Source organism: Ensifer sp. (assembly GCF_035999185.1).
Classification (GTDB): domain Bacteria; phylum Pseudomonadota; class Alphaproteobacteria; order Rhizobiales; family Rhizobiaceae; genus Ensifer.
Map to the genome: position 1 here is coordinate 1 of NZ_DASYHB010000099.1, position 54727 is coordinate 54727.

At 63.4% G+C, this 54727-nt stretch carries 61 protein-coding genes (1 of these 61 cut by a window edge); 38 read left to right on the forward strand and 23 right to left on the reverse strand.

Annotated elements, in window-relative coordinates; genetic code table 11:
• On the forward strand, positions 1-667 hold a 667-nt coding region (gene ilvC / locus VGO04_RS10150; protein ID WP_327495824.1), incomplete at its 5' end, for a ketol-acid reductoisomerase.
• Between the two features lie 90 nt (positions 668-757).
• Here the strand turns inward: ilvC and VGO04_RS10155 are convergent.
• The 9 genes from VGO04_RS10155 to VGO04_RS10200 all read right to left on the reverse strand — a co-directional run bounded on the left by VGO04_RS10155 (position 758) and on the right by VGO04_RS10200 (position 5962).
• Entirely contained in the window at positions 758-1003 is a 246-nt protein-coding gene (locus VGO04_RS10155; RefSeq protein WP_327495825.1) for a hypothetical protein, read from the reverse strand.
• Between the two features lie 125 nt (positions 1004-1128).
• Entirely contained in the window at positions 1129-2043 is a 915-nt protein-coding gene (locus VGO04_RS10160) for a pyridoxal-phosphate dependent enzyme (protein WP_327495826.1), read from the reverse strand.
• Positions 2044-2183: 140 nt separating this feature from the next.
• Positions 2184-2306: a hypothetical protein gene (locus tag VGO04_RS10165; protein WP_327495827.1), complete on the reverse strand. Its 123-nt coding sequence runs from the start codon at positions 2304-2306 to the stop codon at positions 2184-2186.
• 11 nt (positions 2307-2317) lie between these two features.
• Positions 2318-2539, reverse strand: a complete 222-nt coding sequence (locus VGO04_RS10170; protein ID WP_327495828.1) for a hypothetical protein — start codon at positions 2537-2539, stop codon at positions 2318-2320.
• A gap of 45 nt (positions 2540-2584) precedes the next feature.
• On the reverse strand, positions 2585-2821 hold the full coding sequence (gene rpsU / locus VGO04_RS10175) for a 30S ribosomal protein S21 (RefSeq protein ID WP_327495829.1): 237 nt from the start codon (positions 2819-2821) through the stop codon (positions 2585-2587).
• Positions 2822-3169: 348 nt separating this feature from the next.
• Positions 3170-3379 (reverse strand): cold-shock protein, encoded by a 210-nt coding sequence (locus VGO04_RS10180; protein ID WP_327495830.1) that lies wholly within the window; start codon positions 3377-3379, stop codon positions 3170-3172.
• A gap of 430 nt (positions 3380-3809) precedes the next feature.
• Complete coding sequence (locus tag VGO04_RS10185) at positions 3810-4052, reverse strand: helix-turn-helix transcriptional regulator (RefSeq protein ID WP_327495831.1); 243 nt, start codon at positions 4050-4052, stop codon at positions 3810-3812.
• Between the two features lie 511 nt (positions 4053-4563).
• Positions 4564-5196 (reverse strand): LysE family translocator, encoded by a 633-nt coding sequence (locus VGO04_RS10195; protein WP_327495832.1) that lies wholly within the window; start codon positions 5194-5196, stop codon positions 4564-4566.
• Between the two features lie 142 nt (positions 5197-5338).
• Positions 5339-5962, reverse strand: a complete 624-nt coding sequence (locus VGO04_RS10200) for an FMN-binding negative transcriptional regulator (protein WP_327495833.1) — start codon at positions 5960-5962, stop codon at positions 5339-5341.
• A gap of 90 nt (positions 5963-6052) precedes the next feature.
• Here VGO04_RS10200 and VGO04_RS10205 point away from each other — a divergent pair, with 90 nt between their 5' ends.
• The 11 genes from VGO04_RS10205 to VGO04_RS10255 all read left to right on the forward strand — a co-directional run bounded on the left by VGO04_RS10205 (position 6053) and on the right by VGO04_RS10255 (position 17074).
• Complete coding sequence (locus VGO04_RS10205; RefSeq protein WP_327495834.1) at positions 6053-7561, forward strand: PLP-dependent aminotransferase family protein; 1509 nt, start codon at positions 6053-6055, stop codon at positions 7559-7561.
• Positions 7562-7694: 133 nt separating this feature from the next.
• A complete protein-coding gene (locus VGO04_RS10210; protein ID WP_327495835.1) occupies positions 7695-8246 on the forward strand; it encodes a hypothetical protein in 552 nt (183 codons plus the stop codon).
• Between the two features lie 75 nt (positions 8247-8321).
• Positions 8322-9305 carry a threo-3-hydroxy-L-aspartate ammonia-lyase gene (locus VGO04_RS10215; RefSeq protein ID WP_327495836.1) on the forward strand — a complete coding sequence of 328 codons (984 nt, stop codon included), beginning with the start codon at positions 8322-8324 and terminating at the stop codon, positions 9303-9305.
• Between the two features lie 357 nt (positions 9306-9662).
• A complete protein-coding gene (locus tag VGO04_RS10220) occupies positions 9663-10325 on the forward strand; it encodes a peroxiredoxin (protein WP_327495837.1) in 663 nt (220 codons plus the stop codon).
• A 349-nt stretch (positions 10326-10674) separates the two neighbouring features.
• Positions 10675-11724, forward strand: a complete 1050-nt coding sequence (locus VGO04_RS10225) for an MBL fold metallo-hydrolase (protein WP_327495838.1) — start codon at positions 10675-10677, stop codon at positions 11722-11724.
• Positions 11725-11857: 133 nt separating this feature from the next.
• Positions 11858-12073 (forward strand): hypothetical protein, encoded by a 216-nt coding sequence (locus VGO04_RS10230; RefSeq protein ID WP_327495839.1) that lies wholly within the window; start codon positions 11858-11860, stop codon positions 12071-12073.
• 110 nt (positions 12074-12183) lie between these two features.
• Complete coding sequence (locus VGO04_RS10235) at positions 12184-12699, forward strand: metal-dependent hydrolase (protein ID WP_327495840.1); 516 nt, start codon at positions 12184-12186, stop codon at positions 12697-12699.
• A 126-nt stretch (positions 12700-12825) separates the two neighbouring features.
• The gene (locus tag VGO04_RS10240; protein WP_327495841.1) at positions 12826-14559 is read left to right on the forward strand and encodes a PAS domain-containing methyl-accepting chemotaxis protein; all 1734 of its coding nucleotides are present in this window, start codon (positions 12826-12828) and stop codon (positions 14557-14559) included.
• A gap of 447 nt (positions 14560-15006) precedes the next feature.
• Positions 15007-15933 carry a glycine betaine ABC transporter substrate-binding protein gene (locus VGO04_RS10245; RefSeq protein WP_327495842.1) on the forward strand — a complete coding sequence of 309 codons (927 nt, stop codon included), beginning with the start codon at positions 15007-15009 and terminating at the stop codon, positions 15931-15933.
• The gene (locus VGO04_RS10250; protein WP_327495843.1) at positions 15930-16628 is read left to right on the forward strand and encodes a L,D-transpeptidase; all 699 of its coding nucleotides are present in this window, start codon (positions 15930-15932) and stop codon (positions 16626-16628) included. Before VGO04_RS10245 ends, VGO04_RS10250 begins: the two co-directional genes overlap by 4 nt.
• Positions 16629-16768: 140 nt before the next feature.
• Positions 16769-17074 (forward strand): hypothetical protein, encoded by a 306-nt coding sequence (locus VGO04_RS10255; RefSeq protein WP_327495902.1) that lies wholly within the window; start codon positions 16769-16771, stop codon positions 17072-17074.
• A 218-nt stretch (positions 17075-17292) separates the two neighbouring features.
• Here VGO04_RS10255 and VGO04_RS10260 read toward each other — a convergent pair whose 3' ends face one another.
• Both VGO04_RS10260 and VGO04_RS10265 read right to left on the reverse strand, forming a co-directional pair.
• On the reverse strand, positions 17293-18819 hold the full coding sequence (locus tag VGO04_RS10260) for an arylsulfatase (protein ID WP_327495844.1): 1527 nt from the start codon (positions 18817-18819) through the stop codon (positions 17293-17295).
• A 740-nt stretch (positions 18820-19559) separates the two neighbouring features.
• Positions 19560-20162: a class I SAM-dependent methyltransferase gene (locus VGO04_RS10265; RefSeq protein WP_327495845.1), complete on the reverse strand. Its 603-nt coding sequence runs from the start codon at positions 20160-20162 to the stop codon at positions 19560-19562.
• Positions 20163-20387: 225 nt separating this feature from the next.
• Between VGO04_RS10265 and VGO04_RS10270 the strand changes: the two genes are divergently transcribed.
• Positions 20388-20849: a hypothetical protein gene (locus tag VGO04_RS10270; protein WP_327495846.1), complete on the forward strand. Its 462-nt coding sequence runs from the start codon at positions 20388-20390 to the stop codon at positions 20847-20849.
• A 32-nt stretch (positions 20850-20881) separates the two neighbouring features.
• On the forward strand, positions 20882-21058 hold the full coding sequence (locus tag VGO04_RS10275; RefSeq protein ID WP_327495847.1) for a hypothetical protein: 177 nt from the start codon (positions 20882-20884) through the stop codon (positions 21056-21058).
• A 55-nt stretch (positions 21059-21113) separates the two neighbouring features.
• On the opposite strand, the gene VGO04_RS10280 is transcribed toward VGO04_RS10275, so the two are convergent.
• Complete coding sequence (locus VGO04_RS10280) at positions 21114-22736, reverse strand: arylsulfatase (RefSeq protein ID WP_327495848.1); 1623 nt, start codon at positions 22734-22736, stop codon at positions 21114-21116.
• 432 nt (positions 22737-23168) lie between these two features.
• On the opposite strand from VGO04_RS10280, the gene VGO04_RS10285 reads away from it, so the two are divergent.
• The 3 genes from VGO04_RS10285 (at position 23169) to recX (ending at position 26258) form a co-directional block, all read left to right on the forward strand.
• Entirely contained in the window at positions 23169-24398 is a 1230-nt protein-coding gene (locus VGO04_RS10285) for a PLP-dependent aminotransferase family protein (RefSeq protein WP_327495849.1), read from the forward strand.
• Between the two features lie 265 nt (positions 24399-24663).
• On the forward strand, positions 24664-25434 hold the full coding sequence (locus VGO04_RS10290; protein WP_327495850.1) for a siderophore-interacting protein: 771 nt from the start codon (positions 24664-24666) through the stop codon (positions 25432-25434).
• Between the two features lie 263 nt (positions 25435-25697).
• Positions 25698-26258, forward strand: a complete 561-nt coding sequence (gene recX, locus VGO04_RS10295; protein ID WP_414650527.1) for a recombination regulator RecX — start codon at positions 25698-25700, stop codon at positions 26256-26258.
• Between the two features lie 83 nt (positions 26259-26341).
• Here recX and VGO04_RS10300 read toward each other — a convergent pair whose 3' ends face one another.
• Positions 26342-26809, reverse strand: coding sequence for a truncated hemoglobin (locus VGO04_RS10300; RefSeq protein ID WP_327495851.1), 468 nt, complete (start codon positions 26807-26809; stop codon positions 26342-26344).
• 239 nt (positions 26810-27048) lie between these two features.
• Here VGO04_RS10300 and VGO04_RS10305 point away from each other — a divergent pair, with 239 nt between their 5' ends.
• The 3 genes from VGO04_RS10305 to VGO04_RS10315 all read left to right on the forward strand — a co-directional run bounded on the left by VGO04_RS10305 (position 27049) and on the right by VGO04_RS10315 (position 30295).
• Positions 27049-28713: an arylsulfatase gene (locus tag VGO04_RS10305; RefSeq protein WP_414650528.1), complete on the forward strand. Its 1665-nt coding sequence runs from the start codon at positions 27049-27051 to the stop codon at positions 28711-28713.
• Between the two features lie 135 nt (positions 28714-28848).
• Positions 28849-29646 (forward strand): hypothetical protein, encoded by a 798-nt coding sequence (locus VGO04_RS10310; protein WP_327495852.1) that lies wholly within the window; start codon positions 28849-28851, stop codon positions 29644-29646.
• A 223-nt stretch (positions 29647-29869) separates the two neighbouring features.
• Positions 29870-30295: a GNAT family N-acetyltransferase gene (locus VGO04_RS10315; protein WP_327495853.1), complete on the forward strand. Its 426-nt coding sequence runs from the start codon at positions 29870-29872 to the stop codon at positions 30293-30295.
• A 38-nt stretch (positions 30296-30333) separates the two neighbouring features.
• Here the strand turns inward: VGO04_RS10315 and VGO04_RS10320 are convergent, their stop codons facing one another.
• The 5 genes from VGO04_RS10320 to VGO04_RS10340 form a co-directional block, all read right to left on the reverse strand.
• Positions 30334-30675 (reverse strand): DUF6616 family protein, encoded by a 342-nt coding sequence (locus VGO04_RS10320; RefSeq protein ID WP_327495854.1) that lies wholly within the window; start codon positions 30673-30675, stop codon positions 30334-30336.
• Between the two features lie 334 nt (positions 30676-31009).
• On the reverse strand, positions 31010-31729 hold the full coding sequence (locus VGO04_RS10325) for a DUF1194 domain-containing protein (RefSeq protein WP_327495855.1): 720 nt from the start codon (positions 31727-31729) through the stop codon (positions 31010-31012).
• Positions 31730-31880: 151 nt separating this feature from the next.
• The gene (locus VGO04_RS10330; RefSeq protein ID WP_327495856.1) at positions 31881-32699 is read right to left on the reverse strand and encodes an arginase family protein; all 819 of its coding nucleotides are present in this window, start codon (positions 32697-32699) and stop codon (positions 31881-31883) included.
• A gap of 151 nt (positions 32700-32850) precedes the next feature.
• Complete coding sequence (locus VGO04_RS10335; RefSeq protein WP_327495857.1) at positions 32851-33732, reverse strand: NAD(P)/FAD-dependent oxidoreductase; 882 nt, start codon at positions 33730-33732, stop codon at positions 32851-32853.
• A gap of 168 nt (positions 33733-33900) precedes the next feature.
• Positions 33901-34335 carry an Rrf2 family transcriptional regulator gene (locus tag VGO04_RS10340; protein ID WP_327495858.1) on the reverse strand — a complete coding sequence of 145 codons (435 nt, stop codon included), beginning with the start codon at positions 34333-34335 and terminating at the stop codon, positions 33901-33903.
• Between the two features lie 198 nt (positions 34336-34533).
• On the opposite strand from VGO04_RS10340, the gene VGO04_RS10345 reads away from it, so the two are divergent.
• From VGO04_RS10345 to VGO04_RS10370, 6 genes are all read left to right on the forward strand, one after another.
• Complete coding sequence (locus VGO04_RS10345) at positions 34534-35937, forward strand: DUF1254 domain-containing protein (protein WP_327495859.1); 1404 nt, start codon at positions 34534-34536, stop codon at positions 35935-35937.
• Positions 35938-36143: 206 nt separating this feature from the next.
• Positions 36144-36629: a hypothetical protein gene (locus VGO04_RS10350; protein WP_327495860.1), complete on the forward strand. Its 486-nt coding sequence runs from the start codon at positions 36144-36146 to the stop codon at positions 36627-36629.
• 99 nt (positions 36630-36728) lie between these two features.
• Positions 36729-37424, forward strand: coding sequence for an SOS response-associated peptidase (locus VGO04_RS10355; RefSeq protein ID WP_327495861.1), 696 nt, complete (start codon positions 36729-36731; stop codon positions 37422-37424).
• An 87-nt stretch (positions 37425-37511) separates the two neighbouring features.
• Complete coding sequence (locus VGO04_RS10360) at positions 37512-38369, forward strand: hypothetical protein (RefSeq protein WP_327495862.1); 858 nt, start codon at positions 37512-37514, stop codon at positions 38367-38369.
• A gap of 96 nt (positions 38370-38465) precedes the next feature.
• Positions 38466-39062, forward strand: a complete 597-nt coding sequence (locus tag VGO04_RS10365; RefSeq protein ID WP_327495905.1) for a histidine phosphatase family protein — start codon at positions 38466-38468, stop codon at positions 39060-39062.
• Between the two features lie 144 nt (positions 39063-39206).
• A complete protein-coding gene (locus tag VGO04_RS10370) occupies positions 39207-40940 on the forward strand; it encodes an adenylate/guanylate cyclase domain-containing protein (protein ID WP_327495863.1) in 1734 nt (577 codons plus the stop codon).
• Between the two features lie 31 nt (positions 40941-40971).
• Here VGO04_RS10370 and VGO04_RS10375 read toward each other — a convergent pair whose 3' ends face one another.
• Positions 40972-41493 carry a DUF6428 family protein gene (locus tag VGO04_RS10375; protein WP_327495865.1) on the reverse strand — a complete coding sequence of 174 codons (522 nt, stop codon included), beginning with the start codon at positions 41491-41493 and terminating at the stop codon, positions 40972-40974.
• A 42-nt stretch (positions 41494-41535) separates the two neighbouring features.
• Here VGO04_RS10375 and VGO04_RS10380 point away from each other — a divergent pair, with 42 nt between their 5' ends.
• The 4 genes from VGO04_RS10380 (at position 41536) to arsB (ending at position 43983) form a co-directional block, all read left to right on the forward strand.
• Complete coding sequence (locus tag VGO04_RS10380) at positions 41536-41886, forward strand: metalloregulator ArsR/SmtB family transcription factor (RefSeq protein ID WP_327495866.1); 351 nt, start codon at positions 41536-41538, stop codon at positions 41884-41886.
• Complete coding sequence (locus VGO04_RS10385; protein WP_327495867.1) at positions 41883-42326, forward strand: hypothetical protein; 444 nt, start codon at positions 41883-41885, stop codon at positions 42324-42326. Before VGO04_RS10380 ends, VGO04_RS10385 begins: the two co-directional genes overlap by 4 nt.
• Positions 42327-42403: 77 nt before the next feature.
• Complete coding sequence (locus tag VGO04_RS10390; RefSeq protein ID WP_327495868.1) at positions 42404-42925, forward strand: arsenate reductase ArsC; 522 nt, start codon at positions 42404-42406, stop codon at positions 42923-42925.
• Positions 42925-43983, forward strand: a complete 1059-nt coding sequence (gene arsB / locus VGO04_RS10395) for an ACR3 family arsenite efflux transporter (protein WP_327495906.1) — start codon at positions 42925-42927, stop codon at positions 43981-43983. Before VGO04_RS10390 ends, arsB begins: the two co-directional genes overlap by 1 nt.
• Before the next feature lie 86 nt (positions 43984-44069).
• Here the strand turns inward: arsB and VGO04_RS10400 are convergent, their stop codons facing one another.
• Complete coding sequence (locus tag VGO04_RS10400) at positions 44070-45596, reverse strand: arylsulfatase (RefSeq protein WP_327495907.1); 1527 nt, start codon at positions 45594-45596, stop codon at positions 44070-44072.
• 490 nt (positions 45597-46086) lie between these two features.
• On the opposite strand from VGO04_RS10400, the gene VGO04_RS10405 reads away from it, so the two are divergent.
• The 4 genes from VGO04_RS10405 (at position 46087) to hchA (ending at position 49616) form a co-directional block, all read left to right on the forward strand.
• A complete protein-coding gene (locus tag VGO04_RS10405; protein WP_327495869.1) occupies positions 46087-46950 on the forward strand; it encodes a hypothetical protein in 864 nt (287 codons plus the stop codon).
• Positions 46922-47914, forward strand: a complete 993-nt coding sequence (locus tag VGO04_RS10410; protein WP_327495870.1) for a sensor histidine kinase — start codon at positions 46922-46924, stop codon at positions 47912-47914. Before VGO04_RS10405 ends, VGO04_RS10410 begins: the two co-directional genes overlap by 29 nt.
• Before the next feature lie 105 nt (positions 47915-48019).
• The gene (locus tag VGO04_RS10415) at positions 48020-48628 is read left to right on the forward strand and encodes a response regulator transcription factor (RefSeq protein ID WP_327495871.1); all 609 of its coding nucleotides are present in this window, start codon (positions 48020-48022) and stop codon (positions 48626-48628) included.
• A gap of 133 nt (positions 48629-48761) precedes the next feature.
• Positions 48762-49616, forward strand: a complete 855-nt coding sequence (hchA, locus tag VGO04_RS10420) for a glyoxalase III HchA (RefSeq protein WP_327495872.1) — start codon at positions 48762-48764, stop codon at positions 49614-49616.
• Positions 49617-49711: 95 nt separating this feature from the next.
• Here hchA and VGO04_RS10425 read toward each other — a convergent pair whose 3' ends face one another.
• Complete coding sequence (locus tag VGO04_RS10425; RefSeq protein ID WP_327495873.1) at positions 49712-50074, reverse strand: VOC family protein; 363 nt, start codon at positions 50072-50074, stop codon at positions 49712-49714.
• Between the two features lie 241 nt (positions 50075-50315).
• On the opposite strand from VGO04_RS10425, the gene VGO04_RS10430 reads away from it, so the two are divergent.
• Positions 50316-50681 carry a response regulator gene (locus VGO04_RS10430; protein WP_327495874.1) on the forward strand — a complete coding sequence of 122 codons (366 nt, stop codon included), beginning with the start codon at positions 50316-50318 and terminating at the stop codon, positions 50679-50681.
• Between the two features lie 19 nt (positions 50682-50700).
• Here the strand turns inward: VGO04_RS10430 and VGO04_RS10435 are convergent, their stop codons facing one another.
• On the reverse strand, positions 50701-51591 hold the full coding sequence (locus VGO04_RS10435) for a LysR family transcriptional regulator (RefSeq protein ID WP_327495875.1): 891 nt from the start codon (positions 51589-51591) through the stop codon (positions 50701-50703).
• Positions 51592-51911: 320 nt separating this feature from the next.
• Here VGO04_RS10435 and VGO04_RS10440 point away from each other — a divergent pair, with 320 nt between their 5' ends.
• On the forward strand, positions 51912-53354 hold the full coding sequence (locus VGO04_RS10440) for an MFS transporter (RefSeq protein WP_327495876.1): 1443 nt from the start codon (positions 51912-51914) through the stop codon (positions 53352-53354).
• 59 nt (positions 53355-53413) lie between these two features.
• Here VGO04_RS10440 and VGO04_RS10445 read toward each other — a convergent pair whose 3' ends face one another.
• Positions 53414-53788 carry a DUF4180 domain-containing protein gene (locus tag VGO04_RS10445; protein WP_327495877.1) on the reverse strand — a complete coding sequence of 125 codons (375 nt, stop codon included), beginning with the start codon at positions 53786-53788 and terminating at the stop codon, positions 53414-53416.
• Positions 53789-54164: 376 nt separating this feature from the next.
• On the opposite strand from VGO04_RS10445, the gene napE reads away from it, so the two are divergent.
• Together napE and napF are read left to right on the forward strand one after the other, a co-directional pair.
• Positions 54165-54353, forward strand: coding sequence for a periplasmic nitrate reductase, NapE protein (napE, locus tag VGO04_RS10450; protein WP_327495878.1), 189 nt, complete (start codon positions 54165-54167; stop codon positions 54351-54353).
• An 8-nt stretch (positions 54354-54361) separates the two neighbouring features.
• A protein-coding gene (gene napF, locus VGO04_RS10455) for a ferredoxin-type protein NapF (RefSeq protein WP_327495879.1) crosses the window boundary here: on the forward strand, positions 54362-54727 show its 5' portion. 135 nt of this gene lie beyond the right edge of the window; the window shows 366 of its 501 coding nt (coding positions 1-366); it begins with the start codon at positions 54362-54364; its stop codon lies off the right edge, out of view.

The window sequence follows — 54727 nt, forward strand, 5'->3', positions numbered from 1 at the left end:
GCCGAAGGCTTCGCTCGACGTCGTCATGATCGCGCCGAAGGGCCCGGGCCACACGGTTCGCGGCGAATACCAGAAGGGCGGCGGCGTTCCCTGCCTCGTTGCCGTTCACCAGGACGCTTCGGGCAACGCCCTTGACCTCGCGCTCTCCTACGCCTGCGGCGTTGGCGGCGGCCGTTCGGGCATCATCGAAACCAACTTCAAGGAAGAGTGCGAAACCGACCTCTTCGGCGAACAGGTCGTTCTGTGCGGCGGTCTCGTCGAGCTCATCCGCGCCGGCTTCGAAACGCTGGTCGAAGGTGGCTACGCCCCGGAAATGGCCTATTTCGAGTGCCTGCACGAAGTGAAGCTGATCGTCGACCTGATCTATGAAGGCGGCATCGCCAACATGAACTACTCGATCTCCAACACCGCCGAGTGGGGCGAATACGTCACCGGCCCGCGCATCATCACCGAAGAAACCAAGGCTGAGATGAAGCGCGTCCTGAAGGACATCCAGACCGGCAAGTTCACCTCGGAATGGATGCAGGAGTACAAGTCGGGTGCGGCCCGCTTCAAGGGTATCCGCCGCGTCAACGACAACCACCAGATCGAGGAAGTCGGCGCGAAGCTGCGCGGCATGATGCCCTGGATCGGCAAGAACAAGCTGGTCGACAAGGCGAAGAACTAAGCCTTATCGAACTTTGGACTGGAAGAAAGCCGGGGCGATCGCCTCGGCTTTTTTCGTGATCTGGACTGGCCGCTTGAAAAACTGCGCTCTCTATTGCCAGAGAGACCGCAGCAGACCCAGAAAGACACTTCCAAACAGGTCTAGACAGAAGTCGGGGAACAAGGCGGCGAAGGCCGAACCGGCGGCGAAGCCAACCAGCCCGAAGCCGAGCGCCCCGTCCCAGCCATGGCCTTGCCAGCCGTAGAGGGCGCCGAGAGTGGTCGCCGTGCCGACGACCGTGATCCACCAGAGGACCCTGACGGTGGTCGTCGCGTGGCGAAGGAACGTATCGAACATCTGCCTTCCGTGCCGCAGGCCAAAACACGCTGCGGTTATACTCTGGACATATGTTCGCGCAAAGGTGATTTCCAGAGCTGCTGGAAATCAATGACCACCAGGCAGGTCGCTTTTCCGAGCCCGGCTCAAAACTCCTGCCAGGCCTGCAGTCTTTCGACCGTCGTCGTGGCGCCGCCGCAGGCGATGATGAGGATGTTGTGGTGGTCGCCCAGGCGGTCGGCGTGGGTGTAGGCGACGGCAAGGGCAGCACCGCAGGCGGGCTCGACCAGCACACGATGATCGTCGAGAAAGCGGATGCAGGCTGTTGCGGCGTCCGCATCGCTGACGATGACGCTCTCGACGGGGCGGGTCTGGCTAAGCTCGAAGGCGCGGGCGCTGACCTTGCGGGCGGCAAGCGACGTGGCAATGCCGCTGACCGCCGGGAGTTCCACCAGGGCGCCCGCCTCGATCGAGGCGGCAAGCGAGGCGGTGCCTTCGGTCTCGACGGCGAAGATCGGCACGCGCTCAAGCCCGTTGCGCTGGAGCCCTTCGGCAACGCCGGCAAAGAGCCCGCCGCCGCCCACCGAAAGGACGACGGCATCGAAGGAAAGGCCCGATCGGACCACCTCGTCGATGACAGTCGCGTGCCCGGTCCAAAGCAGCGGATCGTCGAAGGGGTGGATGAAGGCGGTCTCGGCATCGAGCGCGGCAAGGGCTGCGGCATTGGCCTCGTCCCAGGCCGATCCGTGCACGATCACCTCGGCGCCTTGCTGCCGGATCAGGCCTTTCGCCCGCTCCGTCGTCGTTTCGGGAACGAAGACCGAGACGGGGATTGCGAGCTTTCGCCCGGCATAGGCGACCGCCATGCCGGCATTGCCGCCGGACGAGGAGACGAAGCGCCGCTTGCCGTTTTGCGCATGAAACTCGCAAGCCGCGCCGACGCCGCGGATCTTGAACGAGCCCGGCGGCTGCAGCGCGTCCATCTTCAACCAGATGGAGCGGCCTGACGCGAGGCCAAGCGGCGTGGATTGAAGCAGCGGAGTTTCGAGATGAAGCGGCATGGCATACCTCGTTTTTGGAAATGCAACGTGGTGGTCGGGCGGACAGGAAGGTTGCGCGGCGTCAATCCTGAAGCGGTTTGCCTGCTCGTCGCAACGAGGGGCATCTCAGGGGCAGTGGCCGAGCTGCTGCTGCAGGCTGACTACCAGAGAATGCCGCTGAGGATCATCAGCATGACGAAGAGCAGCGAGAAGACGAGGGACGCCTTGATGGCAAGCTGGGTGTAGTCGTATCGGGGGATCTTATGCGCGAGCGTTCGCAGCATCTGCACCTCAATCAAGATTTCGGGGATTTCCGCGACGGCTTGGAGGGGACCACCTCTGCGGCAGGCTCTGCTGCGGCGCGCTCCAGGCGCATGGCCTTGAGCTTCTCGGTCTTCTTGTCGCGGGCGACCTTTTCGGCGGCAACGATTGCTCTTGCCGTATGGTCGGTGGCGGCGGCTTTCTCGCTTGCGGACGTCTTGCCCGGCTTGAAAGCTGCGTTTGGGTTCGGAGTCATGGTCTGTCTCCTAAGGAGGGGCGGCGCTTGCCGCCCCCTTGAAGCTTAGCGCGGACGCACGGCCCGCTTGGGCGCGGGCAGCAGGCCTTCGCGCTGAAGCTTCTTGCGCGTCAGCTTGCGCTGGCGGCGGATTGCTTCTGCCTTTTCGCGCGCGCGCTTTTCCGAGGGCTTCTCGTAGCTGCTGCGTGCCTTGAATTCGCGGAACAGGCCTTCACGCTGCATCTTCTTCTTCAAGACGCGCAAAGCCTGCTCGACGTTGTTATCCCTGACAAGTACCTGCAAAACATGTTCTCCTGTTGTCGGTTGCCGCGCGGTTGACGCGTGCACTGTCTGTCGAGCCTGGCGCTCAATGATGTGAGCGAAGGGTGGGGGCTTGCCGAGGGCATCGCCCGTGGCGGCCCGCGCAGTCCCTGCCTGCTCGAAGTTGGATCACTTCATTGTCGTGAACTGATCCCGTTCTTTGAAATTTCCGTAAATTCCGGGCGAAAAACCGTTGTTACGCTTTTCCCGAAACTCGCGAGACGACAAGGTCCAAAGACGCAAAAAGGTCGGGTTGTTTCCCGACCTCTTCCCGTCATTCAAGCGCCTCCCTGCCAGTTCATCCGTGGTCAGAGGAGGGCGAATGACAAATTATACGGCCCTGAGATTGTCGGCCGAGCTCTTGCCCGACTTACGGTCGGCAACGACGTCGTACGTAATCTTCTGACCTTCGGCGAGCGAGCGCATGCCGGCGCGTTCTACCGCGGAGATGTGCACGAATACGTCGGTGCTGCCGTCATCCGGCTGAATGAAGCCGAAGCCCTTGGTGCCGTTGAACCACTTTACAGTGCCTGAAGCCATGACGATTTCCTTTCAATCGTTGAGTTTGCCGGAAAATATTTCTCCGGCGTTGATCGATATTAGAGAGGAGATCTGCCCACGCGAAAGCGCAGTGTCAAAGGTCACAAGCAATATTCGATGGTGCGATATATAGACGATACTTTTTGAAACTCAATGAAAATATTAGATTATTTGAATTCGAACTGTGGCCAAAACCTCGCCAAAGGCCTGAAATGGCGGGTTTTTTCTGCGTTAATTTTTCTTCCCCTGCGCGCCCTCAAACATGTCGGCAATGCCGGTCGCGGCGTTCGGGGCGGGGTGTCTTGGCTGGGAGAAACCCGGGAGCCGGGAAGGGGGAGGCCGGATCGCCGCAGGACATGTCCGATGCGGCGGTTCCTTCCGAAGATGTCGTGGCGGCGGCGCGTATTCACAGGCGCACCGCCGCCGCTTGTCATGCGGTGGTGAAGGTCTGCGGCGAGACCTGCAAAGCGGCGGCGATGCGCTGCAGCTTGGTCGGATCGGTATCCGCGCCGAGCTCGATCTTGGAGATTTCAATTTCCGTGAGGCCAGTCGTGACCGAGAGATCATCGACAGAGTAGCCGGCGGATTCACGCGAACGCTTGATGGCAGCTCCGATTTTGACGCGGGACAAATTAGCACCCGGAGCTTTGTGTAGGTCTTTCTTAAAGGACATGAAGTGTCTCCTTCGTTGGTCCACCGGCAAGGGACTGCCGGGTGAAGGGGGCCCAAAACTGAAATGCGACTCAAATGCGATGAGAGTGCGAACCTAGGGCGTCGCTAATATAGGTAAGAAGTTTGCGGGCGCAAGTTTGCAGCGGTTGTAATGAGGAATACAAAATAATTTCAATTTGTTAGGCTGTGATTTAAGGCGTTTTGGCGGCTTTCCGGACCGTGAAATGCCCCGCATCCGGCCTGCCGACCACCGTCTCCTGCCAAGCGGCGAGAAGGGACTTTGTGGCGAGCGCATGGCTTCCGATCTGGCGTTTTCAGACGAGCGCTCTACGCCAGACGCGCCTCGATCAGAAACGGGCCGCGACGCGAAAGCGCTGCACCTGTGCAGGTTGGCAAGGCCATTGGCGAGGCCGGGGCCGGTGGGGAGCAGGGTGGCCGCCGGGCGGCCGGTCATGCGGGCTTAGCCATCGGCAGCGCGGGCCTTGAGGACGCGAGGTTTTCTCCGTGTCGATCTACGTCCGTTGCCAGGCGAGGTGGGCGCCAAGGCCGATCAGCACCGTGCCGCCGGCGCGTTGAAGCAGGCGCTGCGCCTTGCCCGAGCGGCGCATTTTCGACACGACGGCGCCGGCGAGAAACACGCAGACGAGATCGGCCGACGAGAACATCAGATTGACGACTGTGCCGAGCAGCAGGAACTGTAACCAGACCGGGAAGGCGGCAGACGCATCGGTAAACTGCGGCAGGAAGGCGACGAAGAAGATTGCGGTCTTCGGGTTCAGTACCTCGACGGTGACGCTTTCGAAGAAGGCGCGGCGCGCCGATTTGGCTTCCACGACCGGCAGGCCGCCTTCGCCGCTTGCCTTGGCGCGCATCAGCGTGAAACCCAGCCAGACGAGATAGGCAGCGCCCAGAAGCTTCACCGCCAGATACAGCGTCGGCACCGCATGAAACAGGATGGAAAGCCCGGCTGCGGCCGCAAGAACGTGGACATAACCACCGATATGAATGCCGAGCGTGGCCATGAGCCCGGCAAAGCGGCCGCGCGCCATGGTCTGGGCGGCGGCATAAAGCATAGCCGGGCCCGGGATATAGGCGAAGATCGCGGTGGTCACGAAGAAGGTCAGGAGAATGTCGAGCGATGGCATGCCTGTTACACCTCGTCTGCTGTCGCGGGCTCTTCCGTCGTCCGTTGTAGGGCCTTGCGCGGGAAAGTTGAAGGGAATTCGCGCAGGGCGCGCCGCCTAAGCGGGAACATCAGCCCGCCCGTCTCGCCCGGCCGGCTGCGTCTCAAACCGGTACCTCCTCGGCGACAGGGCGATCCGCAATCCGGGGGCTTTCCTTGAGGCCGGCCGCAACGCCTGCCCGATCTTCTGCGCTGCGGTTCTGGCTCATCTTGCGCTTGCCGTCGAGGCGGTCGATCGGCAGACGCAGGCCGATGATGCCGCGAAGCTGGGCCTTGATGAAGACAGGCGGGGCGTCGTCAACCCGCCAGGGCTCGGAGCGCCCGGCCTCGTGACGATTGGTCAGGCGGGTGACGATATCGAGCAGACGGTCCTCGTCGCTGAAGAATTCGGCCTCGCCATAGGCGTGCACGGCGACATAGTTCCAGGTCGGCACCACCTTGCCGTGCTCGCGCTTGGACGCATACCAGGACGGCGAGATATAGGCGTCTGGGCCCGAGAAGGTGGCCATGGCCTGGCCGATCGGCGCTGTCGACCCTTGTGGGTTGGCGCGGGCGACGTGGCCATAGAGCGTGCCATGGGGACCCTCGTCGCGATCAAGCAAGAGCGGCAAAGGGGTCGCCATCAGGCCGTCGGCCGTGGCGGTGACAAGGGTCGCCAGCGACGCCGCCTCGATGATGGCGTGCAGCACGCTCAGCGTCTCTTCCTTGAAGGCCGGGGGTGTGTACATGGTCTCGCTCCTTGCGCATGCCCTGTCTTAAATGCAAACTGGACTGACATGAATATCCAGTTTCCGCGTAATTCAGTGGGCCAGTTGACGATGGTGGACAGTGAGACAAGCGGTGGCGAAGCAAGCACTGGTGCCGCGCGGCGGATTTACGAGGCGCTGAGGGCGCAGATCCTCGAGGGCACCTACGGCCCCAGGGACAGACTGCCGTCGACGCGGGCTCTGGCAGCCGAGCTTGGCGTGTCGCGCACCACCGTCACTGCAGCCTACGAGCAGCTCCTATCGGAGGGCTATCTGGAGAGCCGGCAGGGCGCACGGTCGCGCGTGGCGTTGCTGAGGGACCAGGAGGCCGATCGTCCGGTGAAAGAGGAGCGTTCGAAAGCAACGCCGGAGCCCGCTGGGGCGGCGCGGCTGTCGCGCTTTGGCGCGATGCTTGGCGGCGGGCCGGCGTGGGTGCCGCCGGTTTCCCCCGGGCTGGTTGCGGATTTTCGCTACGGCGACCTGTCGGCTGCGGATTTCCCGACCGAACCCTGGCGGCGGGCAGTCAACACGGCCTTGCGACGGCGGCGCCAACGGCTCGCCTATGATGATCCTGGCGGCTCGGCGGCCCTGCGTGCAGCACTCCAGGCCTATCTCTGGCGGGCGCGGGGACTTCGCAGCGATCCCGGCCAGATCATCATCGTCAACGGCTCGCAGCAGGGGCTGGACCTTGCCGCCCGGGTGCTCGTCGATCCCGGCGATCGGGTCGCGATGGAGGATCCGGGCTATGTCATGGCGCGGCGGGTGTTTGCCGCGGCGGGTGCGGACGTCGTGCCGATTGCCGTCGACGAAGAAGGGCTGCGCACGGAGCTGATCGACGGCCTCGTTGATGCACGGCTTGCCTATGTCACGCCATCGCACCAGTTTCCGCTCGGCAGCGTGCTATCGGCGCGCCGAAGGCAGGCGCTGCTGCACTGGTCGAGATCGACCGGAGCCTACGTGATCGAGGACGATTACGATGGCGAGTATCGCTACGACATCCAGCCGATCCCGCCGCTTCAGACCATGGCGCATGCCGACAACGTCATCTATCTCGGCACGATTTCGAAGAGCCTGTCGCCGATGCTCCGGCTCGGCTACCTGGTCGTGCCGCCGTCCCTTTATCCGGCCTTTGCCGCCGCCAAGCAGCTCGTGGACCGCCATTCCCCCGTTCTTGAGCAGGAGGCGCTTGCGGCGATGATTTCGAGCGGCGCCTACGAGCGCCACATCCGCCGCAGCCGGCGCAACAACGGCCGTCGCCGTGAGGCGCTGCTCGGTGCCTTGAAGGCGGAGCTTGGCGATGCCGTGACGATATCAGGCGCTGACGCGGGCCTGCATGTGGTCGTCTGGTTCGAACGGCTGGACAAGGCCGAGGAAGGCGCGTTGATCGCGCGGGCTCGGGGCGCGGGCATCGGCCTCTATCCGGTCTCGCCGCTTTACGCTGCCGCCGATGCCGGCCATCGGCCGGACCGGGCCGGCGTGGTCATGGGCTATGCCGGCCTCGACGCGGCGGAAATCGGCAAGGGGGTGGCAGCCCTTGCGGCATTGCTGCGCTCCCCGGGCACTGAAGGCGCGCGTGCCTGAGCCCGGATCGGGATGGTTTCGACCGGGCCGCCCGTTTCATGGTGGCAGCAATCAGCTGCGCGTGCCGGTTGCGCTTGCGTCAGAGGTGCATCCGGCCCTAAAGATCAATCAGTTGGTGTGTTGCGGGGCCCTCATGAGACGTCTTTCCATCCATCCCCACCTTCATGACGTCTTCGGCGAGGAACAGCCGCCGGTCTATCTGGCGGCAATCTTTCTCTTTGGCATTGGCGTCGCCATTGCCTTTGCCGTCCTGGCCATGCCGGTTCTGTCTGCCTTGCCCTCCTGGCGGGCCGTTCTCGCCCTGATCCTCGTTGTCGACATCGCCGCCGGCTGCGTCGCCAATTTCACGCCCTCGACCAACGATTTCTATGTGGCGCGGCCGCGCAATCGCTGGATCTTCATTGCCATCCATGTGCACGTGGTGGTCATGGCGCTGCTGCTTGGCACCGGGGTCGGCCCGGCGGTTGCCGTCTGGGCCTTTACGATTGCGGCTGCCATCGCCGTCAATCTTCTGGCGGGGCATTCCGCGCAGACCTTTGTCGGCGGCCTGTTATTGTCTGTCGGGCTTGCCGGCTTGCCGCTCTTGCCCGATCTGTCGCCGGCGCTGGCGGGCGTCTTTGCTCTCTTCATGCTGAAGGTGCAGTTCAGCTTTGCGGTCGACCACTACCGCAACGTCTCGTCCTGAAATCGGTGCGCCGACATCCTTGCCTTGCATGACGCTCTTTATTAGCGTCGGGTGCAGCAAGCTCAGGAGAGACTCATGGCAGTTTCGGCGGCAGACGGGGAATTCCGCATTCCGACCTTCGACGACGTGCAGGCGGCGCGAGGCCGCATTGCCGGAATAGCCCACAGAACACCTGTCCTGACCTCGCGCACGGCGGATGCTGCGACCGGCGCCCGCCTGTTCTTCAAGGCAGAGAACCTACAACGCGGCGGCGCGTTCAAGTTCCGCGGCGCCTACAATGCCATTGCCGCCCTGCGGGAAAGTGGATCGAGGCAGGGCGTCGTTGCCTTTTCGTCCGGCAACCACGCCCAGGCGATCGCCTACGCCGCCCGCCTGCAAGGCGTGGCCGCGACCATCGTCATGCCGAGCGACGCGCCGGAAATGAAGGTGGCGGCGACGCGGGGCTATGGTGCCGACGTGGTGTTCTACGACCGCTACGCCGAGGACCGCTCGGCAATCAGCGCAAAGCTCGCGGCCGAGCGCGGCGCCGTGCTGATCGCGCCCTTCGACCATCCTGATGTGATCGCGGGCCAGGGCACTGCGGTGCTCGAGCTGATCGAAGAGGTGGGCGAGCTGGACCTGATCGTCACGCCGCTTGGCGGCGGTGGGCTCCTCGCCGGAACCGCGCTCAGCGTCAAGGAACGTTCGCCGGGTGCTGCGATCGTCGGTGTCGAGCCGGAAGCCGGCAATGACGGCCAGCAGTCGCTGCGCCAGGGCAGGATCGTCGAGATCGGCGTTCCGAAATCGATCGCCGACGGGGCGCTGACCCCGAGTATCGGCCGCCACAATTTTCCGATCATCCAGCGCACGGTTACCGACATCGTGACCGTGAGCGACGCGCAGCTTGTCGAGACCATGCGCTTTTTCGGAGAACGCATGAAGATGATCGTCGAGCCGACCGGGTGCCTTGCGGCGGCTGCCGTGCTTGAGGGCGTGCTTGCCTGCGCCGGCAAGCGTGTCGGCATTGTGCTGAGCGGCGGCAATGTCGACATGACGACCTACAGCGCGCTGTTGCGGTAGGCCCGCGACCGATCTTTGTTCGGCGCCTGCGGCGTCCGCGCACCGCCGGCCATCGGCGGTCAGTGCGGTCGGCTGCAGCGGCTCCGTCTTTCCAGTTGCCTTAAGCGGCAAAAGTGGCACACTGTGCAACGCACCGTGGCGCCGAGTGTTCAGATGCATCACGAAGGTTTCTGCAATAATCTGATTTCATAAGGGATTTTCCAGTCTGACGTTTTCAGCCGGAGTGCTGGACATGGACGAAACCAAGGGATTGCAACAGCCTTTTGACGCCTCGCGAATGCCGGGCGCGGCCAACAATTCGAGTGCTACCATCGCGCCCGGGGCGGGCGCGGCGCTCATACACAACTGGAGGGTATCGTGACGCTTGCAATCAATGACATCGCACCGGATTTCGAGGTCGGAACGACCGATGGCACGATCCGGTTTCACGACTGGATCGGCGACTCCTGGGCCGTCCTGTTCTCGCATCCGAAGGACTTTACGCCGGTCTGCACGACCGAGCTTGGCTACATGGCCCGCATCAAGCCGGAATTCGACCGGCGCGGCGTCAAGATCATCGGCCTTTCGGTCGATCCGCTCGACCGTCACGCCGGCTGGGCGGCCGATATCGAGGAAACGCAAGGCCATGCGCCGAACTTCCCGATGATCGCCGACGTCGACTACACCGTCTCGAAGCTCTACGGCATGCTGCCCGCGCCGGTCTCCGGCGACCCGACGCAGCGCACGCCCGCTGACAACCAGACGGTGCGCAACGTCTTCGTCGTCGGCCCGGACAAGAAGATCAAGCTGATCCTCATCTATCCGATGACGACCGGCCGCAACTTCGACGAAGTGCTGCGTGTCATCGACTCGCTGCAGCTGACGGCCAAGCACAAGGTGGCGACGCCGGTGAACTGGAAGCAGGGCGACGACGTGATCATCGCCGGCTCGGTCAGCGACGACGACGCCCGCAAGGTCTATCCGGACGGCTGGAAAGCGCCGAAGCCCTATATCCGCATCGTGCCGCAGCCGAAGGGCTGAGGCGGTCACTCGGCAAAGGGTGAGGGCGCAGAGCCCCTCATCCGCGCGGTGAGGGAGCCCCTCATCCGCCTGTCGGCACCTTCTCCCCGCAGGCGGGGAGAAGGGGATTTGCGGCGCCCGCCCGGCTCTTCCTCCTCCAGCGGTTGGAGGGTCCAGTCGGGGCGGCCGCCGTATAAAATTGGCTCTCTCCGCAGAGGGAGAGGAGACGCTCGGGCGTGCGGCAACGTCCCTTCGCCCCGGCTGCGGGGAGAAGGTGCCGGCAGGCGGATGAGGGGCAGCTAGCCTCCCTCGAAATGCCGGACGGCGCCCCAAGAAGGAAGCCGCGATATCGTCAGGCAAGGAGCCGCCGATGATCTTCCGTCAATTGTTCGACAGCGTATCCGGCACCTACACCTATCTCATCGCCAGCCGCCAGGGCGGCGAGGCGCTGATCATCGATCCGGTGCTCGAAAAGGTCGAGCGCTACCTGCAGCTCGTGCGCGAGCTCGATCTCAAGCTGGTCAAGGCGGTCGACACGCATCTTCATGCCGATCATATCACCGGTCTCGGGGCGCTGCGCGACCAGACGCATTGCATCACCGTCATGGGCGAGCAGACGGCGGCCGATGTCGTCTCGATGCGGGTGGCGGAGGGCGACCGGGTGTCGATCGAGGGCCTCAGCCTCGACGTGCTCTATACGCCCGGCCATACGGACGATTCCTATTCCTTCCTGATGGGCGGCGACCTGGGCAGGCGGGTGTTTACCGGCGACACGCTGCTCATCCGCGGCACCGGGCGCACGGACTTCCAGAACGGCGACCCGCGCCAGCAATATGACTCGATCTTCAACAAGCTGTTGAAACTGCCCGAGGAAACGTTGGTCTACCCGGCGCATGACTACAAGGGCGACACGGTCTCGACCATCGGCGAGGAGAAGCGTTTCAATCCGCGCCTGAGGGTCAAGTCGGTCGACGAATATGTCGACCTGATGAACAACCTCAACCTGCCAAACCCGAAAATGATGGACGTGGCGGTGCCGGCCAACGTCCACATCGGCCTGCACCAGGACGAGATTGCGCGCCGCGGCTGGGCGCTTTCGGCCAAGGAAGCGCTGGCGCTGTGCGGTCACGCCAAAATCGCGCTGGTCGATCTGCGCGAAAGGGCGGAGCGCGAAAAGCACGGTATCATTCCCGGATCGCTGCATGCGCCCTATCCGGACCTTGCGCAAAACGTCGTTGCCGGCGGCATGCTGCATGAACTGGCCGAGGCGACGGGCAAGCGCATCGTCTTTTACTGTGCCTTCGGCGAGCGCTCGGCGATGGCGGTGGAGGCGGCGCAGCAGGCGGGCATCTTGAGCGCCTGCCATATCGAAGGCGGGATTGCCGCCTGGAAGAGGGTGGACGGCCCGGTAACGCATTGATGCCGACGCATCGACGCCGACGCATCGACGCTTGTCCGTTGATGCTTGCTCATTGTTTCTGGCGCATTGACGCCGGTGGAATGCGCGCCATCTCCTATGGAAGCGTCGAGGCAATGAAGGCAGGGGTCAGGTCATGCAACGGTTTTCCTTAAGCGTCGTCAGGGAGTTCGAGGCCGATAGCGCCGAAGAAGCGGCCTTGCTGATGTACCAGTTTCTGACCCGTGAGCCGGCGCCGCTGTCCTTTGCTGTCACGGACGAGACCGGCAACGTGACCCAGCTGACGCTCGACCGGGAAAAGGCGGACGAATTCGCCAGCGTCGACCACACGGCGGACCCCGGCAACTGGTGATGCGGTGACGGCTGCCGCTAATCACGAAATGGACATTTTCGGTTGAAATGTCTCGGCTGTTCTCGTTAATCGTGCCCGCGCCCGGTTCGGGCTGCCGGAGGAAACCAGCCTTGTTCATCGCCCATCTGCCGGCCGGCTATCTGCTGAGCCGCCCATTTGCCCGTCGCCGTCCGCAGCAGGCACGTGCAATCGTTGCGGTCGGGCTTCTCTTCTCCGTGCTGCCGGATTTCGACCTCGCCTATTTCTACCTCATCGACCAGAGACGCACGCCGCATCACGACTACTGGGTGCACATGCCGGCCTTCTGGCTCGCGCTGGCGGCGATCGCGGCCCTTGTCCTTTGGGCGAGCGGGCAGCGCCGGCAACTGATCCTCGTCGGCGTTGGCCTCGCCAGCGTGCTCATGCATCTCGTGCTGGATTCGGTTGCCGCCGACATCAGCTGGCTGCAGCCGTTCTCGGACCTGCGTGTGAACCTGGTGCATGTGCCGGCGCTCTACAAACCCTGGTACCTCAACTTCCTGCTGCACTGGACCTTTGCACTGGAACTGCTGATCGCGACTGTGGCGGCCGGTTTTGCCGTGCGCGATTTCAGGGCCTGGCGTGCGGTCGAATCCACGGCCGCCTGAGACGAGCGAAACAAGGCTTCAGAATGCGCGATCGCGAAAACGATCGCTTAAGGAATTTATCATACCAATAGCTACAATTCGCATGGATCCATTTCCGATTTGTTAGTTATGAGGTTCTGATTCCCCATGTCTGGCCTGCCATCCCTTTTCCCTTCCGATGCCAAATCCATTCTCGACGCGATCAACCGGTCGCAGGCGATCATCGAATTCGATCTCGACGGCAACATCCTCACCGCCAACGAGAACTTCTGCCGGGCCATGGGCTATGAGCTGAAGGAAATCGTCGGTCGTCATCATCGTATGTTCGTCCTGGCGGAAGAGGCGGCGTCGAGCGCCTACCGCGACTTCTGGGCACGTCTTGCCCGCGGCGAATTCGACAGCCAGCAATACAAACGCGTCGGCAAGGGCGGTCGCGAAATCTGGATCGAAGCCTCCTACAACCCGGTGTTCCGCGGCAGGAAGCCCTACAAGGTGGTCAAGTTCGCAACCGACATCACCGCGACGAAGGCCAAGAGCGCCGACGACCAGGGCAAGATCGACGCTCTGTCGCGCGCCCAGGCGGTCATCGAGTTTACGCCATCGGGCGAGATCATTACCGCCAACGAAAACTTCCTTTCGACGATGGGCTATGAGCTGAGCGAGATCGTCGGCCGGCATCACTCGATGTTCTGCGAGGCGGGCTATGCGCACTCGCCCGACTATGCCGCGTTCTGGCGGGATCTGGCATCCGGGCGCTTCGTCACCGACCAGTTCATGCGCATCGGCAAGGGCGGGCGCACGGTCTTCATCCAGGCCTCCTACAACCCGATCCTCGACGATGCAGGGCGGGTGTCGAAGGTCGTGAAGTTTGCCGTCGACGTCTCCGATCGCGTCTTTGCGGTCAAGGAGATCGGCGCCGGGCTCGGGCGTCTTGCCGAATGCAACATCCGCATGACCCTGGACGAGCCGTTTGCCGGTGACCTCGAAGGCCTTCGCCGCGACTTCAACACCTCGATCGGCATGTTCCAGGAAACGCTTTCGGCCGTGCTCGGCCAGACCCGGGAACTCAACGCCAACAGCCATGAGATGAAGGATGCCGCCGAGCATCTTTCCGAGCGCACCCGCCAGCAGGCGGCAGCGCTCGAGCAGACGTCGGCGGCACTCGACCAGGCGACGGCGACCGTGCGCACCTCGACGGAGAACACCCACGAGACCCGCACGCTGGTGCAAAACGCGCGCCAGTCCGCTCACGCCTCGTCCGACGTCGTGCGTGATGCGGTCACGGCGATGCAGCGCATCAAGTCGGCGTCGGAAGAAATCAGCCAGATCATCGGCGTGATCGACGAAATCGCCTTCCAGACCAATCTTTTGGCGCTGAACGCCGGCGTCGAGGCCGCACGCGCAGGGGAGGCCGGCAAGGGTTTTGCCGTCGTCGCCTCGGAAGTTCGCGAGCTTGCGCAGCGCTCTGCCAAGGCCGCCAAGGAGATCAAGGCGCTGATCCACAACTCGGTATCCGAAGTCGCCGAAGGTGTGCGCCTCGTCGGCGATACCGGTGCCGCGCTGAAGGAAATCGAGGACTATGTCGCAGCGATCGACACCCGTATCGAGGCGATCGCGACGGCTGCCACCGAGCAGGCGGCAGGTCTTGGCGACATCAACGCTGCGGTCAACGACATCGACGCCATGACCCAGAAAAACACCAGCATGGTCAAGCGCACCGCCGACGTCAGCGTGCAGCTGGCGGAGGGGGCGCAGCGACTGACCGAACTGGTCAATCGCTTCCAGCTCAACCGCCGCACTGAGCGGCGCGAGGCCGGCACGTCGGCAGCAAACCGCGGGATCGGCGACCGGCGTCGGGCAACCGACGCACAGGCCGCCTGATGGAGGCGGGGTCGGACATGCAGGGTGTCCGGCCCCGCTCCCTCCAAGCCTCTTCGGGTCCAAGCAATTTTTGGGCTCAGATCTCTCCCGGTCTGGGCCTCTTCGGGTCGGTGAAACGGCTAGCGCTCCGTGACCGCGCCGCGCGCGGGGAGCACGAGCAGGGTCGGTAGACGTCCTCTTGAAGCGCAACGTGTGATCGTCTGTCGTTGACGAAAGCCGCCGATCTATGCATCCTGCCGGCCAGTACCAAGAGCCTGCCAACAACGATTACAAACCCGGGCTCGAGGCCGGCCGTTGCAGAGCCGTTGGCGCCTGCCGCCCGGCGCACGAAACACTGACACGACACACCGACAAGACGCATTCCTGATACGCATTCACGACGTCATTCGCATCGATTGTTCGAGGCCGGAGGGGACTGTGAAGGGAAAGCCGAGGTTTCTGCCAGCCATGCTGGCCGCAATGCTTGCCGCGTCCGTGGCCCTGCCTGCCGCGGCGGCCGATCTGGTGATCGCCATGCCGAACTGGCCGTCGGGCCAGGCAACGGCCAATATCTTGAAAGTCGGTATCGCCAAGAAGTTCGGGCTGGACGCCGAGGTCAAGGAGCTCGGCACGCTCAACGCCTTCGTCGGCTTCGAGACCGGCACGGTCGATATCCAGCCGGAAGTCTGGCGGCCGAATTTCGAGGATGTCGTTCGCAAATACGTGACTGAAAAGGGCGTCGGCAAGCTGACCGAGCGCAGCGTGCCCGCCTGGCAGGGGCTCTGCGCGACGCCGGAGGCCGCCAAGACCATCAAGACGGTCGCCGACCTCAGCGACCCCGAAAAGACCAAGATCCTCGACACCGACGGCGACGGCAAGGGCGAGATGTGGATCGGCGCCCAGACCTGGCTTTCGACCGGCATCGAGCGGGCTCGGGCGGCCGGCTACGGTTATGGCGAGAGCCTGACGCTGTTTGAGGCGGAGGAGGAAGTGGCGATGGCGGCGGTGGACGCCGCGGTCGCGACCGAGCGGCCGATGGTGTTTTACTGCTACGCGCCGCACCATGTGTTCGAGCTGCACCAGATTGCCCGGCTCGAAGAGCCGCCGCACGATGCCGCCAAGTGGAAGATCCTGCCGCCGAGCGATCCGCTCTGGGTTTCGAAGTCGAGCGCCTCGACCGCCTGGGAGGCGGCGCATTTCCAGATCGCCTATGCGTCCGCCTTCGGCAAGAAGCATCCTGACGTCGCGAAGTTCCTCGAGAAGGTGGATTTCTCGCCGGAGGAAGTGACGAAGATGAGCTATGCGCTGGAGGTCGAGCGGCAGGCGCCTGCCGACTACGCCAGGAAATGGGCCGAAGACAATGCGGCCCGCATCGACGGGTGGGCGAAACCATGACCAACGGACCTGACACCAGCAGCGCCGATCGTTCCAAGTCTCGCGCCCGCCGTCTCGGCATCGGCTTCCTTGCCGCCGTCCTCTGCCTCGGGCCGCTGGCGGCCCTTGCCCAGACCCAGATCTACGATGCCCGCACCAAGAAGTGGGTCGACTACGACAAGAAGAAAGCGCGGCAGTATTTCGCCCGCACCAACCAGGTGCCGGAGGCATTCCGCCGCCAGGTGGTGCCGTTCCGCACGGCCGAAAAGCCGGGCACGATCATCATCGACGGCAACCAGCATTTTCTCTACCTCGTCCAGCCCGGCGGGCAGGCGGTCCGCTATGGCATCGGCGTCGGGCGCGAAGGCTTCGGCTGGGCCGGCATCGTGCGCGTCGGGCGCACGGCGGAATGGCCGACCTGGACGCCGCCGGCCGAAATGGTGGCGCGCGACCCGAATGCGGCCAAGTGGGCGGCCGGCATGCCCGGCGGCCCGGACAACCCGCTCGGCGCCCGCGCGCTCTATCTCTATGAGGGCGACCAGGACACGATCTACCGTATCCACGGCACGGTGGAGCCCTGGACGATCGGCCTCGACGTCTCGTCGGGCTGCATCCGCATGAACAATGACGACATCGTCGACCTGCATTCGCGGGTGGAGATCGGCGCCAAGGTCATCGTGCTGATGCAGGGGGCCGCACTCTACAAGGGCGTTTGAACGCGGACGTTTGACCAAACGCCGCCCGAAAAGGCGGCGAGATGCTTGTCGGCTGGCTGCAGGGGACAATGGCGGCCATTCGATCCCACAGGAAACCAAGGCCAGATAATCAAAGGGGAGATCACGCGGTGAGCCAGGGGATGTTGCGTTCGAAGGGTTTTGTTGCGGCCACCTTGGCGCTTGCCATGATCAGCGGCTGCCAGTCGCCGCCGAAGCCGGAGGACATGGCGCGCACCAGCCTGCAGACGGCGCCCGCCGACCTGCAGCTTTTGTGCGCCCACGCGGTTGCCGGTGCTGCACAGGTCGACAGCACCAAGGTCCTGCCGACGAGCTCGCGCGCGCTCGACGCGGCCTCCTACAGCGTCGACCTCGACGCCGGCGGCCGCAAGTTCAACTGCATCGTCGACACTGCGGGCAGCGTGAAATCGGTGACGCCGGCCGGCTGAGGGCTGCGACGTCACGCGACATCAGCGTACACCTTTATCCTTTGAAATCATCTGGCGCCGACAGCCGGTCGCGGCGGCCTTGTTCGGTGATCCGGGTGGAAGGTCGCAGAGCGCCTGAGGCTTCTCATGTGCGCGTTTGAACGGGCTGCGGCGCACCCTTGGCCGACACTTTGGCCCTGGGGTCGATTGTCGAGCGGCAAAAGCTTCCTGGAATTGCTCTAGTCGCCGAGGTTGAACAGCGTCGATGGATCGGCCGCGATCGGAGGCGCATAGAAGGTCAGCCGTGTCGCGTCCATGAAAAGCAGCGGCTGAACCATCTCTCCGGCAAGGTCGGTGATGCGGTCCTGCAGATCACGCACCCGGTCTTCGTTCTCGGCAGCGAGATCCTTTGTCTCTGACGGATCGGTCGCAAGGTCGAACAGTTCGATCCTTTGCGGCAGCGCCGCCTTCCAGACGAGCTTCCAGTTGTCCTTGCGCACGGCGCCTGCCAGCGGATCGATATTGTAGACGATCTCCGTGCGTGGTGACGGCGTGCCTTCTGTCAGCGATGTCCAAAGGTTGATGCCGTCGAGAGGCTTGTTCTCGTCGAGCGGCGCGCCGGCTGCTGCCGCCAGCGTCGGGTACATGTCGACCACATGGACCATGCCGCGGACTTTTCCCGGCCTGATCATCTTTGGCCAGTTGGCGAGGGCCACAACCCTTGTGCCGCCCTCGTAGAGCGTGCCCTTGCCGTCGCGGTAGGGGCCGTTGTCTGCCGGCAACGCACCGCTGATCTTGCTGTCGCCAGCAAAGAGCGAGCTCGTCACGCCGCCGTTGTCGCTGTGAAAGACGATCAGCGTGTTGTCGCGTATGCCGCGTTTTTCAAGCGCTGACAGAAGCTTGCCGACGCCGTCGTCGATGACGGAGATCATCGCCGCATAGGCGCGGCGGTTCTCGTCGGCAATGTGCTTGTAGCGGTCGAGATACTCTTGCGGCGCCTGGAACGGCGTATGCGGGGCGGTGAAGGCAAGATAGAGAAACAGCGGCGCTGCAGGGTCGTGGCCTTCGACGACGCGCACCGCCTCGTCGCTGAAGAGGCTGTTGTCGAAGCCGGTCTCTTCAAGCGGCTTGTTGCCGCGGTACCAGTCCTTCACGCCGTGCGACGAATGTTTGAAGTGATCGATTTCGCCGACCAAAGCGCCGTAAAACGTGTCGAAGCCGCGCTGTTTCGGCCAGTACTCCGCCTTGGCGTGGCCGAGATGCCATTTGCCGACGAGCGCGGTCCTGTAGCCGGCGTCCTTCATGGCCTGGGACAGCAGATATTCGTCAAGGGCCAACCCGTAGGATCCGGCGGCGGGGATCACGCCGGTCTGCAGGCCATAGCGCAAGGGGTAGCGGCCGGTGAGGAAAGCCGCCCGCGTCGGTGTGCACATCGGCTGGGCGTAGAACGCGTCGAAGACCGCGCCCGTCTCAGCCAGCTTGTCGAGGTTCGGCGTCCTGATGTCGGAGCCGCGAAAGCCGACATCGGCCCAGCCGAGGTCATCGGCGATAATGTAGACGATGTTTGGCGGTCTCGTGCCGTTGGCGCGGGCAGGGGCGGGAGAGAGGCCGCCGATACCTGAGGGTATGCCGGCCGCAAGGGCGATCGCCGCCGCGCCGCCGAGCAACGCCTGCCGACGGGTCAGGCCCTTCCTGTTCCTGGTCGCTCCAACCGTTTCGAGGTCGCGTGCGTTCGCATCTGCGTGGCTCGCGTGCAGTTCAGACATGCGCACCCCCTGGAAAATCGATCCGCCGGACGGCGGATTTTGTCTATTCGATCATTCTAATATCTACACCTCCCGGTAGCGCCGTCAATCGGTTTGGAGCGCAGCTGCGGGTCGGGTTTTGCCTGACGCCAGTTCCGCCGCCGGACGGTTGGACGGACGTGAAAAGGCGCCGGCTGGCGTCAACGGACGCCTTGGCCGACAGGCCGGAGATGGAAGGGAAATCAAGCCGTTCGGTTGCCGCAATGAACGGCTGTTGTTCACGACGCCATGCGACGGAACAACGAGAACGTCATTGTGCGTTGCGGAAATAACATTGCTGCAAGGCAATAATAGCGTCGAGTAATATTCGCGCGTTTCGAGTATATCCTCGAATTTTTCTTCCAAATCCGAAAGATATGTGCTCTCATAGGTTTAGTTGGAAGGAGGATATGCCATGCTCTCGTTCTTCGAGCATTTTGCACTTTTCGACGCCATTATCGTAGCCGCGATCTGCACGCTTCTGATCCTGAGTTACTTCAGCCGAGAGGCGTAGGGCTGAAGGACCGACGAGGCCGAATGCGGCAGGCAGGATCGGAACGCGGCAAGCAGGATCAATAGCTCTTGCCGATGCGGGGAGCAGCAGGGCAATGCCCGGCTTCCGGCTTCCGGCTTCCGGCTTCCGGCTTCTGGCTTCCGGCTTCCGGCTTCTGGCTTCCGGCTTCTGGCTTCCGGCTTCTGGCGGCAGCTTTCGGCGGGCGGCTTCAGGCCGGGCGCATTGCCTCGACATATAGCCAGCGCGTCGGTTCGCTGTCGTAGCCGCCACCGTCTGCCTCGCCGATCTTGACATCCGACCAGCCGGCCTCTTCGAGAAGGCTGCGCAACCCTTCGGCCGAGGGATAATTGTAGTAGCGCCCGAAGCGGTCGTGCCCTTCCGCTTCCCCGGCCTTGAAGCTTGCGTGCAGAAAACCGCCTGGCTTCAGTGACCGGCGAACGCGCATGAGCACATCGGCAAGCTCGGTGCGCGGCACGTGCAAGAGCGACGCCTCGGCCCAGATGCCGTCGAAACGATCTAGCCAAACAATCTCCTGAAACCGGATGACCTCGACCTTGCGGCCGATGCGGATTTCAGCCTCGCGCGCCAGCTCCTGCGAGCCGTCGCAGGCGGTGATATCGAGCCCGGCTTCAAGCATTGCGAGGCTGTCATGCCCACCGCCGCAGCCGAGATCGAGCACGGTGGCGCCGGGCGGGAGCCGATGCACGAAGGCGGCGAGCCGCGCGGTCGGCGGCTTGCGGTCGCGTGCGGCATAGGTCGCGGCATGATCGCGGTAGAAGGCGAGGGTGTCGTCGGGATCAGGGCTTGCCATCGCGGCTCTTTCTATCGGGTGCATCAAAGATGTAGCGGAAAGCGACGCGCCTCGCAGCTCTAGCGTGGTGCGTCTTCTTCGTTCCTTCCTGTCGAACCGTCGGAGCCACTCCCACGATCCGGGGAGACCGATCGCGGCGAATCTGCTTGCTTCGCCGGCACGGTTCCCGGTCTTGCGACCCGGACGATCAGCGACCAGATCTGCGCTGTGGGGAGAGATGACGCCATGAACGATTTCGCGCCGCGGGCAAGGATGCGCCTTTTCGCGTCGGTCTTCATTCTTTCGGCTTTGTTCAGCAATGCGGCGGTGGCCGATGGCGAGCGCGATCCCCGATCCGACCTGCCCTTGGGGTACGAGACTTTCAATGCGCTGCTGGACGCACTGGGGCAGAAGGTAAACGGCGAACCTGCCGCGATGGCGGGCGAACTGCGCGCGCTGGGCTTCAGTTGCGATGTCAATTCCGGAACTTTCCTGTGCGTGCGCTTCAGCTGCCGACGCGGCGTCGCTCTGAGGCAGGGAGCAAGGTTGCAATGGACGGTCAGCCAGGATCGACGTCGGGCTGGCGGCTATGCCGGCCTTCCTCTTGATTTCACCGCAACGCGTGGCTGCGTTCCGGAGACGGAGCGGGAAGCGGCACAGAAGCAGTTTCTCTCCGGCCACAGTGTCCCATGGCGCGCGTATCCATGAGGGAAGGAGGACGGCCAATCCAAGGTCAGCGCTTGTCGATCTACGGCAGCGGCTGCCGCATGTTGCGGATGACGACGGTTGGGCAGATGTTCTATCGCGCCCCACGCCTCATCGTCCGGCAGGAGCGCGTCACCGGCGCCATCGTGCTCGGGCTCGGTTTCCGCTTGCTCTTTTCCGGCGGTGCGGGCGCATCGGCGGTGCGGAGCTGAAGCCGCCCCCGCGCGGTTTTGCCGGGCGGGGGCGGGAAGGGGTTGGCATCAAAGCCTACTGCTTGGTGTTCGACAGCTGGTTCATAATTTCGTCGAGGTTGAAGCTTGCCGGCTTTTGTCGGATCGGGAATTCCTTGAAGCTCGACAGCCATTGCGCAACCACCGCCTGCGAGGGGACGGCGACGAAGGCGCGGTCGAAGAACCACTTTTCGTATTCCATCGATTCATCGCCGCGCTCGAACGGATCCGCCCTCAGGTTGAAGAGTTTCGGCGCGCGCAGATTGGTGAACTCTTCGCGCCAGACGCCGATGCCGGTGCTGCGCTGTTCCTTGAAGACCACCTTCCAGTCCTGGACGCGGACGGCAACCAGTTCGCCGTCGTCGTTCCAGTAAAGGAAATCGCGCCGCGGTCCGTCGTTCACCTCGCCGCGGAAGAAGGGCATGAGGTTGTAGCCGTCGAGATGGACCTTGAAGGTCTTGCTGCCGGCCTGATAGCCGGTCTTGCACTTGGCGACGACATCCGGCTCGCCGGCGGCAGCGCAGAAGGTGGGGATCAGATCATAGTGCGAGAACACTTCGTTGTAGACGGTGTTCGGCTTGATCACGCCCGGCCAGCGAATGCAGGTGGGCACCCGGTAGCCGCCTTCCCAGTTGGTGGCCTTTTCGCCGCGGAACGGCGTGTTGCCGCCGTCCGGCCAGCTCATCACCTCGGCGCCATTGTCGGTGGTGTAGACGACGATGGTGTTTTCGACGAGACCGAGATCGTCGAGCTTCTTTAAGAGCTCGCCGACCATGCCGTCATGCTCGACCATGCCGTCCGGGTAGACGCCTTTGCCGGTCTTGCCCGCGGATTCGGCTTTCAGGTGGGTGTTGACGTGCATGCGGGTGGAGTTGAAGTAGCAGAACCAGGGTTTCTGGGCGTTGTGCTGGCGGTCGATGAAATCGAGCGCTGCCGCCAGGAATTCGCCGTCGACCGTTTCCATGCGCTTCTTGGTCAGCGCGCCCGTATCCTCGATGCGGCCGTCGGCGAAGGAGTGGATGACGCCACGGGGGCCAAAGCGCTTCTTGAATTCCGGGTTCTTCGGGTAGTCGGGGTTCTCCGGCTCTTCCTCGGCGTTGAGGTGGTAGAGGTTGCCGAAGAACTCGTCGAAGCCGTGATTGGTCGGCAGGAACTCGTCCTTGTCGCCCAGATGGTTCTTGCCGAACTGGCCGGTGGCATAGCCCTGCGCCTTCAGCAACTCGGCGACGGTCGGGTCTTCCGGCTGCAGGCCGAGATCGGCGCCTGGCAGGCCGACCTTGGTGAGGCCCGTGCGGATCGGCGACTGGCCGGTGATGAAGGCGGCGCGGCCGGCGGTGCAGCTCTGCTCGCCATACCAGTCGGTAAACATCGCGCCTTCATTGCCGATGCGGTCGATGTTGGGGGTTCGATAGCCCATCATGCCACGGTGATAGATGCTTGGGTTAAACCAGCCGATATCGTCGCCCATGATCATCAGGATGTTCGGCTTGCCACCGGCGGCCGGCGTGGTGGATTGCTGCGCCTGGGTGGCGGTTGCCGAAACCGTGAGGGCGGCTGCGGCCAGCGCACTGCCGCCGAGCAGGAGGTCGCGGCGGCTGACGCTCAGGTGGTCGCCTTGCGGTTCGTTCTGTCTGCTATCGCTTACCGGATGCTTGCTCATGACACATTGCTCCATATCGGCGGGGATAACCGCGGCTTGGACTGACGAAAGGCAATCGGTGGTCGGCGGCGATCCTGCGCCGCCCGCGTGCGGGGAGCAAGGATGTAACAGTTACGTTGCGCCTTGCCTCGCCGCCGGCGGCAGGGCGCGCGGCTCTAACTAACGTTGCGTGAGGCATTTGACGTCGCGTGCAAAGCCGAAAATCGGACGAATTTAGGTCAATAATGTTGACATAAATTAGCCGCCGTGATCCTGTCGCTGGACCGTCCGGAGCGTTCCGTTCTCAAGTGGGTCGCTTGAGGCGAAAAGATGCTCTAGAACGACAAGAATGGAGCTTCCTTCGTGCGTTCATGGTAACGCATGGCGCTCTAAACGACGTGGTGGAGGCGGAGAACCGCTTTCCGCACCAATAATCTCTTGAGGAAACACCCCATGCTGGATTGGGAACATATCTTCGCGACGCGCTCGAGCCGGATGCGCGCCTCGGAAATCCGCGAACTGTTGAAACTGCTCGATCGCCCCGACATCATCTCGTTTGCCGGCGGCATTCCCGATCCTGCGCTGTTTCCGGACGCCGAATTCAAGGACGCCTATGCGGAGATCTTTTCCGGCCCGGCCGTGAGCGCTGCCCTGCAGTATTCGGTGAGCGAAGGCTACAAGCCGCTGCGCGAATGGCTCGCCAAGGAGATGGAAAAAATCGGCATTCCGGCCGGTGCCGACAACATCTTCATCACATCGGGCTCGCAGCAGGGCCTCGACTATATCGGCAAGCTGTTCCTGTCGCCCAACGATACGGCGCTCGTCACCTGGCCGACCTATCTCGGCGCGCTGCAGGCGTTCAACGCCTACGAGCCGACCTATGACCAGCTGAACCCCAACGGCAACCGCACGCCGGAAGCCTACCGCCAGGCGGCAACGGACGCCGGCGGCCGCGTCAAGTTTGCCTATCTCTCTGCCGATTTCGCCAACCCGACCGGCGAAACCGTCGACCGGGCAGGGCGCGAGCGCGTGCTGGCACTGGCCGAAGAACTCGACATCGCCGTCATCGAAGACGCGGCCTACCAGTCGCTGCGCTACGACGGCGAGCCGGTGCCGCCGATCCTTGCGCTCGAAATCGAGCGCAAGGGCGACATCAACAACACCCGCACGATCTATTGCGGCTCGTTCTCAAAGACGCTCGCCCCCGGCCTTCGCGTCGGCTGGGTCTGCGCCTCGGAAAAGGTCATCCGCAAGCTGGTGCTCTTGAAGCAGGCGGCCGACCTGCATTCCTCGACCATCAACCAGATGGCGATCTGCACCGTTGCCGAGCGCGGCTTCGACCAGCAGGTGGCCAAGATCCACAAGGTCTACAAGCACCGCCGCACCGCCATGCTGGCAGCGCTCGAGAAGTACATGCCCGAGGGCGTTTCCTGGACGAAGCCGGAAGGCGGCATGTTCGTCTGGGTGACGCTGCCCAAGGGCATGGACGGTGCCGAGCTGCTGGCAAAGTCGATCGAGACCGCCAAGGTCGCCTTCGTGCCGGGCCGTGCCTTCTTTGCCGACGGATCGGGCGAAAACACGCTGCGCGTCTCCTTCTCCTGCGCCAACGACAAGATGATCGACGAGGGCATCCGCCGCCTCGGCGATCTCATCCGCGGCGAAGCGGCGGCACTCGCTGCTTAAGGCCTCTGGTCGTTCGTTTCTTGAAGACGCGCTCGCTCCTGCGGGCGCGTTTTCTTTTGTCTGGTAAAACCTTCGTGTTTTAGTCAAGATGACGCATTGCTCGATGCGGACCTTTCCGGTAGACAGATTTCCGTGACATGACCGGGCGTATCCCGGCCACGTAAGCGTTAACGTCACTCAACGCGTATGATCGATCGGCTTGAAGCGGCTTCGATCTGCGCGACTGTGTCCTGCGGATCGAGGTTGAAAGCCTCAAAGGACACAAATGGACATCTCTCACAGCTACTCCCAATTCTCCCCGCCGCGCATCGAGCGTGTTCGCCATGAGCTGAAGCGTCGGTCGCTCGTCGTCTCCGGTATCGAGCAGGTGACGCCGGGCATGCTCCGGATCACGCTTTCCGGCGACGACCTCGCGGATTTCGTCAGCCTCGGGGCGGACGATCACATCAAGATCTTCGTGCCCGGCGCTGACGGCACCATGGAGATGCGGGACTATACACCGCGCCGCTACGACAACGATGCGCGCCTGCTGGCGCTCGATTTCGCGCTGCACGAGGCGGGACCCGTGACGGCCTGGGCGATGAAGGCAAAGGTCGGCGATCCCCTGGAGATCGGCGGGCCGCGTGGCTCGGCGGTGATCTCGGGCGATGTCGAACGCCTGCTTCTGATCGGCGACGAAACGGCACTGCCGGCGATCGGCCGACGGATCGAGGAGGCGAAGGCCGGCCAGCGGATCGTCAGCATCGCAGCTGTGACCGGGCCGGACGAACGCCAGAGCTTCCGCACCGAGGCCAGCCTCACATCCCACTGGGCCTATCGCCCGCTGGAGGCAGCAAGCGATCCCGCAGCACTGCTTGCGGCGGTGCGATCGGTGGCGCTCGAACCCGGCACCTTCGTCTGGATCGCAGCCGAAGCCTCGGTGACGCGGGCGATCCGCTTTCACTTCGTCGCCGAACGCGGGCTGCCGCTTCCCTGGTTGAAAGCCTCCGGCTACTGGGTCAAGGGCAAAGCGGACAGCACCGAGAAGTTCGAGTAGGCGCGTCCTTAGCGAACGGATGGCCAAGCGGTTCGAAGAACCGTGCGGCCCTTCCCTGGAGCGTCGCGCGTCGATGCCCAAGGATTTTTGCGTCCTCTGGCGTGGGGCTGGCACCCCACCCGACGGGAAAACTGTCGGGCGGCGGCGTCGGGCAATTGCCTTGCGCTCAAGAGTCAGAACATGTCGCATCCGGTGGCGCGATGATGATCCCGCCGGTTCGGGACGGTCGTGCCCGGTTGTTCGCTTCAAAGGGCAGGGCAGGTTTGGACCTTATCGACGATCAAGCGCAATCCGATCAGCCGACGCCGCGCATGCTTGCCTGGGCGCGCAATTCTGCCGCCTACCGTCTTTCGCGGCAGATGATGACGGAAAAGCAGCTCTTTGACGCCATTTCGCGCAAGGCGCGGGAGAAGTTCGAGGAGATCAGCGTGGCCCAGGTGGAGTTGCTGGCGGCTGCCGCCGTCACCTTCGCCTATGACAACGGCGCGCTCAACGATCAGGCCTATGCCGAGTTCAAGACCCGTTCGGCGGTGCGCGGAGGCAAGTCGAAGCGGGTGATCGCGCAGAAACTCTCCGAAAAGGGCGTCGCCAAGGACGCTGTGGCTGCAGCCGTGGCCGAGGTGGACGACCTCTATGCCGCCGTCGCCCTTGCCCGCAAGCGCGCCTTCGGGCCGTTTCGCAAGGTGGATGTCGACGAGAAGCGCACGGCCAAGGAGCTTTCAGCCTTCGCCAGGGGTGGCTTCAGCTTCGAGATCGGCAAGAAGGTTTACGCGATGTCGCGCGAAGAGGCCGAAGACATCCTGGTTGGCGGGCGTGCGCTTTGACGCCAGGCCGCGCGCGCTCGCAGGCTATTTGAAAGTACGCAATTCCGGACGCAAAACCGTTTCACACTTTTGCTGGAATTGCTCTAAGCGCGCTTCAGCGCCGGGTCGTCGAGTGCGGGATTGTAAAACAGCGACAGCGTCAGGCTGCGGGCGATGCGCTCGGCCGTTGCCATGAACCAGGCCTTGGCCTCGAGGGTTGGCGCGATATCGTCGAGCGTCGCGGAGAAGAGTTCCAGCCATTTCGGGAAGAGGTCCGGCGTCATGTTGGCCACGCCCGTATGCGCCTGCACCGGCTTGCCGCCATAGGCGCCGGTGCGGAAGGCGACGGCCGACCAGAAGCCCTTCATCTTTTCCATGTGCTCCGGCCAGCGCCCGGCAAGCCTGGCGTCAAAGACCGGCCCAAGGTCTGGATGGGCAAGCACACGCGCATAGAACGTATCGACCAGATGGCTGACGAAGGCCTCGTCGATGCCGATTGCCTGCATTTCTCTTTCCGCACGCTCGCGGAGTGCTGCGACATGCGCGGGGCGGCCCTGCAATTCGTTGTTCATCTCGTAACCTTCAGCTTTGGCTCCGACCATATAGGCATTCGGATGGCCGTGCCAAAGGCTGAACGGGCGGTTGCGGCAATCTGTCTGCGGTGACGATCAGCGTTGACGCCTGGCGCCGTAACGGGTGCGGCCCCACACGTCGTAACTGTTACGTACTTGGACAGCCACTCCCTCAAGCGCATCATCCGCACGGTCCTAGACAGCAGTGCGTTTCCGATCGCCTTAACAAGGAGAGTACGATGAGCATGCGTGACGATAACAAGGCCAATCCTGCGATGGCCGAGAACGGGGTAACGGACGTCAGCCGCCGTGACCTGCTTTTGAGCGGAACACTCTTTGCAGCCGCCTCGCTGGTGGCATCCGGCGCGTCGGTTAGCCCGGCCAAGGCCCAGTCGTCCACCTCCTCAAGCGGCAAGCCGCCGAATATCCTTGTCATCTTCGGCGACGATATCGGCATCCCGCAGATCAGCGCCTATACGATGGGCCTGATGGGTTATCGCACGCCCAACATCGACCGTATTGCCGCCGAAGGCGCGATCTTCACTGACAGTTACGGCCAGCAGAGCTGCACGGCAGGGCGCGCCTCGTTCATCCTCGGGCAGGAACCGTTCCGCACCGGCCTGCTCACCATCGGCATGCCGGGTGACCCGCACGGTATCCAGGACTGGATGCCGACGATCGCCGACGTTCTGAAGACCAAGGGCTATTCGACCGGCCAGTTCGGCAAGAACCACCTGGGCGACCACGACGAACACCTGCCGACCGCGCATGGCTTCGACGAGTTCTTCGGCAACCTCTATCACCTCAATGCCGAGGAAGAGCCGGAAGGCTACTTCTATCCGAAGGATCCGGAGTTCAAGAAGAAGTACGGCCCGCGCGGCGTCATCAAGTCGTCAGCCGACGGCAAGATCGAGGACACCGGTGCGCTCAACACCAAGCGCATGGAGACGATCGACGAGGAGTTCCTGGCGGCTGCCAAGGATTACATCGACCGCCAGGTGAAGGCCGACAAGCCGTTCTTCTGCTGGTTCAACTCGACCCGCATGCACGTCTTCACCCACCTGAAGCCGGATTCGATGGGCAAGACCGGCAAGGGCATCCATGCCGACGGCATGGTCGAGCATGACGGCCACGTCGGCCAGCTCCTGCAGCAGCTCGACGATCTCGGCATCACTGAGAACACCATCGTGCTCTACACCACCGACAACGGTGCCGAGATTGCCCTGTGGCCAGATGGCGCCATGACCATGTTCCACGGCGAAAAGGGCACCACCTGGGAAGGCGGCTTCCGCATTCCGATGATGGTGCGCTGGCCGGGTGTCGTGAAGCCGGGCACGCAGATCAACGAGCCGGTGACGCTGATGGACTGGATGCCGACGCTTGCCGCCGCCGCCGGCATCGCCGACGTCAAGGAAGAGATGAAGAAGGGCTTCAAGGGCACGTCGAAGACTTTCAAGGTGCATCTGGACGGCTATGATCTGACCCAGCTCCTGAAAGGCGAGGCGAAAGAGCCGCCGCGTGACTCGGTCTATTATTTCGACCAGGGCGGCAACTTGAACGCCATCCGCTGGAACGACTGGAAGCTGAGCTTCGCGATTGCCAGCCATGGCAACATCGCGACGGCCACGCGTGAGGTACCGAGCTGGGCGCTGATCTCCAACCTGCGCATGGATCCCTATGAGCGGGGGATGGAAGAGGGCGGCGGCGCGATGGACTTCCTCGCGCGCAACATCTGGCTGCTGGTGCCGATCCAGGGCAAGATCAAGGAGTTCTTCGCCGATTTCAACGACTATCCGTTCCAGACGGGAAGCACGCTCAACGCCAGCGGCATCAACTATGGCCTGCTCGCACAGCAGCAGGCGATGAAGCGGCTCGGCGAACTGGAGAGCCTTGCCCCGCGGTAAACGAAATAGGACCCCGCTGCCGGCACGTGCCGGCGGCGGGGACGCTCATCGATCGTACAAGCGGCTGGCGGGGCACCATTGCCTCGAACTTGATGGCCACGCCGCTGTGGGCATCTCACCTGATCCGGGACCTCCATGGATTTTCTCATCTCGCTTGCTGAAGTCAGCATTCCTGCCTTTGCCGCCGTCCCGCTGGTCGGCCAGCTTGCCGCCCATGAAATCGGTTACCGCTTCGGCGTACGCAGCAAGGAGCGGGCGGGCGGCCAGATCGAAAATGTCGGCGTCGTCGTCGCTGGCATGCTGGGGCTGCTTGCTTTCGTGCTGGCGCTGACGCTGTCCTTTTCGACCACGCGCTTTACCGAGCGCCGGCAGGGCACGCTCGCCGAAGCCAACGCGATCGGCACTGCCTGGCTGCGCGCCAGGGCGATCGGCACGCCGGAAGCGCTCGACATCGCCAAGCTGCTTGAAGACTACACCAAGACGCGCGAGGACTTCGTGCGCGCCGGGCGCAACAGCGATGCGCTCGCCAAGGCCAACAGCGACACGTCAAAGCTGCAGCAGCAGATCTGGCAGCGGGTGACGACGATCGTGCAGCAGGACCCGGACCCGGTCACGGCGTCGCTGATGGCGGCCGTCAACGAGACCTTCGATGCGAGCACGGCGGAACGCTACGCGCTGGGGATCCGCCTGCCATGGCAGATCTTCTGGCTGCTGATCGGCGTGATGGTCTTAAGCATGGGCGCGCTTGGCTACCAGTTCGGCCTGAAGGGCCGGCCGGTGCGTTTCCTGATCGTGCTTCTGACGCTGGTCTGGACCTCGATCATCGTCAACATTCTCGATCTTGCATCGGCAAGGGTCGGCAATTTCCGCACCGATACCTCGGTCTACCAGTGGACGCGGCAGGGCTTTTCAGGCACGGCGCCGCCACAGTGAGGTGCAGCTGGGTGCGGCCGTGAGGGCATCGAGCGGTTCGGGCGTTGGTGCCCTGATCGACGGTGATTTCGCGATTGCGCCGTGCGACGCCAGATCATTTCATTGGTTCGTCGAAACAGTGAAATGATCTAACTCTCTGATGTCTGGCAATTCCGGACGGAAAACCGTTCTACACTTTTCCTGGAATTGCTCTAGTTTCCCGCCAAACGTGCGGGACAGGACCATGCGAATTCGACCTGCGGTCAAAAACGACCATGCCGCGCTTTGCGCGATCGACACCGTTGCAGCGACTGAGCCGACGCGAAGCGCCGACATCGCCGGCTGGGTCGAGGCTGGCTGCTGCCATCTGGTCGAGGTCGATGGCGCGGTTGCCGCCTATGGTGTCCTGACGCGTCACTTCTTCGGCAACGCCTTCATCGAAATGGTGATGGTCGGCAATTCCTATCGCCGCCAAGGGGCGGGTGCGGCACTGGTCCAATACTTCCAGGCGATGTGCGCAGGGTCGAAGCTGTTCAGCTCGACCAACATGTCGAACCGCCCCATGCAGGACCTGCTGGTCAAGGCCGGTTTCCGGCCAAGCGGCACTATCGAAAATCTCGACGAGAACGATCCGGAGATCGTTTTCTACAGCCAGCCGCTCGACGGCTGAGGAGACCGGCCTTCGAGGGGGCGGGCAGTCGCAAAAGCCTATGCGGCTTCGCCGAGTTGCGCGAGGTGGCCGACAAGATCGGTGCCCTTGCCGCCGGCATTGATGGTGTCGAAGTATTCGTGCCAGCCGGATTGCGCGATGCCGGAAACAAGGGCTTCCAGTGCCGTCGCGTCCGGGCAGCGCCACACCGCGAAGAAAGTCTGCGATGCCGCATGCAGCTTGGATTGATCGACCTTGCCGAACGTGATCAGTTCCACGCCGAGCGCGGACAGGGCCGGCATGGCGGCATCGATCGCATTGAAGAACTGCTGGCGTCCCTGTCTCGAAAGAGCCAGCCACGCCGGTTTGGCGCTGTAAAGTTCGGTCAGGTAGTGCTGCATCGTCTGCTATCCGTGTATGCGTGTCAGTCTGAAATCGGGAAATTCTGTCGAGAAATCGTTTCATGCTCCTGCAATCGCCGTGTCAACACGCCGGTTGCCGTTGGCTGTGGATGGAGAGTGGACCCGCTGGCCGGAGCGGCGCGTCTGCAACGGTGGCAACGATGATGCAGCGTCTCTTGGCTGGCGCCCCGGACCCACCGTCATGCTCGTGCTTGACCGGAGCATCCAGAGCCGTGGTCTCAAGTGCTGGGCTATGGATCCTCGGGTCAAGCCCCAGGGATGACGGTGGAGAAGGGGGCTCTCGAACAGCTGCCCCCCGTACCGTTGCCCCGGTCTACCGCCCGATCATGCGCTCCTGCATCTCCTCGCCGATGAAGCAATTGTAGCCTGCGCCGTACTGCACGGGCTGGGGCCGCTCGACCGGCTGGAACCGGCTCATGTGCAGGCCGGAGATCTCGGTGACGAGCTTTTTCAGGATGGCCTCGGCGAACTGGCCGGCCTCGGTCACCTTGACCAGAAAGGCGCCTTCGCCGCCGATCACGCATTCGCGGTAGTAGCCGTCGAGGTCGGGGATGGAGGCGGTGTCGGCGTGCATGCGCGGCATGATCGGCAGGCCGTCGATGACGATGCCGAGGGCGACGGTGGAGTTGCGGGCGACCGGGGCGGGGACGCCGGAATTGTTCGGCCCGTCGCCGGAGATATCGATGACGCGGCGGCTTGCCTGGAAAGGAACGAGATCGAACAGCCGCCGCGAAAAGGCGAGCGTGTTGGAAATCGAGGTGAAGGCAATGCGGCGGATCGGCTGCCGGCGCAGGAGGTCGGAATATCGTGCTGCCGTGTCGCGGCCGTCGATCAGCGTCCAGGGGGTGACCTGGACCGCCGAGCCGCCCCATTCGACATAGGTCACGGCGATGCGACCGAGCGGGCCGTTCTCGACGGCGCGGATAAGCGCAGGCTCAAGAAAGGCGGCGACATAGCCCTGCCGTTGCAGGCGTTGCTCGTCGATCTCCATCGAATAGGAAACGTCGATGGCGAGCACCAGTGCGAGGTCCACGCGCAAGGACTGCGCGGAAGTGCTGCCGCTGAGGACACAAGCGCAGGCAAGACATGCGGATCGCAGCTTCATGGCGGCCAGGGCTATTCAGAATCTTCTAAAAAGCCATGCTACGCCGAAACCGCCTGTCTGCAATGGCGGAGCCGCCCCGTCAGCGTTGAAGGCCTGCCAGTAGCGGTCCCAGTGCCTCGATGAGCGGTTCGGGTGAAGCGGGTTCGCCATCCGCCGACCAGGCATTCTGGAACTCCGCGATTTCCAGGCCAACGATCCGGCTTTTGGCAAGGACTTCTGAGGCCGCGCCGAGGTCATCGAGGGTGAGGCCGTCGTCATGGCGATAGTCGGTCGGAACGATACCTGGATTGAGCACGTCGCAGTCGAGGTGGATGTAGACGGGCCTTCCGGCGACCGCGTCCGCCAGCCGTTCTGCAAGATCGGCCCCCGGGCGGATATGCGGGATCTGATGCTTGTCGATGAGCTCGATTTCGAAGGGATCGAGGTCGCGCTGGCCGACGAGGATGACATTGCCGAACGAGAGCCCGTCACCCAGACCGGACTGCCAGAGGCCCAGAGGCCCCGATAGGGCAAGGCCGCCGAGATAGCCGGTGCTGCTGGCATCGGGCGTGTTGAGGTCGCCATGTGAGTCGAACCAGACGACGACGGCATCGTCATGGTGCCTGGCAACGGCAGGCAGGGTTGCCAGCGACACCGCGCATCGGCTCGTCGCCGCTAGCGAGAACGATCCTGCGGCGTAAACCGCGTCGAAGCGATCCTGCATGCTCCGGAGCGCCGGCATCGCGGCTTCGAGCTCGACCGTCCAATGGCCGTTCAGCGCCGGTTCCGGCTCTCCGATCACGACGGTTTCAAGACCGAGCTTTTGCGCCAGATGGGACGCGATGGATTTCGCGCCGGGAATGGCAAGGTCGTTGTGGTCGCCGGCGCGGCCCTGGAAGCAGGTGAGGGCTATTGGCATCGATGGGTGCTCCAGCTCGGTTCGGATGCAAAGGTGCAAGGATGCAAAGCACAGCCGTGGTTGATTTGACAAGGCTGACGGCCGAGCGGCGCGCTCGGCCGTTTCCTTGCGTCACCCGCGGGGTTGAACGGGACGGCAGCGGCCGCTCCGTTCAAAACACCAGCGAGCGGTGCAGTTGCGCGCCGGCCCAGGCGCCGTCACCCACGGCGAGCGAGACCGAGTGGGGCACGCGGCCGACGTCGCCACAGGCAAACGTGCCGGGAACGGTGGTTTCCTTGGCGGCGGTCACCTTGATCTGAAGGCCCATCGGCGTCTCCTCGATCTCGCAGCCGAAGCGTTCGGCGATGTCGCTTGCGGGTGTCGTGCGGGTGGCGACGAAAAGGCCCGCAAATGCCAGGCGGCGGCCGTCGGCAAGGACAACATCGGCGTGGCCCTCGAGGCGCGCGATCGGGGTCTCCTCGATAGTAACGCCGCGCCTTGCTAGATCGGCGCGGGCGTCTGCGTCAGGCGTGACGAAGCCATTGGTGAGGACGGTGACCTTGCCCCATTCGGTGATGAGTTGCGCCTGGTGGATCGACATCGGGCTTGACGCAATGACGGCGATCTCGCCTTCGTTCAGCTCGTAGCCGTGGCAATAGGGGCAATGGAAGGCGCTTCTGCCCCAGCGCTCGGCAAGGCCGTCGATTGCGGGCAGGCCGTCCTTGACGCCGGTCGCGAAAAGAAGGCGTCGACCTTCGTGGGTGGAGCCGTCGCTGGTGGTGACGGTGAAGGCATCCTTTTCGCCCGAGACCGTCTCGGCGCGGCCGTCGACCCAGGTCAGCGTCGGGTAGGCGAGCAGCTGCTTGCGCGCGGTGGCGGCGATCTCCGCGGGGTCGACGCCGTCCTGGCCGATGAAGCCGTGCGAATGGCTGGCAAAGCGGTTGCGGCGAATGCCCTCGTCGATGATCAGCACCCGCCGGCGGGCGCGCAGAAGCTGGAGTGCTGCGGCCATGCCGGCGTAGCTGCCGCCGATGATGATGACGTCCTGTTGCATGGTTCTTCCTTTCGGTTGCGCAGGGGCGAACCCACCGGCACCTTGAACCAGTGTCTCGACCCGAGCTTTGGGCAATGGAATTCCAGCCGGAAAACCGCGTTTCGCGGCTCCGGGAATGTCTGTCGTATCGGGATCGATCACGCCGTGGCGTGGATCAATCGGCTGCTGTCATTGTGATCGAAGCCGGTGCCGCCGCGCGAAATCCTCGGCGAGATCGGCAAGGGTGACATGGGCGAAGCGCTCGAGCAGCAGCGCCTCCGCCTCGGCAAAGGCGGTGTCGAGGGCAGCGTTGACCGCCTGCTCGACGAGGCAATCCGGCATTTCCTGCCGGTTGCCGATGGCAAAGATCGCGGGCTCGCCGAGTGTCTCGTGCAATTGCCTGAGCGTTACGGTCGCAAGATCGGCGGTGATCGCCCAGCCGCCGGCATGGCCGCGGGCAGAGGAGACGATGCCGGCCTCCCTGAGGAAGCCCATGGTGCGGCGCATGACGACAGGGTTGGTGCGCAAGCACAGGGCTAGCTCGTCTGAGGTCATGGGGGCGCCGCGCTCGGCCATGTGCAGCAGCGCGTGAAGGACGGAGGAAAGGCGGCTGTCTTTTTTCATGTAACTTCAATTATTACGAATCGTTCCGCGATGCAAGAGGTTGGCGCTTGCGGCTTTGCCGCCAGCCGTAACTGTTACGTACTTCCATCTCGGGCGGGCGAGAGGGTAGATTGCGACGGTTCAGTGGGCTGAAAGCAGGCGCCGCAGGTCCCGTCGCATCCCGCGACTGCGCTGGCTTCGCCGAATGGGAGGATCAAGATGCTTCGGGTTGCCTTTGCAGCGCTTGCGCTGCTTGCCGGGACAGCAGGTGCCGTTGCACAGGACTATTCGCCCGAAAAGCTTCAGCATCGCGCCATCGAGCGCCGGGCGACCGAAGCGGTGATCTGGGGCATGCCGGCGGTCAACGCCGATCTGATGCTGCAGGAGGCGCTGTCGAAGACCAAGGCCAAGGTCAACGAGATCGTCTACTGGTCGAAGCCGGCCAACTGGAAAAACCAGACGCTGACGCCGAACCCGGACTCGATCTATCTCATGTCCTTCTGGAACGTGCAGGACGGGCCGATCGTCATCGAAATCCCGCCGGCCGAAGGCGGCGCGATTGCCGGCAACATCGTCAACGCCTGGCAGATGCCGCTCGAAGACGCGGGGCCGGAAGGCGCGGACGAAGGCAAGGGCGGCAAGTACCTGATCCTGCCGCCGGACTACATGGGCGAGGTGCCCGAGGGCTTCATCCCGCTCCGGTCCGACACCTTCACCGGCTTTGCGCTCCTGCGCTCCAACCTCAAGAGCCACAGCGACGCCGATATCGAAAAATCGGTCGCCTATGGCAAGACGATCAAGATCTATCCGATGTCTGCGGCCGGAAAGCCGCCGGCAACGACCTTCGTCGATGCCTATGACGTGCTGTTCGACAGCACCATCCGCTACGATGCGAGCTTCTTCGACAACCTCAATCGCGTCGTGCAGACCGAGCCCTGGCTCAATCGCGACCGGGTGATGATCGACCAGCTGAAAACGCTCGGCATCGAGAAGGGCAAGCCGTACCAGCCGACCCCGGAAACCCGGAAAATCCTCGACGCGTCCGCCCGCGAGGCACAGGCGCTCCTGTCGGAGCGCTACGATCAGGGCTTCCCCGTGATCAACGACGGTATCCGCTGGTTCCCGGCGGCGGTGGCCGAGATGGTGAAGGCCGCCCAGGGCGGCTACGACGATCCCGACAGCTATCCGGTCGACGCCCGCGGCGTGACCTATACGCTCGGCTTTACCGGCATCAAGCGCCTTGGCACGGCGCAATTCTACCTGATGGCCAACAAGGACAAGGACGGCAATGCATTCGATGGTGCCGCCAACTACCGCCTCGTGGTGCCGAAGGATGCGCCGGTCAAGCAATACTGGTCGGTGACGGCTTACGACCGCGAGACGCACGCGCTGATCCGCAACATGGACAAGGCGAGCGTCGCCTCGATCGGCGAAGGCGTGAAGAAGAATGCCGACGGGTCGGTCGACGTCTATTTCGGCGCGAAGGCGCCGGCGGGCAAGGAGGCCAACTTCGTGCCGGTCGATCCCGCCCGCAAGTTCGAGCTGCTGTTCCGGCTCTATGGCCCGGAGAAGCCGTTGTTCGACAAGAGCTGGAAGCTGCCTGATGTCGAGAAGGTGCCCTGACGCGTAAGGACGGGACGCCGCCTAAGGGCTCCTTTTGCCGCGAACGAAGCACTTGGCTTGGATCGTTTCGACGGGATTATCGCGTTGTCTTGCGGGCTGTTCCTTGGCTGGTTTTGCCTGCAACTTCCGCCTACTTTTTTCCATGATCTGCAATCATGACTGTTCCTGCTGGCGCCGTGTTGCGGCCCATACAGGGGGAACTTTCAATGATCTCAGTTCGTGTCGCCAGCCTCATGGCCGCTCCGCTTTTCTTGATGCTGATCGCGCCGGAAGCGTCCGCCTGCACGTGTGAGGGCCGAGAGCTTGGCAAGCCGGAAAAAACCTCTGCCGAGAAGTTCGCAGAGGCCGACTTGGTCGTTAAAGGGCGCGTGAAGACCGTGACCTATGGCGTCGAGTTCGCGAACCCGGATGAGCCGGACATGCCGTTCCGAATGGCGCGCGGCGAGATCGATATCAAGGCGGTGCTGAAAGGCAGCTTCAAGGAGAAGACGATTTCTGTCTTCACCGGGGTCGGCAATGGCGACTGCGGTCGTCTCGGCGAGTTCATCGGGCAGGCCGTCTACTACCACCACGACAAATTCGGTGAATTCGAACTTGGGCTGAGCAAGGGCGAAATCGACGGTAAGACAATCTACATGACGTCGATCTGCGACTACATCAAAGGACCTGGGGACGACGAGCAGGCGCCGTAAGGTACGCCCGGCTGATCCGGAGACCGCGAGAAAAATTGCATGTTTTTGGCATCAGATCGGGTAGGTTTGCGAGAGACTGCAGGGACGTGAGGAGCGAGCATGTGCGGACGCGTCTATCTGAAGACCAATCTTGAAGGGTTGCTGCGCGCCTTCGGCTTTGCCGGACGCGGCAGCGTCGAAGCGATTGCCAATCAGTTCCCGCGCTATAACGGCGCGCCGACTTTGATCTATCCGATCATCATCCGCGACGTGATCCGTGATCCCGATCTCTTCGGCCCGGTGTTCGTCTCGGCGCGCTGGGGGCTGATCCCGAGCTGGACCAAGGATCCGAAGGCGGGCAGGCCGCTCGTCAACGTGCGCTCAGACACGATCGCGTCGAAATTCCGCTCGTCCTACCAGCGCCGTCGCTGCCTGGTGCCGATCGACGGCTTCTTCGAATGGAAGGACATCCACGGCACCGGCAAGGACAAGCAGCCCTATGCCATCGCCATGAAGACGGGCGAACCCTTCTGCCTTGCCGGCATTTGGGAAAGCTGGCGCAACCCCGATACCGACGAGGACATCCGCACCTTTGCGATCGTCACCACCGACGCCAACGAGATGATGGCCGACATCCACGACCGCATGCCGGTGATCCTGCACCCTGAGGACTACGAGCGCTGGCTTTCGCCTGAGCCGGAGGCGCCTGATCTCATGAAGCCGTTTCCGCCTGAGCTGATGACCATGTGGAAGATCGGAGCCAAAGTGGGTTCGCCGAAGAACGATACGCCGGATATTCTCGATCCGGTGGATTGAGGGGAGCCGCATGTAAAGTCCCTCGACAACTTATCGGCGATCTGGTTACGTACGGTTGCACAATGGAAGAAGGCTCTGGGGCTTACGGTGACGAAGATTAGCAAGGTGGCGGACGAAGGTAAAACACCCGTCCATAGGATGAAATGCTTTGTCATGATGCCAATTTCGGACGTTGATGGTTATCCATCCGGACACTTCGGCGAGGTTTACCACCAACTTATCCGGCCGGCGGTCGAAGCTTCTGGTTACGAATGTCATCGCGCCGACACAACAAGCGCTGCGCACATGATACAGCTAGAAATTGTTACATTGGCGGCAACTGCAGACTTGTGTATATGCGACCTATCAACCGCTAATCCCAACGTCCTATTTGAGTACGGCATCAGACAAGCGTTCGATAAGCCTACGGTCTTGATCCGCGACGACCGCACGCGAAGATTGTTCGACGTTACAGGTTTCCGTGACATCGAATACGACTCCACTCTGAGAATTGCGAACACGCTTGCATCGCGAGAAAAGATTCAGAATGCGATAGGGGAGACCGCAGCGGCCTCCGAAGATGGAAAGCAAATCTTCTCCCTAGTGAAGCTCATGCAATTAACTCGGGCCGCCACCTTGCCAGATGTAAATCTTGACCCTGTTCAGGCCCAAATCCAGCTTCTAGCCAAGAAAGTCGAAACACTATCTTTGTCTGTGGCTGATAGCGTTCGTCCGGTCCGCAGAGCGAACACAAGAGCAAGCGTTGGACTCAGTGTAACGGGAGGCGCGGTCGAAGTTCGGAGCGGGGGAACGGGTATCGTTAAGACGGACGAAGGAAGGATGTTTGCTTTCGGATCCATGAAGGAACTGTTTGACCTACCATTCATCGAAGCTCTTCCTTCGAAGGAGCAAGAACATCTCCTCAACGTGTTGGTCGAGCACGAATACCTAAATTACGCCAAGTAACCATCGTGAGCCTCAAGAACTCTTCAACGGCTTGATTAACTGGGCCATTGGTTATGAGGTTCCGTGAACGAGCCGCGTCACTGGAAGGCAACGACTTTGATCTACCTCCTTCGCCACGGCGAAACGGTCTGGAACACGCTCGGTCGCTTCCAGGGGCAGATGGATTCGGCCCTGACCCGGCGGGGTGTCGAACAGGCGAACCTGGTGGCAAGGCTGCTTCATCAAGAAATCGCTGCCACCGCGCAATCCTTCGAGCTTCATATCAGTCCGCTTGGCCGGGTGAGGGAAACGGCGGAGCGGGTCCGGCGACTGCTGCCGCTCGAGGCTCGCGAAGATGTCAGGCTGATGGAGGTTACCGTCGGATCCTGGGATGGCATGACGCTGTTCGAGATCGACCAGGAGTTTCCCGGCATGCTCGATCGTTCCGACGCTTTCGACTGGTACTTCCGCTCGCCGGACGGAGAGAGTTTTGACGCCGCCTGCATCAGGGCGAAAAGTTGGATCGCGGATATCCGCAGGCCAACCGTCGCGATCTCGCACGGGCTGTTCGGCCGGTTGCTGCGCGGTGTCTATTGCGGCCTGTCACGGCGGGAAATGCTGGAACTGCCAGTGCCCCAGGACGGGTTCTATCGCCTTTCGGATGGACAATGCCATCGCATCGATATGGCCGCCTCGGGCGTTCCTGCCCAATAGCCATCGACGGCCATCGATGCATCGTTTCTGAAGCATTGTCTAAAATAGGTAGGAGATCGCCGCGCCCTGCGATAGTATTTGTCCTGTAATCTCCCTGGTCCGGACGTCCGGATAAGACCGCCTTTCCCAAGAGTTGGCAGATCCATGGAGCAGAGACTTGCGGCAGTGCTGGCGGCCGATATGGCCGGCTATTCGCGGCTGATGGAGGCCGATGAGGCGGGTACGCTTGCGCGGCTGAAGACCCACCGCATCGAGCTGATCGACCCGGCGATCGCCAAGAACAAGGGCCGGCTGATCAAGACCACCGGCGACGGGCTGCTGGTCGAGTTCCAGAGCGTGACCGATGCGGTCAAATGTGCCGTCGAGATCCAGCAACGCATGAAGCGGCGCAACAGCGACGTGCCGGAGGACCGGCGCATCGAATTTCGCATCGGCATCAATCTCGGTGACATCATCTTTGAGGACGACGACATTTTTGGCGATGGCGTCAACATCGCCGCGCGGGCCGAGCAACTCGCCGAAGTCGGCGGCATCTGCGTGACGGCGGCCGTCGCCACGCAAGTGGCCGACCGGCTGGAGCTTCCCGTCGACGATCTCGGCGAAAAGGTGCTGAAGAACATCAGCCGTCCCGTGCGCCTCTACCGCATCGGGCTCGAGGAGGCGGCCCCCGCGGCGTCGCCGGCGGAGGCAGAGGCGCGCAAGGCCGTCTGCAAGCCGACGATCGTGGTGCTGCCGTTCACCAACATGAGCGGCGACCCGGACCAGGAGTTCTTCGCCGATGGCCTGACCGAGGACATCATCACCGAACTGTCGCGCCGGCACGAGCTTTTCGTCATCTCGCGCAATTCAAGCTTCGTCTACAAGAACCAGCCGGTGAACGTGCGCGAGGCGGCGGCAAGCCTCGGCGCGCAGTATCTGGTGGAAGGCAGCGTGCGCAAGATCGGCGAGCGGGTGCGCGTCACCGTCCAGCTGATCGACGCGGTCAACGACGCCCACATCTGGGCCGACAAGTACGACCGGCAGCTGGACGACATTTTCGCCATCCAGGACGAGGTGACGGCGGCGATCTCGGCCACGCTTCCGGGCCGGCTCGAAGCCGCCCAGCGTGACCAGCTATCGCGTACCAAGCCCGCCAACATGGCGGCCTACGAATGCGCGCTGGCCGCCAAGGTGCTGCACCACAGAAGCACCGTTGCCGACAACGGCCAGGCCCAAGCCCTGATCGACCGGGCGGTCGCGCTCGATCCCGGTTATGCCCATGCGCACGCCTGGCGCGCCTGCATCCTCGGGCAGTCCTGGGTCTATGGCTGGTGCGACGACAAGGAGGCGACCTGGGCGGAGGTCAATGCCGAGCTCGAACGGGCCCTGGCCCTCGACGACAACGACGCTGACGTGCACCGCATCCTTGCCGCCGTCAACGTCAACACCAATTCACTGACAACGGCGCGCTACCACCAGGAGCGGGCGCTCTTCCTCAACCCCAACTACGACCTGGTGGTGGTGCAGCAGGGCGAGTTGCTCACCTGGCTCGGCCGGCCGGAGGAGGGGGTGGAATGGATCCGCAAGGCGATGCGGCTCAACCCCCACCATCCGGAACGTTTCTGGAGCCACCTCGGCAAGGCTCATTTCGCCGCCCGCCAATATGGCGAGGCGATCGAGGCCTTCATGCATCTGTCGGCCATGGACGAAACCCAGCACGCCTTCGTCGCCGCCTGCCACGGCTGGCGCGGCGACGCCATTGCGGCCGGCGCCCATATGGACAAGGTCCGTGCGCTTTGCCCGACCTTCGAGATCGAGGCCTTTCTTGCGACGATGCATTACGCGCAGGAGAGCGATACCGAGCACCTGCGCGAGGGGTTGGTGAAGGCGGGGGGATAGAGGGGCGCTTCAACCCGTCCGGACGCGTCGCCTACGTGCAGCAGGCGCTGGAAGCCGCCTTCGGCCCACAACATGTCCCGGCGGCGGCGGCTTCGGCCAGCCAGCGGTCCCGCGGTTTGCAGCTTGCGGCGCGCGGCTCCAGATGGACGTGAACGCCATCCTCCTTCGCTAAGGGTGTCCCGGCGCAGTAGAGTTGCATCGGGCGCAGGCCGTCGCTGACTTCGAAGGTCAGGCGCGCCGTCGCGTCGAGGCGGACATGGTCTGAAACCTTGCGGACGATGGCCGAGAATTTTCCGGCAGACAGGTGCGTCCGGCCGGCCTCTTCAACGTCCCAGAGCTGCACGAAGATCTCCGACCATGCCTCGGGATTGGCGCCGCAATCGAGGGCAGAGAACTGGCCGGCCTTGACCTCGGTCACGTGGTAGCCGGATTTCACCGGGCGTCCATCGTAGTGGAACACGAGCGGCACGTCGCCCGTGCTCGCAAGCGCGTCCAGCAGTTCGGCGAGGTTGAGATCGTGGTCGCTGATTTTTGGCTTGTCGAGAATAGTCATCTGGGTTATTCCTCATTTCAACGATTCAAGGATTATTGAAATATGGATGAGCGTCAAGCCCTCGTTGCCTTCGGTGCCCTGGCTCAGGAAACCCGCCTTCAGATCGTCCGCCTGCTCGTCGTCGCCGGCGCAGATGGCATGGCGGCAGGGGTCCTTGCGGAAAGGATCGAGGTTTCGCCCTCGAACATTTCCTTTCATCTCAAGGAGATGGAGCGCGCCGGCCTGATCACGCAGCAGCGCGAATCCCGGTCGATCATCTACCGGGCCGACTATGACGCACTTGGTGGTCTTGTCCGCTTCCTGATGGAGGACTGCTGCGGCGGGCACCCCGAGATATGCGCTCCGGTCGTCGCGGCGGCGTCGTGCTGCGCGCCGGCGGGAGGCAAGGCATGACGGATTTCGGCCTTGAACCGGTTGCCGCAAGCGACCCCGGATTTCGCGCGGCCCTTGCCGCCGCGAAGCTGCCGTTCGACGATATCGAAACGGAAGAAGAGCCAGGGATCGTCGCCTTCACCTCGGGGAACAGGATCGTCGGCTACGGCCGCATGCAGCACCTTGGCGAAAGCGTCCTGCTTCGGCCGATCGTCATTCTGCCGGAGGAGAGCCGCCAGATGGCCCTGCCGCCTCTGCGCTATGGCCGCTCCTACCGGCTGGCGATGAGAGCGGTGTTCCTGTCCGCCGAAACGGCCGTGCCCTTCTTCGAAAGTCTTGGTTTCAGCCGGGTCGAGCCCTCCGATGTTCCCAAGGCAATCCTCGACAGCGGCCAGCTGAGTTTTCCCGAACCATCATCCTCGACCGTGATGAAGCTCAACCTCTCGGAGCCCTCGGCCTAGATCCGCTTTGAAACGACGCAATTCCAGACGGAGAACCGTTTCCCCGTCTCCTGAATTCCTCCAACGGGACAACAGCCATGTCTGACCGCATCTACAACGTGCTCTTCCTGTGCACGGGCAATACCGCTCGCTCCATTCTCGGCGAGGCCATCCTCAACAAGGAAGGCAAGGGCCGCTTTCGCGCCTATTCGGCGGGCAGCCAACCGAAGGGCGAAGTCAATCCGCACGCAATCCGGGAGCTTGAGGCGCTCGGCTATCCGACGGACGGAATGTCGTCGAAGAGCTGGGACGTCTTTTCCGGGCCGGACGCGCCTCAGATGGATTTCATCTTCACGGTCTGCGACAGCGCTGCCGGAGAGGCCTGTCCGGTATGGATCGGTCACCCGATGACGGCCCATTGGGGCATCGAGGATCCGGCCGCGGTCAAGGGCAGCGAGGCCGAGATCCAGCGGGCCTTCGCTCAAGCTGCGAAGTTCCTGAAGAACCGCATCACGGCGTTCGTCAACCTGCCTTTGGCGTCGATCGATCGCATGGCCTTGGAGCGGCAGCTCCGCGACATCGGCAGCCTGGAAGGCGCCACGCAACGGAGCGGTTCGTGATGTCGACCTTCGAGCGCTATCTGACCGTCTGGGTTACGGTCTGCATCGTGGTGGGCATAACGCTTGGCCACCTCCTGCCTGGCGTTTTTCAGGCCGTGGGCGCGGCCGAACTGGCCAAGGTGAACATCCCGGTCGCCATCCTCATCTGGCTGATGATCATTCCCATGCTGGTGAAGATCGACTTCCGGTCGCTGTCCGCCGTGGGCGGCCACTGGCGCGGCATCGGCGTGACGCTGTTCATCAACTGGGCGATCAAGCCGTTTTCGATGGCGCTGCTCGGCTGGCTGTTCATCGGCTGGCTCTTTCGCCCGCTGCTGCCGGCAGACCAGGTCGATTCCTATATTGCCGGCCTGATCATCCTGGCTGCGGCGCCCTGCACGGCGATGGTCTTCGTCTGGTCGAACCTCACGAAGGGGGAGCCGCTGTTCACCCTGTCCCAGGTCGCGCTCAACGACGCGATCATGATCGTCGCCTTCGCGCCGATCGTCGGGTTGCTGCTCGGGCTTTCGGCGATATCGGTGCCGTGGGCCACACTCGTGCTGTCGGTGGGGCTCTACATCGTGATCCCGGTCATCATCGCGCAGGTCCTTCGCGAGCGGCTGACGGCCGACGGATCGACGTCGGCGCTTGACCGCTTCCTGGCGAAGGCGCAGCCGGCTTCGTTGCTTGCCCTCCTGGCGACGCTGGTTCTTCTGTTCGGCTTCCAGGGCGAGCAGATCATCGCCCAGCCTGGGATCATCGCGCTGCTTGCGGTGCCGATCCTCATCCAGGTCTATTTCAATTCCGGGTTGGCCTACCTGCTCAACCGGCTTTCGGGCGAGCAGCATTGCGTGGCCGGTCCCTCGGCGCTCATCGGGGCGTCGAACTTCTTCGAACTGGCCGTTGCCGCCGCCATCAGCCTTTTCGGCTTCCAGTCGGGTGCAGCACTTGCCACCGTCGTTGGCGTGCTGATCGAGGTGCCGGTCATGCTGTCGGTGGTCTGGATCGTCAACCGCTCGAAGGGCTGGTACGAGGCGGCACCGGCGGTCGCCCGCAACTGCGTTTCTGAACGCGGGTAGGGAGGTCAGCACCTCCCGCCATTCCATCCAAAACCAGACGCCCGGCCCATTTGGGCCGGGCGACTTCGCATTCACCAATCATTCAATCACTCGCCGCCGGCGCCCCGCAGCTGGGCTTCGATCTTGCTCAGGTTGAAGGAGCCGGGCGACTGGCTCGGCGGGTAGTCCTTCATCGTCTGCAGGAACTTGGCGGCGAGACCCTGGATCGGCACGATGACGTAGACGCGGTCCAGGAACCAGTCGTTGTAGGTGTTTGAGTTGTGCTGCGCCTTTTCGAAGGGGTCGCGGCGCAGGTGGAAGAGCAAGGGCGTGCGCAGTTCGACGAAGGGTTCGCGCCAGACGCCGAAGGCTTCGCCTCGGTTTTCCAGGAACACGACCTTCCAGTCGTCGTAGCGTGCCGCCACCACCTGGCTGTCGTCATTGACGTACCAGAACTCATGGCGCGGCGACTCCTTCGCCTTGCCTTCGAGATAGTCGAGCTGGTTGTAGCCGTCGATGTAGTTCTTGTAGCTGCGGCCGTTGAGCTCGACACCTGCCAGCAGTTTTTCCTTGATGTCGGGCGCACCGGCGATGGCCGCGAACGTCGGCAGCCAGTCCTCATGCGCGACGATGCCGTTGAGTGTCTTGCCCGCCGGGAAATGACCGGGCCAGCGCACGAAGGCCGGCACGCGATAGGCGCCTTCCCAGTTGGAGTTCTTCTCGCTGCGGAACGGCGTGGTGCCGGCATCGGGCCAGGTGTTGTAGTGCGGGCCGTTGTCGGTCGAATACATGACGACGGTGTTGTCTGCGATACCGAGCTCGTCGAGCAGCTTCAGCAGGTCGCCCACCATCATGTCGTGCTCGACCATGCCATCATGGTACTCGTCACCGCTCGGGCCGGAGATGCCGGTGTTGCTGTCCTTCACATGGGTGCGGAAATGCATCCGGGTGGCATTCCACCAGACGAAGAACGGCTTCTTGGCCTGGTGCTGGCGGTTGATGAAGTCCTTGGCGGCATCCAGCGTTTCCTGGTCGACGGTCTCCATGCGCTTGCGCGTGAGCGGGCCGGTGTCCTCGATCTTGCCGTCGGCGCTCGCCTTGATGACGCCGCGGGGCCCGAACTTCTTGCGGAACTCCGGGTCCTTCGGATAGTCGCGGTTTTCAGGCTCTTCCTCGGCGTTGAGGTGATAGAGGTTGCCGAGGAACTCGTCGAAGCCGTGCTGGGTCGGCAGGTGCTCGTCGCGGTCGCCCTGGTGGTTCTTGCCGAACTGGCCGGTGGCATAGCCTTGGGCTTTCAGCACCGTCGCCATTGTCACGTCGGTCTTCTGCCAGCCTTCCTTGGCGCCGGGCAGGCCGACCTTGGTCATGCCGGTGCGAACCGGCACGTTGCCGCCGATGAAGGCGGCGCGGCCGGCCGTGCAGCTCTGCTGGGCGTAATAGTCGGTGAAGGCCAGGCCTTCCTGGGCGATCCGGTCGATGTTCGGCGTCATGTAGCCCATCATGCCGCGGTTGTTGTGGCTGATGTTCCAGGTGCCGATGTCGTCACCCCAGATGACGAGAATGTTGGGCTGGCCGCCGGCGGGGGCTGCCGCCTGCTGGGCTTTCGCCGGCTGGGGTCCGCCGGAAGCGATCATGGCCGATGTGGCGGCAAGGGCGGTGCCGCCCAAAAGCACACTGCGTCGGCTGACCCCGGCTGCAGGCAGGGTGGATATCTCTGTATCGATCGTCTTGGTTTCGTCTGTCACTGAACTTCTCCTCAGGGATGGTCGGTGAAACTTCTTCCATGCCGGGGCCGCATTGCTTTCCCCCTCATTGCGTTCCCTCGGTGTCCGGGACGAACCCGCATGCTGCGTGGGGTTGCGGCTTCTCGTTGCGCTAAGACAGCGCCGCATTGTCACCCATTTCGATGCTCTGACCAGTTGGACCTAGGGCCAACATGGGGCCGTCACGCGGCCGGCAACCGCCGGGTGGGTGACCGGCCGACGGGTGCGTGCACCCTGCGACCCGGGAGAGGCGGCCGCTCGATATTTTCGTGGTTTTACCGAGGGATGACTGTAACGTAACGGTGCTTCAGATCGTAAAGGACCTTGAGGCGGGAGGCGGCAAGGAGGGTGATCGGGCCGGATGGTAGGGGGCGATTGGTTTCGAAGCGCTGCGCTTGTCGTGCTGGCCCTGGTCATGGCCGCCGTCGCTTGCGGCAGCGCGTTCGCCGAGCGCCTGCTGATCATCTACGAGAACGAGAGCACGCAGCCCGCGACCATGGAAATCGCCAAGGGCATCTCCGCGCGTCTGTCAGAGGCAGAGCGCCATGTCGAGATCTATGCCGAACATCTGGACCTCGTGCGCTTCGGTTCGGAAGGCGATCGGCAAAGGCTGATTGCATATGTTCGGGCCAAATATGCCGACAAGCCCATGGATGCCGTTCTGGTCGTGGGGCCTGGGGTGCTTCGGCTGGTGCTTGGCGCGCGCGGCGCGTTTGCGCCGGGCGTGCCTATCGTTTTCGGCGGGATCCGCCAGCCGCCGCAGGATCTGCCCGATGACGTCACCGGCGTGATCAGCCGGTTCGACGTTGCCGGAACGCTGGACCTTGCCCGGCGGCTGCAACCGGACGCGAAGGCGCTGACGATCATGACCGGCTCGGCAACCTTCGACCGTGATTGGGAAAAGACGGCGCGCGAGATCGCCGGCGAGCATTATTCCGGGTTCGATATCGACTATGTCAGCGGATTGTCGCTCGACGGGTTCAAGGCGAAGGCAGCGGCGCTTTCGGCCGACAGCGCACTGCTGATCCTCACCATTTTTGCCGATGCGGACGGGGTGTCCTACGTCCCGCGCGAGGCGGCGAGCAAGGTCGCGGCGTCGTCCGGCGCGCCGGTCTATAGCGTCTACAGCAGTTATTTCGACGGCACTATTCTTGCAGGGCACGTCAGCACCTTCGAGGCGGTCGGTCGGTCGGGAGATGGCGTCTCTGGCCCTGACGCTCTTTGACGGCGGCGGCCTTGCTCCGCCCGTCACGCTGAAAGAGGTGGCGCTGATCGACTGGAAACAGGTGCTGCACCGCGGCATCGACCGCAACAACCTTCCCAAGGACGCGCAGATCCTCAACTACCAGCCGTCCGTATGGGAACAGTTCCGGCTGCTGATCCTTGCCGGGCTCTCGGTCATTGTCGCCCAGGCGATGTCGATTGCGGCGATCGTCTTCCAGAACCGGCGCAACCGCCGGCTCGAAGACACCGTCTCGACGCAGCGGCTGGAGCTTGCGCATATGTCGCGGCGCTCGCAGGTCAGCCAGCTCTCCGGCACGCTGGCGCACGAACTGACCCAGCCGCTGACCTCGATCCTCGCCAATGCCGAAGCGGGGCGCAAGATCGCCGGCTCGAGCGATCCGGACCTCAAGGAACTGGGCGAAATCTTCGACGACATCGTCGCCGACAACCGCCGGGCGGCCAACGTGATCGCCGAGCTGCGCAGCATGATGCGCAAGGGCACCGTCTCCGTCGATGAGATCGATCTCAACGAGGCGGTGCGCTCGACGGTTGCTCTTGTCAACGCCGAGATGGTGGCCCGCCGCACCCAGATCGCCATGACCCTCAGCGCCGAGCCGCTGCCGGTCAAGGCCAATATGGTGCAGTTGCAGCAGGTGCTTCTCAACCTGATCCTCAACGCCAGCGACGCCATGGCGGAGCTGTCGCCGAAGCAGCGCAAGGTTGAAATTGCGACGCGTCTCGACGACAATGGCGCCCGCCAGCTGACTGTCAGCGATGCCGGGCCGGGTATTGCGCCCGAGCAGATGACTGAGGTGTTCAAGCCCTTCGTCAGCACCAAGGAAAACGGCCTTGGGCTGGGTCTCGCCATATGCCGCTCGCTTGTCGAGGCGCGCGGCGGCAAGCTTGTCTTCGATGGCGGGGTGACGCGCGGTGCGCGCGCCATCGTCACGCTACCGCCGGGCTGACGTTTGTTTGTGTCGAGAGCGCCGCGCGCCTGAGGTGTCGAGTTTTACGCATGCCGGGCAGGGGGCTGCCCGCGTCGTGTGGCCATGTTTCATGGGGAGGCTGTCATGGAGAGTAGTGCCGGCACCGTGTTCGTCCTTGACGACGACGAGCGGATCGTGCGCGCCCTGCAGCGGCTGCTGAAGCTCTCCGGCTATGCGGTGAGGCCCTTTGCCGATGCGCAGGCGCTGCTTGGCTGCGCCGATCTGGCGGAGGCCGAATGCATCGTTCTCGACCTTGGCCTGCCGGACACCGACGGGCTCAGCGTCCAGGAAGCACTGACGGCCAAGGCCGGTCATCCCTCCATCGTCTTCCTCACGGGTTGCGCGGACGTTCCCTCAAGCGTCAAGGCGATGAAGGCGGGGGCGGTGGATTTTCTGATGAAGCCGGTCGAGGAAGCCGCATTGCTGGCGGCGATCGATGCGGGCGTGCGGCGCACGCGCGGCGAGCGCGAGGCCGAAGGGCAACTGGCCGAAGTCCATGCCAGGCTGGACACGCTGACGGCGCGCGAGGCCGAGGTGATGCAGCATGTGGTCGCCGGCCGGCTCAACAAGCAGATCGCCGGCGATCTCGGAACCGTGGAAAAGACCATCAAAGTTCACCGCGCCCGGATGATGGCGAAGATGGGGGTCAGGACCGTCGCCGATCTCGTGCGGCTGGTGGAGCACGCGCGGTAGTACCGTTCGAGGAAAACTGTGCAACGGTTCTCCGTCCGGAGTTCTACGATTTCGAAGAGGCAGATGCCGGCGGAACCTTTCGGAAAGCGTGACGTTGACCGTCTTCAAAAACTGGAAACAGGGGGCGTTTGAAATGAGCGATCAGAAATCTTCCGACAAGACACCAACGCCTGATCCGGCGGAGGACAACGCATTCTTTCCCTCACCCTATTCGCTGAGCCAGTTCACGTCGCCGAAGTCCAATCTCAGCGGTGCCGACTACCCACATCCCTACAAGGGCGGCAGGAAGGTGCTGATGATCGGCGCGGACGAGCGTTATCTTCTGACCGACAACGGCACGTTCTTCTCGACCGGCAACCATCCGCTGGAGACGCTGCTGCCGATGTATCATATCGACAAGGCCGGCTTCGCCTTCGACGTGGCGACACTGTCGGGCAATCCGGTGAAGTTCGAATATTGGGCCATGCCCGCCGAGGACGAGGCGGTAAAGAGCTTCTTTGCGGGCTATCGGGCGCAGTTCAAGCAGCCGCTGAAACTGTCCGAGGTGATCGAGGAGGGGCTTGACGACTATGTCGCCATTTTCGTTCCCGGCGGTCACGGCGCCTTGATCGGCCTGCCCGAAAGCGAAGACGTGAAGGCAGTGCTCGAATGGGCGGCGGCGAAGAACAGGTTCGTCATATCGCTCTGCCACGGGCCGGCGGCATTTTTGGCGGTGGGCGATAGCGACATCTATCGTGGCTACAAGATCTGCGCCTTTCCCGATGCGATGGACGCGCAGACACCGGAGATCGGCTACATGCCGGGCCATCTGACCTGGAAATTCGGCGAGAAGCTCACGAACCAGCTGGGCATGGAGATCCTCAACGACGGCATTTCCGGTGCCGTGTATCAGGACCGCAAGCTGTTGACCGGGGACAGCCCGCTGGCGGGCAATGCGCTGGGCAAGCTTTCTGCCGAAGCCCTGCTCAAGGAAATGTCCGGCGCTTGACCTTTCGGGTCGCGGCGGGACCGCGGCGGATCTGGCGGCGACCACGCGGTCGCTGCCGATGCTCCTCCGCGATGCCGCGCGGAGCGGTTAAGACCTCAAGCCGCGTGGCAGACCGCTTCGATGTTGTGTCCGTCCGGATCAAGAACGAAAGCCGCATAGTAGTTCGGGTGGTAGTGCGGGCGCAGGCCGGGAGGACCATTGTCCCTGCCGCCGGCGCCAAGCGCCGCCTCGTAGAAGGCATCGACCTCGGCGCGCGTCTTTGTAACGAAGGCCAGGTGCAGGTGCGCCGGTTTCTCGGCCGTCTGGTACAGGCACAACGAGGATTTGCCGTCCGTGCTCATCTCGACGCCGTGCGCGCCATGATCGACGACTGTGACGCCGAGCGGTGTCAGGGCCTTCAGATAGAAGGCTTCGCTCGCCGCATAGTCGCTGACGCCGAACTTGACGTGGTCGAACATTCCATTCTCCTCTTTGGCTTGCCCGATGGAGGCGATCGTTGCTTCGCCTTCGCGGCCCATTTCGCTCATAGCTTGAATGGCGCCCGTGAGGCAACGATCAGTCAACCGGTGGCGAAGGTCTCGAGATAGACGGTGCAGAGCGGCCGTTTCCGTTTATCAATGACGCGGCGCGGCGCATTGGCCCTAGGTCCAACTGGACCATCGGCCGCCTTCCTCTAACGTTTATGGCATGAGCGAGCGAATGACTGCCATCGCGATCGTGGACGACGACGAACTGGTTCGCCGCGCACTTTCGCGTCTCGTCTCGTCGCTTTCCTTTCAGGCGATCGCCTATTCGTCCGCCGAGGCCTTTCTGCTGGAGGTCAAGGACCGGCTGCCTTTCGCCGCGCTGATCGACCTGCATTTGCCCGGGATGACCGGCCTGGAGCTGCTGGAGGAACTGCGCCGCCGCAACATCCAGCTGAGGGTTATCGTCATCACCGGGTCGGAGCAGGAAGGAACACGCGCGCGCTGTCTTCAGGCGGGCGCCGCCGTCTTCCTCAACAAGCCGGTGTCGCGCGACGCACTGGGCGATGCGATAGGACCGCTTGGTGAGCTGACACCCTGAAGGCGCAGGAGACGCCCTTCTAGCCGAGACACACATCGCGGACGCAGCCGCGTAGCCACCGGTGCGCCGGGTCGGCGTCGAAGCGGGGGTGCCAGAGGAGCGAGATGGTGATCTCGGGCGAGGATGCGGGCAGGGCGAATGTGATGAGGTTTTCGCGCAAGGTGCCGGTGTAGCGCTCGGGCACGCTGGCGATCAGGTCTGACGCGCGGGCGAGCGCCAGCGCCTCGGAGAAGCTGCCGACGGTGACGGCGATCTCGCGCTTCAGGCCGATCGTTGCGAGCGCCGTGTCGATCGGGCCTGCCTCATGGCCGCGGCGGGAGACGTGGATGTGGCGGCCCGCTGCAAAGCGGGCGGGGGTGATTTCGCCCTTGGCAAGCGGGTGGCCGGGCCGGACCACGCCGACGAAACGATCGTGAAACAGCGCCTGGGACTTCAGTTCCGGGCCGGTGGTCTCGCTGACGACGCCGGTTTCGAGGTCGATGTCGCCCTGGCGCAAAGGGTCGCTGTCCCGGTCGAGCTTCTGTGCGAAGCGCAGCCTGACGCCAGGTGCCTCGGCCACCACGCGGGCGACCAGCGCCGCGCCGAAATTCTCGACGAAACCCTCCCGGTTGCGGAGCGTGAAGGTGCGGGCAAGCCGCTTCAGGTCCAGGCTTTCGTGAGGGCGCAGCACGGCTTCGGCCTCTTCCACGAGCGGGCCGATCTGGTCACGCAGCTGAGCCGCGCGCGGGGTGGGGACGAGGCCGCGGCCGGCGCGCACGAGCAGCGGATCGCCGGTCGCCTCGCGCAGCCTCGCCAGCGCCCGGCTCATTGCCGAGGGGCTGAGGTTCAGCCGTCTGGCGGCGCGGGCAACGCTGCCTTCCGAAAGCAGAACGTCGAGGGTGACGAGCAGGTTGAGGTCGGGTCTGGTCATTGTCCCTTGTACCACGCAATCCCGTTTGATGTGGCGTCAAACGCACGAATGAAGTGCAAATGCTGCGCCTTCCGCCATATGTGGCCAAGGATTATTTCTCGGGAAACGATCCTGGAGGGTTTCCCGATGATTTTCACTCGACTTGCGCCGTCCGCCTTTGGCCTCTTTTCCCCATCGCTAACGATCCGGCGGAAGCTGAAAAGGCCTTCGCACAGACGAACCCGCGGCACGCAACCCCCTTGCTTCGATACGGTTCTGCTCGCCGGGCCGCGCCGCGCCATCGTTGAGCCCACGCGCCTGTCACGCGCGGGAGGTGAGCGATGAACTCGGCAGACACGACCCTTGCGCCCGCATCGTCTGCGCCTCCCATCCGCTTCGTGCTCATCAGCCTGTCGCTTTCGATGCTCCTGTCCTCGCTCGGCACCAGCAGCGCCAATGTGGCCCTGCCGGCGCTGGCGGATGCCTTCGGCGTCTCGTTCCAGGCGGTGCAATGGGTGGTGCTTGCCTATCTGCTCGCCGTCACCACGCTGATCGTCAGCGTCGGCCGGCTCGGCGATATCTTCGGCCGGAGGCGGCTGCTTCTCGGCGGCATCGTGCTGTTCACCGCCGCCTCTGTCGTTGCGGGGCTGACGCCGGGTTTTGCGTGGCTGATTGCCGCTCGCGCCGTGCAGGGCCTCGGCGCGGCGATGATGATGGCGCTCACCATGGCCTTTGTCGGCGAGACGGTTCCGAAGGAAAGAACCGGCAGCGCCATGGGATTGCTGGGTACGATGTCGGCAATCGGCACGGCGCTCGGGCCTTCGCTCGGCGGCGCGCTGGTGGCCGGGCCTGGCTGGCGCGCGATCTTCCTCGTCAACGTGCCGCTCGGGCTGGTCGCGTTCTTTCTGGCGCGCCGCCACCTGCCGGCCGACGGCAAGGCCGGGGGCAGGGGGCGCGCTCGCTTCGACGTGCCCGGTACCTTGCTGCTGGCGTTGTCGCTCGGGGCCTATGCGCTGGCGATGACGGCAGGGCACGGCCGCTTCGGCATTGCCAATGTCGGGCTTCTGGCCGCTGCTGCCTTCGGCGTCGGGCTGTTCTTGCTTGTCGAGACCAGGGTTGCCTCGCCCCTGATCCGGCTTTCGATGTTTCGTGACCTGGTCTTAAGCGCCGGCCTTTCGACCAACGCGCTGGTCTCGACAGTCATGATGGCGACGCTGGTGGTGGGGCCGTTCTATCTTTCGCGCGGGGCTGGCCTCGACGCGGCAATGGTCGGTCTCGTCATGTCGATCGGCCCTGTCATCTCGGCTTTCGGCGGGGTGGTCGCCGGCTGGATCGTCGATCGCCTCGGTGCGCCGTCGGTCGTGGCAGTGGGGCTCGTGGCGATGGTTGCCGGTTGCTTCGCGCTGGCGCTGCTGCCCGGCATCGCCGGCGTGGTGGGCTATATCGTGGCAATTGCGATGCTGACGCCCGGCTATCAGTTGTTCCAGGCCGCCAACAACACCGCCGTCATGGCGGATGTGGCGGCGGACCGGCGCGGCGTCGTTTCCGGCCTGTTGAACCTTTCGCGCAATCTCGGCCTCGTCACCGGCGCGTCGGTGATGGGCGCGGTCTTTGCCTTTGCGGTGGCCGCACCGGATATCGCCGGCGCCACGCCGCAGGCGGTGACATCAGGCATGCAGGCGACATTCGTGGTCGCCGGCCTGCTGACCTTGCTTGCGCTCGGGGTTGCGGCCGGCAGCCGTGTGCTGGGCAGAGCGCGCGTGCGCTTGCGAAACGCGCCCTGACCGGGCGTCAGAACCACGGGGAAGCGGCACCGTTTCGCCGGTGCCGCACCGGGGAAGCCTCACGCCGCGGCCGTGCGCTCCAGGCGGAAGCGCAGCGTATCGAAGTCCGGGACGAACCAGATGGCGTTGCCCTTGTTCGTCTCGCGCACGAAGTCGGTCAGCGCCTTGCTGCCATCAAGCTTTTCCTGGATGTCGCCGACGATCGCGCAACGCATGTGATAGTTGACGAATTTCTGGAACACTTCGCCGGCAACACGGGTCGAAAGATCGAGGAAATCGGGGCCGAGCCGTTCGACCGGGATCGCCAGCATGTCGGCCTCGTGCGCCCAGGCATCACCGAGAAAATCATTGGCGTCGCCGGGTGCTGCCAGAAGCCGGCCAGCCTTCGCGGACGTGAGGACGAGTGTGTTTCCGATTTTGATCAGCTGTGTCATGCGCCAAGACGTAGGCGGCAAAGCCCTGGGTTGCAAGAGCTGCGCGTGACAGGCGCTGTCACGCGGCGAGTGCGGCCTTTGCGATGTCGGCGCGATCTGTCGGAGGTCCCGTTTAGGCAGGGCCGGCCCGCTTTCGATATATTTCTATAAATATAACGTCGTAAAAGTTGAACGCGAAGCGAAAGTTATTCCATGTGATGTTCGGCGATTACTCGCGATTATCCCGTTAGAATATTGTGGTTTGATCTAGATCAATGCCCGCGCCTTCTCTGCACTTACTCTGCGACGGGGTGAGTTCTTGTCATGATGCCGTCTCGGGATTGATTTTTACTTTGGGTGGCGCATCTTACCTCAGATTGTGTTGGGGGACGCTGAAATGTCCGGGCTCGTTCAGCAGCAGCCGATCGAAAAGCCGCCGCGTTCAAGGCGTGCGGAGCTTCTCACGTTTCTGGTGCTGGCCTTCGGCATCTGGCCGATCGTCGCCGTTGGCGTGGTCGGCGGCTATGGCTTCCTCGTCTGGATGCTGCAGATCATCTTCGGCCCGCCAGGCCCTCCGGGACATTGAGGCGCGCCATGGATGCCGCACCGCTTTCCCGTCGTGAACTCTTTACCGGCCGCGCTGCCGCAAAGCCCGTGCCTGTTCGGCCGCCCGGCGTTTGCGAGGCGAGCCTTGAGGCCTGCACCGGCTGCGGCGCGTGCGTCGAGCGATGTCCCACCGGCATCATCCGTCTTGAGGGCGGCTTTCCCATCGTCGATTTTGCGCGCGGCGAATGCACCTTTTGCGGCGCCTGTGCGGAGGCCTGTCCCGAGCCGGTGTTCGAGGCGAAGGATGTCAGGCGTTTTCCCCATGTCGCCGCCGTCACCGATACGTGTCTCGCGCGCCGCCACGTCGCCTGCCAGTCCTGCGGCGAAAGCTGTCCCGAGCAGGCGATCCGTTTT

Coding starts and splice junctions, on each gene's coding strand:
- VGO04_RS10155 (WP_327495825.1), bottom strand. CDS start 1,003: ATGTTCGATACGTTCCTTCGCCACGCGACGACCACCGTCAGGGTCCTC.
- VGO04_RS10160 (WP_327495826.1), bottom strand. CDS start 2,043: ATGCCGCTTCATCTCGAAACTCCGCTGCTTCAATCCACGCCGCTTGGC.
- VGO04_RS10165 (WP_327495827.1), bottom strand. CDS start 2,306: ATGCTGCGAACGCTCGCGCATAAGATCCCCCGATACGACTACACCCAG.
- VGO04_RS10170 (WP_327495828.1), bottom strand. CDS start 2,539: ATGACTCCGAACCCAAACGCAGCTTTCAAGCCGGGCAAGACGTCCGCA.
- VGO04_RS10180 (WP_327495830.1), bottom strand. CDS start 3,379: ATGGCTTCAGGCACTGTAAAGTGGTTCAACGGCACCAAGGGCTTCGGC.
- VGO04_RS10185 (WP_327495831.1), bottom strand. CDS start 4,052: ATGTCCTTTAAGAAAGACCTACACAAAGCTCCGGGTGCTAATTTGTCC.
- VGO04_RS10195 (WP_327495832.1), bottom strand. CDS start 5,196: ATGCCATCGCTCGACATTCTCCTGACCTTCTTCGTGACCACCGCGATC.
- VGO04_RS10200 (WP_327495833.1), bottom strand. CDS start 5,962: ATGTACACACCCCCGGCCTTCAAGGAAGAGACGCTGAGCGTGCTGCAC.
- VGO04_RS10205 (WP_327495834.1), top strand. CDS start 6,053: ATGGTGGACAGTGAGACAAGCGGTGGCGAAGCAAGCACTGGTGCCGCG.
- VGO04_RS10210 (WP_327495835.1), top strand. CDS start 7,695: ATGAGACGTCTTTCCATCCATCCCCACCTTCATGACGTCTTCGGCGAG.
- VGO04_RS10215 (WP_327495836.1), top strand. CDS start 8,322: ATGGCAGTTTCGGCGGCAGACGGGGAATTCCGCATTCCGACCTTCGAC.
- VGO04_RS10225 (WP_327495838.1), top strand. CDS start 10,675: ATGATCTTCCGTCAATTGTTCGACAGCGTATCCGGCACCTACACCTAT.
- VGO04_RS10230 (WP_327495839.1), top strand. CDS start 11,858: ATGCAACGGTTTTCCTTAAGCGTCGTCAGGGAGTTCGAGGCCGATAGC.
- VGO04_RS10240 (WP_327495841.1), top strand. CDS start 12,826: ATGTCTGGCCTGCCATCCCTTTTCCCTTCCGATGCCAAATCCATTCTC.
- VGO04_RS10245 (WP_327495842.1), top strand. CDS start 15,007: ATGCTGGCCGCAATGCTTGCCGCGTCCGTGGCCCTGCCTGCCGCGGCG.
- VGO04_RS10250 (WP_327495843.1), top strand. CDS start 15,930: ATGACCAACGGACCTGACACCAGCAGCGCCGATCGTTCCAAGTCTCGC.
- VGO04_RS10255 (WP_327495902.1), top strand. CDS start 16,769: ATGTTGCGTTCGAAGGGTTTTGTTGCGGCCACCTTGGCGCTTGCCATG.
- VGO04_RS10260 (WP_327495844.1), bottom strand. CDS start 18,819: ATGTCTGAACTGCACGCGAGCCACGCAGATGCGAACGCACGCGACCTC.
- VGO04_RS10265 (WP_327495845.1), bottom strand. CDS start 20,162: ATGGCAAGCCCTGATCCCGACGACACCCTCGCCTTCTACCGCGATCAT.
- VGO04_RS10270 (WP_327495846.1), top strand. CDS start 20,388: ATGAACGATTTCGCGCCGCGGGCAAGGATGCGCCTTTTCGCGTCGGTC.
- VGO04_RS10280 (WP_327495848.1), bottom strand. CDS start 22,736: ATGAGCAAGCATCCGGTAAGCGATAGCAGACAGAACGAACCGCAAGGC.
- VGO04_RS10285 (WP_327495849.1), top strand. CDS start 23,169: ATGCTGGATTGGGAACATATCTTCGCGACGCGCTCGAGCCGGATGCGC.
- VGO04_RS10290 (WP_327495850.1), top strand. CDS start 24,664: ATGGACATCTCTCACAGCTACTCCCAATTCTCCCCGCCGCGCATCGAG.
- VGO04_RS10300 (WP_327495851.1), bottom strand. CDS start 26,809: ATGAACAACGAATTGCAGGGCCGCCCCGCGCATGTCGCAGCACTCCGC.
- VGO04_RS10305 (WP_414650528.1), top strand. CDS start 27,049: ATGAGCATGCGTGACGATAACAAGGCCAATCCTGCGATGGCCGAGAAC.
- VGO04_RS10310 (WP_327495852.1), top strand. CDS start 28,849: ATGGATTTTCTCATCTCGCTTGCTGAAGTCAGCATTCCTGCCTTTGCC.
- VGO04_RS10315 (WP_327495853.1), top strand. CDS start 29,870: ATGCGAATTCGACCTGCGGTCAAAAACGACCATGCCGCGCTTTGCGCG.
- VGO04_RS10320 (WP_327495854.1), bottom strand. CDS start 30,675: ATGCAGCACTACCTGACCGAACTTTACAGCGCCAAACCGGCGTGGCTG.
- VGO04_RS10330 (WP_327495856.1), bottom strand. CDS start 32,699: ATGCCAATAGCCCTCACCTGCTTCCAGGGCCGCGCCGGCGACCACAAC.
- VGO04_RS10335 (WP_327495857.1), bottom strand. CDS start 33,732: ATGCAACAGGACGTCATCATCATCGGCGGCAGCTACGCCGGCATGGCC.
- VGO04_RS10340 (WP_327495858.1), bottom strand. CDS start 34,335: ATGAAAAAAGACAGCCGCCTTTCCTCCGTCCTTCACGCGCTGCTGCAC.
- VGO04_RS10345 (WP_327495859.1), top strand. CDS start 34,534: ATGCTTCGGGTTGCCTTTGCAGCGCTTGCGCTGCTTGCCGGGACAGCA.
- VGO04_RS10350 (WP_327495860.1), top strand. CDS start 36,144: ATGATCTCAGTTCGTGTCGCCAGCCTCATGGCCGCTCCGCTTTTCTTG.
- VGO04_RS10355 (WP_327495861.1), top strand. CDS start 36,729: ATGTGCGGACGCGTCTATCTGAAGACCAATCTTGAAGGGTTGCTGCGC.
- VGO04_RS10370 (WP_327495863.1), top strand. CDS start 39,207: ATGGAGCAGAGACTTGCGGCAGTGCTGGCGGCCGATATGGCCGGCTAT.
- VGO04_RS10375 (WP_327495865.1), bottom strand. CDS start 41,493: ATGACTATTCTCGACAAGCCAAAAATCAGCGACCACGATCTCAACCTC.
- VGO04_RS10380 (WP_327495866.1), top strand. CDS start 41,536: ATGGATGAGCGTCAAGCCCTCGTTGCCTTCGGTGCCCTGGCTCAGGAA.
- VGO04_RS10385 (WP_327495867.1), top strand. CDS start 41,883: ATGACGGATTTCGGCCTTGAACCGGTTGCCGCAAGCGACCCCGGATTT.
- VGO04_RS10390 (WP_327495868.1), top strand. CDS start 42,404: ATGTCTGACCGCATCTACAACGTGCTCTTCCTGTGCACGGGCAATACC.
- arsB (WP_327495906.1), top strand. CDS start 42,925: ATGTCGACCTTCGAGCGCTATCTGACCGTCTGGGTTACGGTCTGCATC.
- VGO04_RS10400 (WP_327495907.1), bottom strand. CDS start 45,596: ATGATCGCTTCCGGCGGACCCCAGCCGGCGAAAGCCCAGCAGGCGGCA.
- VGO04_RS10405 (WP_327495869.1), top strand. CDS start 46,087: ATGGTAGGGGGCGATTGGTTTCGAAGCGCTGCGCTTGTCGTGCTGGCC.
- VGO04_RS10410 (WP_327495870.1), top strand. CDS start 46,922: ATGGCGTCTCTGGCCCTGACGCTCTTTGACGGCGGCGGCCTTGCTCCG.
- VGO04_RS10415 (WP_327495871.1), top strand. CDS start 48,020: ATGGAGAGTAGTGCCGGCACCGTGTTCGTCCTTGACGACGACGAGCGG.
- hchA (WP_327495872.1), top strand. CDS start 48,762: ATGAGCGATCAGAAATCTTCCGACAAGACACCAACGCCTGATCCGGCG.
- VGO04_RS10425 (WP_327495873.1), bottom strand. CDS start 50,074: ATGTTCGACCACGTCAAGTTCGGCGTCAGCGACTATGCGGCGAGCGAA.
- VGO04_RS10430 (WP_327495874.1), top strand. CDS start 50,316: ATGACTGCCATCGCGATCGTGGACGACGACGAACTGGTTCGCCGCGCA.
- VGO04_RS10435 (WP_327495875.1), bottom strand. CDS start 51,591: ATGACCAGACCCGACCTCAACCTGCTCGTCACCCTCGACGTTCTGCTT.
- VGO04_RS10440 (WP_327495876.1), top strand. CDS start 51,912: ATGAACTCGGCAGACACGACCCTTGCGCCCGCATCGTCTGCGCCTCCC.
- VGO04_RS10445 (WP_327495877.1), bottom strand. CDS start 53,788: ATGACACAGCTGATCAAAATCGGAAACACACTCGTCCTCACGTCCGCG.
- napE (WP_327495878.1), top strand. CDS start 54,165: ATGTCCGGGCTCGTTCAGCAGCAGCCGATCGAAAAGCCGCCGCGTTCA.